General features: G+C 42.0%; 57 protein-coding genes (2 of these 57 cut by a window edge). 25 read left to right on the top strand and 32 right to left on the bottom strand.

What is annotated here, in order from left to right; genetic code table 11:
• From DUL71_RS15380 to DUL71_RS15345, 8 genes are all read left to right on the top strand, one after another.
• A protein-coding gene (locus DUL71_RS15380; RefSeq protein ID WP_114938935.1) for a DedA family protein crosses the window boundary here: on the top strand, positions 1-307 show its end. The gene continues 329 nt to the left of window position 1, outside the view; only the last 307 of its 636 coding nucleotides appear in the window; its start codon lies off the left edge, out of view; the stop codon is at positions 305-307.
• 36 nt (positions 308-343) lie between these two features.
• Complete coding sequence (locus DUL71_RS15375; protein WP_112575925.1) at positions 344-892, top strand: inorganic diphosphatase; 549 nt, start codon at positions 344-346, stop codon at positions 890-892.
• Between the two features lie 7 nt (positions 893-899).
• Complete coding sequence (locus DUL71_RS15370; RefSeq protein ID WP_112575926.1) at positions 900-2,240, top strand: hemolysin family protein; 1,341 nt, start codon at positions 900-902, stop codon at positions 2,238-2,240.
• A gap of 13 nt (positions 2,241-2,253) precedes the next feature.
• Positions 2,254-2,964 (top strand): 16S rRNA (uracil(1498)-N(3))-methyltransferase, encoded by a 711-nt coding sequence (locus DUL71_RS15365; RefSeq protein WP_114938934.1) that lies wholly within the window; start codon positions 2,254-2,256, stop codon positions 2,962-2,964.
• Positions 2,961-3,623 carry a DUF4159 domain-containing protein gene (locus DUL71_RS15360; RefSeq protein ID WP_244228770.1) on the top strand — a complete coding sequence of 221 codons (663 nt, stop codon included), beginning with the start codon at positions 2,961-2,963 and terminating at the stop codon, positions 3,621-3,623. Before DUL71_RS15365 ends, DUL71_RS15360 begins: the two co-directional genes overlap by 4 nt.
• Positions 3,624-4,295: 672 nt before the next feature.
• The gene (locus DUL71_RS15355; RefSeq protein WP_114938933.1) at positions 4,296-7,352 is read left to right on the top strand and encodes a SusC/RagA family TonB-linked outer membrane protein; all 3,057 of its coding nucleotides are present in this window, start codon (positions 4,296-4,298) and stop codon (positions 7,350-7,352) included.
• A gap of 15 nt (positions 7,353-7,367) precedes the next feature.
• Positions 7,368-8,789, top strand: coding sequence for a RagB/SusD family nutrient uptake outer membrane protein (locus tag DUL71_RS15350; RefSeq protein WP_114938932.1), 1,422 nt, complete (start codon positions 7,368-7,370; stop codon positions 8,787-8,789).
• 89 nt (positions 8,790-8,878) lie between these two features.
• Complete coding sequence (locus DUL71_RS15345; RefSeq protein ID WP_114938931.1) at positions 8,879-9,265, top strand: nuclear transport factor 2 family protein; 387 nt, start codon at positions 8,879-8,881, stop codon at positions 9,263-9,265.
• 101 nt (positions 9,266-9,366) lie between these two features.
• Here the strand turns inward: DUL71_RS15345 and DUL71_RS15340 are convergent, their stop codons facing one another.
• Positions 9,367-11,025, bottom strand: coding sequence for an SUMF1/EgtB/PvdO family nonheme iron enzyme (locus DUL71_RS15340; RefSeq protein ID WP_114938930.1), 1,659 nt, complete (start codon positions 11,023-11,025; stop codon positions 9,367-9,369).
• Positions 11,026-11,267: 242 nt separating this feature from the next.
• On the opposite strand from DUL71_RS15340, the gene porV reads away from it, so the two are divergent.
• The 3 genes from porV (at position 11,268) to DUL71_RS15325 (ending at position 13,643) form a co-directional block, all read left to right on the top strand.
• On the top strand, positions 11,268-12,437 hold the full coding sequence (gene porV / locus DUL71_RS15335; protein ID WP_114938929.1) for a type IX secretion system outer membrane channel protein PorV: 1,170 nt from the start codon (positions 11,268-11,270) through the stop codon (positions 12,435-12,437).
• Complete coding sequence (gene ispF, locus DUL71_RS15330) at positions 12,437-12,919, top strand: 2-C-methyl-D-erythritol 2,4-cyclodiphosphate synthase (RefSeq protein WP_114938928.1); 483 nt, start codon at positions 12,437-12,439, stop codon at positions 12,917-12,919. The genes porV and ispF overlap by 1 nt, the downstream gene beginning before the upstream one ends.
• Positions 12,920-13,088: 169 nt before the next feature.
• A complete protein-coding gene (locus DUL71_RS15325; protein ID WP_114938927.1) occupies positions 13,089-13,643 on the top strand; it encodes an REP-associated tyrosine transposase in 555 nt (184 codons plus the stop codon).
• A gap of 234 nt (positions 13,644-13,877) precedes the next feature.
• Here DUL71_RS15325 and DUL71_RS15320 read toward each other — a convergent pair whose 3' ends face one another.
• The 7 genes from DUL71_RS15320 to DUL71_RS15290 form a co-directional block, all read right to left on the bottom strand.
• Entirely contained in the window at positions 13,878-17,333 is a 3,456-nt protein-coding gene (locus tag DUL71_RS15320; protein WP_114938926.1) for a trifunctional glycoside hydrolase family 18/polysaccharide deacetylase/glycosyltransferase family 2 protein, read from the bottom strand.
• Between the two features lie 66 nt (positions 17,334-17,399).
• Positions 17,400-17,561: a FeoB-associated Cys-rich membrane protein gene (locus DUL71_RS15315; RefSeq protein WP_114938925.1), complete on the bottom strand. Its 162-nt coding sequence runs from the start codon at positions 17,559-17,561 to the stop codon at positions 17,400-17,402.
• A gap of 59 nt (positions 17,562-17,620) precedes the next feature.
• Positions 17,621-18,814, bottom strand: coding sequence for a hypothetical protein (locus DUL71_RS15310; protein ID WP_114938924.1), 1,194 nt, complete (start codon positions 18,812-18,814; stop codon positions 17,621-17,623).
• Between the two features lie 120 nt (positions 18,815-18,934).
• Entirely contained in the window at positions 18,935-19,768 is an 834-nt protein-coding gene (locus DUL71_RS15305; RefSeq protein ID WP_114938923.1) for a type 1 glutamine amidotransferase, read from the bottom strand.
• Between the two features lie 179 nt (positions 19,769-19,947).
• Positions 19,948-21,045: a carboxylate-amine ligase gene (locus DUL71_RS15300; RefSeq protein WP_112575965.1), complete on the bottom strand. Its 1,098-nt coding sequence runs from the start codon at positions 21,043-21,045 to the stop codon at positions 19,948-19,950.
• 126 nt (positions 21,046-21,171) lie between these two features.
• On the bottom strand, positions 21,172-22,377 hold the full coding sequence (locus tag DUL71_RS15295; protein ID WP_114938922.1) for an ATP-grasp domain-containing protein: 1,206 nt from the start codon (positions 22,375-22,377) through the stop codon (positions 21,172-21,174).
• 160 nt (positions 22,378-22,537) lie between these two features.
• The gene (locus tag DUL71_RS15290; RefSeq protein ID WP_114938921.1) at positions 22,538-23,245 is read right to left on the bottom strand and encodes an esterase family protein; all 708 of its coding nucleotides are present in this window, start codon (positions 23,243-23,245) and stop codon (positions 22,538-22,540) included.
• A 138-nt stretch (positions 23,246-23,383) separates the two neighbouring features.
• Between DUL71_RS15290 and DUL71_RS32540 the strand changes: the two genes are divergently transcribed.
• From DUL71_RS32540 to DUL71_RS15275, 4 genes are all read left to right on the top strand, one after another.
• Positions 23,384-23,887 (top strand): alpha/beta hydrolase, encoded by a 504-nt coding sequence (locus tag DUL71_RS32540; RefSeq protein WP_244228769.1) that lies wholly within the window; start codon positions 23,384-23,386, stop codon positions 23,885-23,887.
• 45 nt (positions 23,888-23,932) lie between these two features.
• Entirely contained in the window at positions 23,933-24,199 is a 267-nt protein-coding gene (locus DUL71_RS32535; protein WP_244228768.1) for an alpha/beta hydrolase, read from the top strand.
• A gap of 118 nt (positions 24,200-24,317) precedes the next feature.
• A complete protein-coding gene (gene typA, locus DUL71_RS15280) occupies positions 24,318-26,129 on the top strand; it encodes a translational GTPase TypA (RefSeq protein ID WP_114938920.1) in 1,812 nt (603 codons plus the stop codon).
• Positions 26,130-26,228: 99 nt separating this feature from the next.
• Entirely contained in the window at positions 26,229-26,840 is a 612-nt protein-coding gene (locus DUL71_RS15275) for a YdeI/OmpD-associated family protein (protein WP_114938919.1), read from the top strand.
• A gap of 11 nt (positions 26,841-26,851) precedes the next feature.
• On the opposite strand, the gene DUL71_RS15270 is transcribed toward DUL71_RS15275, so the two are convergent.
• Complete coding sequence (locus DUL71_RS15270) at positions 26,852-27,940, bottom strand: alpha/beta hydrolase (RefSeq protein ID WP_114938918.1); 1,089 nt, start codon at positions 27,938-27,940, stop codon at positions 26,852-26,854.
• A 174-nt stretch (positions 27,941-28,114) separates the two neighbouring features.
• Between DUL71_RS15270 and msrA the strand changes: the two genes are divergently transcribed.
• Positions 28,115-28,606, top strand: coding sequence for a peptide-methionine (S)-S-oxide reductase MsrA (gene msrA / locus DUL71_RS15265; protein ID WP_114938917.1), 492 nt, complete (start codon positions 28,115-28,117; stop codon positions 28,604-28,606).
• A 240-nt stretch (positions 28,607-28,846) separates the two neighbouring features.
• Here the strand turns inward: msrA and mtgA are convergent, their stop codons facing one another.
• From mtgA to rpsF, 4 genes are all read right to left on the bottom strand, one after another.
• Positions 28,847-29,515 (bottom strand): monofunctional biosynthetic peptidoglycan transglycosylase, encoded by a 669-nt coding sequence (gene mtgA / locus DUL71_RS15260; protein WP_425270978.1) that lies wholly within the window; start codon positions 29,513-29,515, stop codon positions 28,847-28,849.
• 330 nt (positions 29,516-29,845) lie between these two features.
• Positions 29,846-30,289: a 50S ribosomal protein L9 gene (gene rplI, locus DUL71_RS15255; RefSeq protein ID WP_091218124.1), complete on the bottom strand. Its 444-nt coding sequence runs from the start codon at positions 30,287-30,289 to the stop codon at positions 29,846-29,848.
• A 15-nt stretch (positions 30,290-30,304) separates the two neighbouring features.
• Positions 30,305-30,568, bottom strand: a complete 264-nt coding sequence (gene rpsR, locus DUL71_RS15250; RefSeq protein WP_022833472.1) for a 30S ribosomal protein S18 — start codon at positions 30,566-30,568, stop codon at positions 30,305-30,307.
• Positions 30,568-30,936 (bottom strand): 30S ribosomal protein S6, encoded by a 369-nt coding sequence (gene rpsF / locus DUL71_RS15245; RefSeq protein WP_114938915.1) that lies wholly within the window; start codon positions 30,934-30,936, stop codon positions 30,568-30,570. Before rpsF ends, rpsR begins: the two co-directional genes overlap by 1 nt.
• Before the next feature lie 161 nt (positions 30,937-31,097).
• On the opposite strand from rpsF, the gene DUL71_RS15240 reads away from it, so the two are divergent.
• The 3 genes from DUL71_RS15240 (at position 31,098) to DUL71_RS15230 (ending at position 35,100) form a co-directional block, all read left to right on the top strand.
• Positions 31,098-31,334 (top strand): hypothetical protein, encoded by a 237-nt coding sequence (locus tag DUL71_RS15240; protein WP_114938914.1) that lies wholly within the window; start codon positions 31,098-31,100, stop codon positions 31,332-31,334.
• 417 nt (positions 31,335-31,751) lie between these two features.
• Positions 31,752-33,206, top strand: a complete 1,455-nt coding sequence (locus DUL71_RS15235) for a capsule assembly Wzi family protein (RefSeq protein WP_114938913.1) — start codon at positions 31,752-31,754, stop codon at positions 33,204-33,206.
• 106 nt (positions 33,207-33,312) lie between these two features.
• Positions 33,313-35,100: a DNA polymerase III subunit gamma/tau gene (locus DUL71_RS15230; RefSeq protein ID WP_114938912.1), complete on the top strand. Its 1,788-nt coding sequence runs from the start codon at positions 33,313-33,315 to the stop codon at positions 35,098-35,100.
• A 75-nt stretch (positions 35,101-35,175) separates the two neighbouring features.
• Here DUL71_RS15230 and DUL71_RS15225 read toward each other — a convergent pair whose 3' ends face one another.
• Positions 35,176-35,598, bottom strand: a complete 423-nt coding sequence (locus tag DUL71_RS15225) for a hypothetical protein (protein WP_114938911.1) — start codon at positions 35,596-35,598, stop codon at positions 35,176-35,178.
• Positions 35,599-35,686: 88 nt separating this feature from the next.
• Positions 35,687-36,397 carry a hypothetical protein gene (locus DUL71_RS15220; RefSeq protein WP_114938910.1) on the bottom strand — a complete coding sequence of 237 codons (711 nt, stop codon included), beginning with the start codon at positions 36,395-36,397 and terminating at the stop codon, positions 35,687-35,689.
• A gap of 210 nt (positions 36,398-36,607) precedes the next feature.
• Between DUL71_RS15220 and DUL71_RS15215 the strand changes: the two genes are divergently transcribed.
• The 3 genes from DUL71_RS15215 (at position 36,608) to DUL71_RS15205 (ending at position 39,447) form a co-directional block, all read left to right on the top strand.
• The gene (locus DUL71_RS15215) at positions 36,608-37,837 is read left to right on the top strand and encodes an NADP-dependent isocitrate dehydrogenase (RefSeq protein WP_112575970.1); all 1,230 of its coding nucleotides are present in this window, start codon (positions 36,608-36,610) and stop codon (positions 37,835-37,837) included.
• A 133-nt stretch (positions 37,838-37,970) separates the two neighbouring features.
• Entirely contained in the window at positions 37,971-38,951 is a 981-nt protein-coding gene (locus DUL71_RS15210; RefSeq protein ID WP_114938909.1) for a type I phosphomannose isomerase catalytic subunit, read from the top strand.
• Between the two features lie 19 nt (positions 38,952-38,970).
• Positions 38,971-39,447 carry a hypothetical protein gene (locus tag DUL71_RS15205; RefSeq protein WP_114938908.1) on the top strand — a complete coding sequence of 159 codons (477 nt, stop codon included), beginning with the start codon at positions 38,971-38,973 and terminating at the stop codon, positions 39,445-39,447.
• Positions 39,448-39,463: 16 nt separating this feature from the next.
• Here DUL71_RS15205 and DUL71_RS15200 read toward each other — a convergent pair whose 3' ends face one another.
• From DUL71_RS15200 to DUL71_RS15160, 9 genes are all read right to left on the bottom strand, one after another.
• Positions 39,464-39,907, bottom strand: a complete 444-nt coding sequence (locus tag DUL71_RS15200; RefSeq protein WP_114938907.1) for a response regulator — start codon at positions 39,905-39,907, stop codon at positions 39,464-39,466.
• Positions 39,908-39,924: 17 nt separating this feature from the next.
• Positions 39,925-41,403, bottom strand: coding sequence for a PAS domain-containing sensor histidine kinase (locus tag DUL71_RS15195; protein WP_114938906.1), 1,479 nt, complete (start codon positions 41,401-41,403; stop codon positions 39,925-39,927).
• Positions 41,404-41,857: 454 nt separating this feature from the next.
• The gene (locus DUL71_RS15190; protein ID WP_114938905.1) at positions 41,858-42,514 is read right to left on the bottom strand and encodes a DNA alkylation repair protein; all 657 of its coding nucleotides are present in this window, start codon (positions 42,512-42,514) and stop codon (positions 41,858-41,860) included.
• On the bottom strand, positions 42,515-42,985 hold the full coding sequence (locus tag DUL71_RS15185) for a YciI family protein (protein WP_114938904.1): 471 nt from the start codon (positions 42,983-42,985) through the stop codon (positions 42,515-42,517). It abuts the gene before it with no gap.
• 36 nt (positions 42,986-43,021) lie between these two features.
• A complete protein-coding gene (locus tag DUL71_RS15180; RefSeq protein WP_112575943.1) occupies positions 43,022-43,321 on the bottom strand; it encodes a type II toxin-antitoxin system RelE/ParE family toxin in 300 nt (99 codons plus the stop codon).
• Positions 43,306-43,545 carry a hypothetical protein gene (locus DUL71_RS15175; RefSeq protein WP_112575942.1) on the bottom strand — a complete coding sequence of 80 codons (240 nt, stop codon included), beginning with the start codon at positions 43,543-43,545 and terminating at the stop codon, positions 43,306-43,308. Before DUL71_RS15175 ends, DUL71_RS15180 begins: the two co-directional genes overlap by 16 nt.
• A gap of 97 nt (positions 43,546-43,642) precedes the next feature.
• On the bottom strand, positions 43,643-44,899 hold the full coding sequence (locus DUL71_RS15170) for a gliding motility protein GldB-related protein (protein ID WP_114938903.1): 1,257 nt from the start codon (positions 44,897-44,899) through the stop codon (positions 43,643-43,645).
• Positions 44,900-45,001: 102 nt separating this feature from the next.
• Positions 45,002-46,126 carry a 4-hydroxyphenylpyruvate dioxygenase gene (hppD, locus tag DUL71_RS15165; protein WP_114938902.1) on the bottom strand — a complete coding sequence of 375 codons (1,125 nt, stop codon included), beginning with the start codon at positions 46,124-46,126 and terminating at the stop codon, positions 45,002-45,004.
• Between the two features lie 113 nt (positions 46,127-46,239).
• On the bottom strand, positions 46,240-47,397 hold the full coding sequence (locus DUL71_RS15160; protein ID WP_114938901.1) for a homogentisate 1,2-dioxygenase: 1,158 nt from the start codon (positions 47,395-47,397) through the stop codon (positions 46,240-46,242).
• Between the two features lie 599 nt (positions 47,398-47,996).
• Between DUL71_RS15160 and DUL71_RS15155 the strand changes: the two genes are divergently transcribed.
• Both DUL71_RS15155 and DUL71_RS15150 read left to right on the top strand, forming a co-directional pair.
• A complete protein-coding gene (locus DUL71_RS15155) occupies positions 47,997-48,992 on the top strand; it encodes a fumarylacetoacetate hydrolase family protein (RefSeq protein ID WP_114938900.1) in 996 nt (331 codons plus the stop codon).
• Positions 48,993-49,117: 125 nt separating this feature from the next.
• Entirely contained in the window at positions 49,118-50,008 is an 891-nt protein-coding gene (locus tag DUL71_RS15150; RefSeq protein WP_114938899.1) for a flavin reductase family protein, read from the top strand.
• Positions 50,009-50,193: 185 nt separating this feature from the next.
• Here DUL71_RS15150 and DUL71_RS15145 read toward each other — a convergent pair whose 3' ends face one another.
• The 5 genes from DUL71_RS15145 to DUL71_RS15125 all read right to left on the bottom strand — a co-directional run bounded on the left by DUL71_RS15145 (position 50,194) and on the right by DUL71_RS15125 (position 54,174).
• On the bottom strand, positions 50,194-50,892 hold the full coding sequence (locus tag DUL71_RS15145) for a L,D-transpeptidase family protein (RefSeq protein WP_114938898.1): 699 nt from the start codon (positions 50,890-50,892) through the stop codon (positions 50,194-50,196).
• 254 nt (positions 50,893-51,146) lie between these two features.
• The gene (locus DUL71_RS15140) at positions 51,147-51,893 is read right to left on the bottom strand and encodes a LytR/AlgR family response regulator transcription factor (RefSeq protein WP_114938897.1); all 747 of its coding nucleotides are present in this window, start codon (positions 51,891-51,893) and stop codon (positions 51,147-51,149) included.
• Positions 51,890-52,924 (bottom strand): sensor histidine kinase, encoded by a 1,035-nt coding sequence (locus tag DUL71_RS15135; protein ID WP_223818127.1) that lies wholly within the window; start codon positions 52,922-52,924, stop codon positions 51,890-51,892. The genes DUL71_RS15140 and DUL71_RS15135 overlap by 4 nt, the downstream gene beginning before the upstream one ends.
• 26 nt (positions 52,925-52,950) lie before the next feature.
• Positions 52,951-53,286 (bottom strand): DUF4288 domain-containing protein, encoded by a 336-nt coding sequence (locus DUL71_RS15130; protein ID WP_091218060.1) that lies wholly within the window; start codon positions 53,284-53,286, stop codon positions 52,951-52,953.
• Positions 53,287-53,319: 33 nt separating this feature from the next.
• Positions 53,320-54,174: a LiaF transmembrane domain-containing protein gene (locus DUL71_RS15125; RefSeq protein WP_114938896.1), complete on the bottom strand. Its 855-nt coding sequence runs from the start codon at positions 54,172-54,174 to the stop codon at positions 53,320-53,322.
• A 216-nt stretch (positions 54,175-54,390) separates the two neighbouring features.
• Between DUL71_RS15125 and DUL71_RS15120 the strand changes: the two genes are divergently transcribed.
• Positions 54,391-55,539: a hypothetical protein gene (locus DUL71_RS15120; protein ID WP_114938895.1), complete on the top strand. Its 1,149-nt coding sequence runs from the start codon at positions 54,391-54,393 to the stop codon at positions 55,537-55,539.
• Positions 55,540-55,627: 88 nt separating this feature from the next.
• Here DUL71_RS15120 and DUL71_RS15115 read toward each other — a convergent pair whose 3' ends face one another.
• From DUL71_RS15115 to DUL71_RS15105, 3 genes are all read right to left on the bottom strand, one after another.
• A complete protein-coding gene (locus DUL71_RS15115) occupies positions 55,628-56,035 on the bottom strand; it encodes a LiaF transmembrane domain-containing protein (protein WP_112575976.1) in 408 nt (135 codons plus the stop codon).
• 213 nt (positions 56,036-56,248) lie between these two features.
• A complete protein-coding gene (locus DUL71_RS15110; protein ID WP_114938894.1) occupies positions 56,249-57,304 on the bottom strand; it encodes an agmatine deiminase family protein in 1,056 nt (351 codons plus the stop codon).
• A gap of 136 nt (positions 57,305-57,440) precedes the next feature.
• Positions 57,441-57,671: the 3' portion of a carbon-nitrogen hydrolase gene (locus DUL71_RS15105; RefSeq protein WP_114938893.1), read on the bottom strand. Its footprint extends 639 nt past the window's final position; only the last 231 of its 870 coding nucleotides appear in the window; its start codon lies off the right edge, out of view; the stop codon is at positions 57,441-57,443.

Genomic DNA, 57,671 nt, shown 5'->3' with positions numbered 1-57,671 from the left:
GAGCGAATTTTACAACAAGCATGGGGGGATGGCGCTTATTTTAGGGAGATTTTTCCCTATAGTTAGGACATTTGCTCCTATATTTGCAGGAGTGGTTAAGGTTGATATCAGGAAATTTTCGATCTATAACCTTATCGGCAGCGTAACCTGGGTGTGCGTATTTACTTTAAGTGGTTTTTTTTTAGGGCGAAGGTTCCCGCAATTGAAAGATTATTTGCAATATATCATACTTGGATTAATTGTAGTTACAACAATTCCGCTGATTATTGCTTATCTTAAGAAGAAATTTACCGAGAAGAGCGAATAAACTGATTAGTTAATAATTTTATATAATAAAAAATAAATGAGTACTCAACATCCTTGGCACCAGGTTTCACCAGGTGATAATATTCCTGAAGTTGTAAATGCTATCATTGAAATCCCTAAAGGTTCAAAAGCAAAATATGAAATTGACAAGGAATCGGGTTTGTTAAAGCTTGATCGTGTGTTGTTTTCATCTGTAATGTATCCTGCTAATTATGGCTTTATCCCTCAAACTTATTGCGACGATAAAGACCCTTTGGATATCCTTGTACTTTGCTCAATTGACGTTTTCCCAATGTCAATCATCGAGGCTAAAGTGGTAGGTGTAATGCACATGGTTGATAACGGCGAGCAGGACGATAAGATTATTGCGGTTGCTAAGAACGATATGTCGGTAAATTACATCAATGATTTAAATGAGCTGCCTCCGCACGCTATGACTGAGATTGTTCGCTTTTTTAAAGATTACAAAAAATTGGAAGGTAAAAACGTAACTATCGAGCATCTGTTAGGCGTACGTTATGCCCACAAAGTGATTAACGAAAGTTTGGAGCTGTACAAATCGACGTTCCCTGTTTATCAATCATAAAAAATAAATGGACCCCGCACATTACGAGATTAGTTTATTTTACATTTTCGCTACCATATTTTTGGTTTTACTCAATGGCTTCTTTGTAGCCGCGGAGTTTGCCATGGTGAGGGTTCGGGGTTCGCAAATTGAAATTAAGGCCAAAGGCGGCAGCGGCGTAGCCAAAGTTGCCCGGGGCATACTGCATAATTTAGATGGTTACCTGGCTGCCACGCAGCTGGGTATTACCATTGCTTCACTGGCCCTTGGTGTGGTGGGTGAAGAGGTTGCCACTAACCTTGTTATCCGCGCCTTCCTGGGTGTAGGTATAACCCTTTCTCCAGGTTATATTACTGCCAGTCACATCTTAGCTTTCAGTTTTATTACCATTATGCATATTGTTTTTGGTGAGCTTGCGCCTAAATCGTTAGCTATCCAAAAATCGGTACGTACAGTAATGGCTGTTTCATTACCGCTAAGGTTCTTCTTTGTGGTTTTCAGGCCATTTATATGGGTGCTGAATAACTTTGCCAATTTCATTCTGAAACTGTTAGGTATAAGCGCTGTTGAGGGCGGAGAAACACACCACAGTTCTGAAGAGTTGCAATACCTGTTGGAGCAGGGTAAAGAAACCGGTGCGCTTGATTCAAATGAACACGAACTGATTCAGAATGTGTTTGATTTTAATGAGCGTGTGGTGAAGAATATCATGGTGCCCCGTACCAAGATATCTGGGGTGGATATCGCTTCAACAAAAGAAGAGTTATTGGATATGATTATCGATGAGGGATACTCGCGTATGCCCGTTTACGATGATGTAATAGACAAGATCATTGGTATTGTACACGCCAAAGATATTTTGCCGCTACTGGCCCGTAATGAGGAGATTGTTCTGAAAGACATTATCCGCAAGCCATACTTCATCCCCGAAACCAAAAAGATCAATGATCTGATGGCCGAGCTGCAGCAGAAACGCATTCAGATAGCCATTGTGCTTGATGAATTTGGTGGCACTGCCGGTATGGTAACCCTGGAGGATATTGTTGAAGAGCTTGTTGGTGAGATCCAGGATGAGTATGACGAGGAAAAGCCTATTGTTGAAAAGGTAAATGAACGTGAGTTTATAGTTAACGCCCTTGCATCTATTTACGATGTGAACGAGCACCTTCCGCATGATTTGCCTGAGGATGGCGATTTTGATACCGTATCCGGCTGGCTTGGCGATATCTTCGGGAAGATCCCGGATGTTGGCGAGCAAAAGGAATCTAACGGATATAACATCACTGTATTAAAAAAATCCGACCAAAATATCGAATCAGTTAAACTCGAATTACTGATAAATGAAGAAGATGCAGTAGATTTACATTAATCTGCTTACCGTAATGCAACTTTTTTATACACCTGATATCGATGCCTCGCATCCCCAATACTTTCTGAGCGAAGAAGAAAGCAAACACGCCATACGTGTGCTGCGCCTTGAAGTGGGCAATGAGGTGCAGTTAATTGACGGCCGCGGAGGCCTTTATACTGCTCAAATTCATGATGCGCATCCTAAGCGAACCATTCTTAAAATAACATCGGTAAGCACCGAATTTGAAAAACGGAACCATTACCTTCATATAGCGGTTGCGCCAACCAAAAATATCGAACGCCTGGAGTGGTTTTTGGAGAAAGCCACAGAAATAGGTATCGATGAGGTATCGTTGATCATCGCCCAGCGATCGGAACGTAAGGAAGCCAAGGTTGAGCGTTTAAATAAGATTGTTACCGCTGCAATCAAACAATCCCTTAAGGCATACCATCCTGTATTAAATGAACCGGTTACGTTAAACCAGTTGCTTGATAAGCCTTTTGATGGTCAAAAGTTTATTGCTCACTGCGAGCCCGGTGAAAAGCTTAACCTGAAAGATGAAATAGTGCTTCAGGGACGTTATTTAATACTGATAGGTCCGGAAGGGGACTTTGCCCCGGCAGAGATAGAGAAGGCTTTGCACAATGGGTTTAAACCAATATCTTTAGGTACAAGCCGCCTGCGTACAGAAACTGCCGCGCTGGAAGCCTGTTTTGAAGTGAATTTTTTAAACAGGATATGAAAAGGATAAAGGTAGCATTGGTTGTTGTATTTGCAGCTATAGCGATGAGCAGCTTTAATGCGCCTGCTTATAAAATTGCCCGGCTTAAATACAGTGGTGGCGGTGATTGGTACGGCGACCGCACAGCGTTACCTAACCTGATTAAATTTTGCAATGAAAACCTCAAGACTAACTTTGATGATGATGACGAAGTAGTGGAGGTAGGCAGCGCTTCGTTATTTAATTATCCTTTTACTTTTATGACAGGGCACGGCAATGTGATCTTCTCCGATCAGGAAGCCCGTAACCTGCGTAAATACCTCACCGGTGGCGGCTTTTTGCATATCGATGATAATTATGGTCTTGACCAATATATCCGCCCGCAAATGAAAAAGGTATTTCCCGAACTTGATTTTGTGGAGTTGCCGGTAAACCATCCTATTTATCATCAAAAATATGACTTCCCCAATGGCCTGCCCAAAATTCATGAGCATGACGGTAAACGCGCGCAGGGATTCGGTTTGATATACAAAGGCAGGCTGGTTTGTTTTTACACATATGAGTGCGATTTAGGCAATGGTTGGGAAGATTATGGTACTTATGCCGGCGATACCCAGGAAGCCCGCCAGAAAGCCTTAAAAATGGGCGCAAATTTAATTCAATATATCTTCACCCAATAGCCGCCGGTTTTACCCGCGGCTTTCCATCCGACATTTTTTTTCCTGTACTGTCAATTAAGGGTTGAGTTTGCCCATTGCACCGCCATTGATAAAATTTATATGCTTAGTTTTATACCAACGCCGACGCAATTTAGTTATCGGCTGTGTAGCAAACTGTCCCTTTTACAGATCGAATATTAATGGCTGTTAATGGGTTAATCCGTGTGTTGTTGTAATTTCTTGATAGTTAATCTTAACAGAAGGGAAAATATTAATAAAATAAAGGTTAATCGTTTTACCTCGGTTGATTTTGGTAAGAATAATTTGAAATAAGGGATTTGAATATCGCTAATACCAGCGAAGCAAAGATTGTAATCACAAGATTTGTTGTAAATGTTATTGTAAATGAGTGGTTTGTGTTGTGATATTGCATTGGCTGCTTTGCATCTGCCCGAATGGAAATTAAGGGCTTCATTAATTACCGGAAGAGGACACAACTAAAAAACATATTGATAAACCGCTGAAAATCGAGCCGATAAAAGAAAGGTGGTAATGTGTTTTTATTTGATTGTCATGGTTTTAAATGTGCGATAATAACATTTTTGTAAAGAACGCAACGTGATTTTGAGGTATTTGTTGTTTCTACACATTTTTTTTACGAACTTACTTTCTTAATTAACAATATTAACTTTTATGAAGAAACATTTACTAACAATCCTGTTGTTATGTACTTGTATTACCCTTGGTTTTGCTCAAAATAGGGTTATTACAGGTAAAGTAACAGATCAGAAGGACGGCTCGCCCTTACCTGGGGTAAGCGTAACCGTAAAAGGTGTTACGGGGGTGGGCACCCAAACCGATATTAACGGTAGCTACAAGCTTAGCGTGCCGGCAACTGCTAAAATTTTGACTTTTAGTTTTTTAGGATATCTGCCTAAGGAAGTAGCTATAGCCGGAACAACGGTTGATGCGCAATTAGGTACCGATTCGAAGCTGCTTAATGAGGTTGTTGTTGTGGGATATGGTACACAAAGCAAACGTTCATTAACAGGATCCGTTTCAAAAATTAAAGGTGGCGATATAGAAAATATTCCTGTACCAAGTCTTGAATCGGCTATACAAGGCCGTAGTCCGGGTGTATATATCCAGGCTCAAAACGGTAAGTTAGGGCAGGGCATCCAGGTTCGTATCCGTGGTGCGTCTTCTGTATCCGCGGGTAATCAACCATTGTATGTAATAGATGGTATGCCCATTACGGTCGATGACTTTTCAACCAACGGTGCATCAACCAACCCATTGGTTGATTTGAACCAAAATGATATCGAATCTATCGACATCTTAAAAGATGCATCCGCGGCAGCTATTTACGGTTCAAGAGCTTCAAACGGTGTAGTTTTGGTTACTACCAAAAAGGGTAAAGCAGGTTCAACAAAAATCACTTATAATCAATACTACGGTTTTAGCAAACCAACGGGCGAGCGTAAATTTTTAGATGCGCAGCAGTATGTTACTTTATTAAGAGAAGCAGGTACTGCAGGCGGTTATTCATCAGCAACCATTGAAGGCAGGCTGCTACGTTATTCGGCTGGTAATGATGATTATAAAACTTATAAAGTAAATACCGATTGGCAAAAGCAAATCATTCAGCATGCCCCGGTACAAAATTATAATCTTGTTTTTTCGGGAGGTACAGAAAAGACCAAGTTTTATATCTCGGGCACGTATAACGATCAAAAAGGCTGGATCCTTAAAAACCAGATTAACCAATATAGCTTACGTACTAATATCGAAAACCAGGCTAACAGTTGGTTAACTATAGGGGCCAACCTGAGTGTTTCACGTACTCAAAACCATCGTTTGGATAACGACAACGCGTTTTCGACCCCCGAGCAAATTGTGGCCCTGGCGCCAATAACCCCTGTTATCGATCCACGTACAGGTTTATTAAGCGGCGCGCTTGACCCTGCCACGGGTAATCCTAATGGTAACTTTCCAACTTATTTTAACCCTTTGCTGAACTCAGAAAGCAGCTATTTTATCACTACTGATTACCGCAACCTTGGTAACGTTTTTGGCGAGATAAAATTAATGCCGTCGTTAACCTTTCGGTCAGAAGTTGGTATGGACATCTTAAACTCTACTGAAGATAATTATGCCGGAAGTTTAACCCTGCGTAACTCGGGTACAGGAAATGGTGTGGGTTTTAATTCATCGGTTACATCGCTGAATTTTAACACCAATAACTTCTTACACTTCCTTAAAGACATTGATAAAAGTAATATCGATGCGGTAGGTGGTATGACCTATCAAAGACAGCAGAACGATCTTAACTCCATCAACGGTCAGCAGTTCCCTTCAGATGCTTACAAAAAGTTGAACAGTGCGGCTGATATTACCGGCGCTGCATCAAATTCAACAAGCTACTCACTGCTTTCATATTTTGCCAGAGCCAACTATAAATATGATGATAAATACCTTTTAACATTAAGCGGCCGTATCGACGGTTCGTCAAGGTTTGGTGCTAATCACCGTTACGGTTTCTTCCCGGCAGGTTCGGTTGGTTGGGTATTGTCTCAGGAGGAATTTATGAAAAACCAAAAGCTGGTATCTGAACTGAAATTGCGGGCCAGCTATGGTTTAACAGGTAACTCTGAGATTGGAAATTTTCCTTCGCGTGGTTTATTTTCAGCATTTGGTTATGCCGGTGTAGCCGGTGCAAGGCCAACACAATTACCAAATCCTAATTTGAAATGGGAAACAACGGCTACCACCAACCTTGGTGTGGATGTGGGCTTTTTTAATGGTCGTTTATCTGGTTCATTTGAGGTATACCTGAAAAAAACCAAAGACCTTTTATTAAACGTACAGGTGCCTGCTACTTCTGGCTTTACAACAATAACTCAAAACCTGGGTAAACTGCAAAATAAAGGGTTGGAAATACAAATCGACTCTAAAAACCTTGTTGGTAAGGTTACATGGTCAACAAGCTTTAACTTTTCTATTAACCGTAATAAGATCACCGACCTTAAAGGACAGATCCTGCTTGGCGGCGGCGATCAGGTTAACCGCGCTATTGAAGGCCAGCCGCTTGGTATTTTTTATACTGCTGAGTTTGCCGGTGCTGATCCTAAAAATGGTGATGCACTTTATTATAAGAACACCGATCTCGGAAATGGAAAAAGAGACCGAACCACAACAAATGATTACAACCAGGCCGTACCGGTAGTGGTGGGTGATCCAAATCCTAAATATCTGGCCGGTTTAAATAACTCGGTTTCTTACATGGGTTTTGATTTCAGCTTTTTATTACAACAGGTTCACGGAAATAAGATCTATAATGGTGGTGGTCAGTACATGTCAACTGGTTTCAGCAATGGTTTTGATAACCAAACCATTGATCAGCTTCAATCCTGGACAAAAGCCGGGCAAATTACCAATGTACCTGAAGCCAGGTTGTTTGGCGGTAATGGTATAAGCCCAAGTTCAAGATTTTTAGATGACGGATCATACATTCGTCTGAAAAATGTTGTTTTGGGGTATAATTTTCCTAAATCATGGGTTAGTAAAATCAAGCTGTCGAGCGTGAGGGTTTATGCTCAGGCAACCAACTTAATTACATGGACAAAATATAAAGGTTGGGACCCAGAGTTAAACTCAGATGCATTTTCGGGCAACATTACACAAGGTTATGACTTTTATGCTGCTCCGCAGGCTAAAACAATAACTTTTGGATTAAACGTAGGATTTTAATTTAAGCTGACAGAGATGAAAAAAACTAAATATACAATCATAGCATTAAGTTCGTTACTGGTGTTATATAGTACCGGTTGCCAAAAGCAACTGGATATAAAGCCAAAAGATACTGTTGAGCAGGATCAGGCCATTAAAACATCAAAAGATGTTCAGGGTGTGTTAATAGGGGCTTATACGGCAGCCGGCCTCAGGGGCTTATACGGAGGCAGGGTAATGTCAACCAACGATTTTTTGGCCGATGATGGTGACTTCTCCTATTTTGGTACCTTTTCTGAATATACCGAGCTTTCAAATAAAACCATCACCATTAATAATTTCTTTGTTGAAGGGGTATGGGATGCAGGTTTCAACACCATTAACGTATGTAACAACGTTTTGGCTAATCTGAATCTGGTTGATGCTGCTAATAAAGACAGAGTTGAAGGTGAAGCTAAATTTTTGCGCGGTCTTGCCTATTTTGATCTGGCCCGTTGTTTTGGCAAAGCCTGGAACGATGGAACACCAACATCAAACCTTGCAGTGCCTATAGTTTTAACACCTACAACCAGCGTTGACGGTATTCAGCGTGTGTCACGCAGTACGGTAGCGCAAGTTTATACACAGGCTATTGCTGACCTTAAGGTTGCTGAAGAAAAGCTTAACAGCGATCCCAGCCCGGCATCAAGAACTCCTTATGCGGATTCTTTTGCAGCATCGGCCATACTTGCGCGTATCTACCTTACCCAGGAAAACTTTGCAGATGCGGAAACGGAAGCGACAAAAATCATAAGCTCGGGAGCCTTTTCATTAGTGAGTGATTTTGGCAGCGAATTTCAGCACCCTACGCAGCCAACCCGTGTGTTTAACAGCACCGAAGATATTTTTGCGATCCAGATTTCTAACCAATCAGGGTTTAATGCTTTGAACGAAGTTTTCGCGAGCGCCGATTTTGGAGGCCGTGGCGAAACCGTAATCAATGATCAGCATTTTGCGAGATATGAGGCTGGTGATAAAAGGGCAGAAGAGTTTTATAATGATGGTTCTGATAATTTTACATCTAAGTTCAATAACCTTTTTGGCAACGTTATCGTTGTGCGCCTGGCCGAAATTTACCTGATAAGGGCCGAAGCACGCATCAGAAAATCCGCGCCGGATTTAACGGGTGCTGCACAGGATATTAATATTGTAAGAAACAGGGCAAAATTGGCTAATACAACCGCCAATACCGCTGCCGCCTTATTTACCGTTCTTAAACACGAACGCCGCGTAGAGCTTGCATTTGAGGGCTTCAGATTATGGGATTTGAAACGTTATAAAGAAACAACAGAAACAACTGATGAAGATGGAAACGTAGCGGCATCATTTCCGTGGAATTCGCCCAAGTTGATATTCCCGATCCCTAAACGTGAACGTGATGCTAACCCTAACTTAGCACAAAACGAAGGTTACCAATAGTAGTAAACTATTGATAAGTATATATCCCGGTGATGATTCGTCACCGGGATTTTTTATTGAAAACTAAAAGCAATTAAAAATGGCACACCATGGAAGATGAACAAATACTCGCTTTACTCAATGCTCACTGGCAGGCATCAGCAGCCGGAGATATCAACGCGGAACATGATATTTATGACGACGATGTAATCTGTGATTACCCCCAATCGGGCGAGCGGATTTTTGGACGGACTAATTTGCAGGCTTTACGAGAGCATCATCCCGGTAAGCCGTCCGGCTTTCGTGTAAGGCGAATTCTCGGGAGCGGGGATACCTGGGTTAGCGAATATACCATTAACTATCAGCAGAAGCCGGCATACACGGTAAGTATCATGGAGTTTCGTGACGCGAAGGTGATACATGAAACACAATATTTTGCCGATCCTTTTGAAGCTCCTGCATGGCGAAGCCAGTGGGTTGAGCCCATTGACGGATAACGTATTGCAGTGCAGCAATGTGCTTGAAGTAATGAATAGGCTATAAAACAAACAAGGCCTCTCATTTCTGAAAAGGCCTTGCATGTATTATGTTTTAAAAATTACCTTGCTTTAAAAGGTTTTGCCTTTTTTACCGGATAATGAGGTTTACCATTAGGGTTAATTTCAGGGGCACCTACCAGGGTCATCGCGCAACGGAAACCAACTTCGGCGCTTGATTCGTCCTGATCCATGAAACGGCGGGTAGCTGGGTTTAACCAGTAGGCCATATCGTTCCATGAGCCACCTTTGTACACTTTAGAGTGGTCGTTAACCAGGGTGGTTGTACCGTAAAGGGCTTTGTTAACTTCATCCTTATCACCCCTTGCATCAGGGTTGTAAGCTTTACCAGAGTTTTTAGGCAACAATGAATCAACCGGAAGTGAACCTGTTTGCGTAGTTGCAAGCGGCGCGTTTGGATTAGCACTTTGCGCAGCTGTAGTTTGCTGTTGTAAGGCCAAAAGCTCGCTATATTTCAATTTTTTATTAGCATGTGCAGGATCCTTGATCGGCTTGCCATATTTATCTTTAGCATAAAGGCCTTTGCTTGGATCTGAAAGACGCTTGTTTGTAAACTCGTTACCGCGGAAAGGGTTAAAGTCTTCAAATTCTTCAAATGATGTTTGACGATAGGTATCGGCAACCCATTCATTAACGTTACCTGCCATGTTATACAAACCAAAATCGTTTGGAGCGTATGAACGCACTGGAGCGGTAATGTCGGCCTTATCATTCAGGTAACCACCAACACCGGCGTTGTCACCGCTACCGCGTTTAAAGTTAGCCATGATTAAGCCACGGGTTTTGCTTTTTGCCGAACGTACGCCCATACCATTCCAGGTATACATTTTGCCGTCGTCGATATTTTCAAATTGGGTGTTACCTGCAAGTGCTAATGCGGCGTATTCCCATTCAGCTTCTGAAGGCAAGCGGTAAGCTTGTTTCAGGATACCATCTTCCATACGTACCGGCCTAACGGCTTTGCCGCCTTTACCTGTACCGGCCTGGGCGTTAGGGCTCAGGTTAGGCATCATTTTTTTACCATCAACACCTGCACCTGTCATCTGACCGTTCAAATATATATCGGTATTGAAAGGCTGGCCATTAACTGCAGCACCGGCATCGCCGCCACCGCCTTTTTTGCCCTGATCTTTCCATGCTACCAGTTTACCGGTTTCACGTAAAATGTTTTCGTTTGTACGGTCGGTACGCCATGCGCAATATGCTTGTGCCTGATCCCAGGTTACGCCTACAACAGGATAATCCTGAAAGGCTGGGTGACGCAGGTAGTTATCTACATAAGGCTCATTATATGATAGCGGATGACGCCAAACCAACGTATCAGGTGTTGCATTGTAATATAATTCGCGGTCCTGAGGAAAAGTAATATTAATCCAGTGCAGGTAATCAAGCCAATCCTGGTTTGATACTTCTGTTTCGTCCATATAAAAAGATGGTACGGTAACCCTGCGGCGTACATTGTTATAATCGTAAGTAATGTCCTGATCTGCGCTACCACCCATAACAAAGGTTCCACCCTCAATAGGCACCAATCCCGGGCCCGGAGAAGGATGACTTTGCCTGAAACGCTCGTAACCGCCGTTATTTTTATCGTTATAAGTTATCCCCGTTTTTTGCGATTGCTCACGTTTACTGCAGCTGCTAAGCACGGCCCCTAAAGCCAACAATCCCAAAGCAGTTTTAGTAAAAAGTATTTTCATATTTTTACAGTTCTAATGTGTGGTAAATTTATAAAAAAATGGATACGTTGCTTACGCTCGTAAATCATTATTTATAAATAAATAGTACAGTTATCAGGGGTTTTAACGAAAAATTGATGAAATTAGTTGCGTTGATTTGAATTTTTGATTTAACTTTCAACAAATAGGATGTAACATAAAACAGGCAAAGCACGTTACTATTACATACCATATAATAAAATTTTGCAACCTAACTCCTACAAATGAAGCTTTTTACATTTCGAGGCCTTGCTTTTATTACCCCTTTTTTAATACCTCTTGCTGCTTCGGCGCAAACAAATCCTAACGGGAGTAATATTAATGCAATCCCTACCGAAGTACCTTTTTTAAATATTTCGCCCGATTCGCGTTCGGGAGCAATGGGTGATGCGGGTGTGGCGCTGTCTCCGGATGTTAATGCCAATTTCTGGAACCCTTCCAAGCTTGCGTTTTTGGAAAGTAATGACGCGTTATCGGTTTCATACAGCCCCTGGTTAAGGCATTTGGTGCCTGATATCAGCTTGTCATATTTAAGCTATGCCCATAAAATTGATGAGCGCAATACTTTGGGCGCTTCGCTTAGGTATTTTAATTATGGTTCCATTCAGCTTACCGATGATAATACCAATGATCAGGGTACTTACACACCTAATGAGTATTCGTTAGATGTTTCATTTGCCCGTAAGTTTGGTGATAATTTCTCGTTGGGCTTAACCGCGCGGTACATTCACTCTAATATTTCAAGTATCTCGTTTGCTACCGGTTCAAGTCAGGCGGCAAAAGCCGGTAACGCCTTTGCTGCTGATGTTTCGTTATATTATACGGCACCTTACGGCGATGGTAATCTTTTTGCCTTTGGAACGCACATATCAAATATTGGTACCAAAATCAGTTACAGCGATGTAGGTAATAAATATTTTTTACCGGCCAACCTTAAGTTGGGTGTGGCTAATACCTGGCAGTTAGATGATGTTAACGAGTTTACAGCAACTTTTGATATCAACAAGCTGTTAGTTCCTACCCCGCCTCTGCGCGATCAGAATGGTAATATCATCAAAGGCAAGGATGATAATGTATCAGTTCCTGCCGGTCTTTTTCAATCATTTGGTGATGCGCCGGGTGGTTTCAGTGAAGAGCTGAAAGAGATCAGTTTTTCGCCCGGTGTAGAGTATTGGTATAATAAACAGTTTGCGCTGAGGGCGGGCTATTTTTACGAAAACCCTAACAAAGGCGACAGGCATTATCTTACCATGGGCTTAGGGTTTAAGTATAGTGTTTTTGATTTCGACTTTTCATACCTGGCGGCCAGCCAGCAAAATAGTGCCCTGGCCAATACTCTGCGCTTCACTTTGTCGGCAAGTTTTGGTGGCACAACAAATGCTTCAAGAAGATAATGGGTAAAATTAAGGTAGGGTTTGGGTTTGATGTACATCAGTTAAAAGAAAATCACCCGTTTGTTTTAGGCGGAGTAAAGCTTGAGCATTATGCGGGTGCTTACGGCCACTCGGATGCCGATGTATTGTTACACGCTATTTGCGATGCCCTGCTTGGGGCGGCAAACCTGCGCGATATCGGTTTTCATTTTTCAAATAAAGACGATCGTTGGAAAGGTATCAGCAGCTTGATCCTTTTACAACATGTGGTTGCCCTGATCAAAGAGAAAAGTTTTGTTATTGGCAATATCGATGCTATGGTTTGCCTCGAAGCGCCAAAGATTAATCCGCATATCCCCGCAATGAAAACTTACATAGCAGAAGCCGCAGGTATCAGCGAAGAAGACATCTCTATTAAAGCTACTACCAATGAGCAAATGGGCTTTATAGGAAGGGAGGAAGGCGTTGTGGCTTATGCTGTTTGTTTGATTGAGCGGGAGTAGCCTGTAGTTACAAACTACAGCCATATAAATCCGAAGTCGGAGACTTCGGATAGCGAATAAAAGTATAGAAAAAAGACAAGAATTGCTGTTCGAAGTCTCTGACTTCGAACCATTATGCATGTAGTTTGTAACTACATACATGAAATAAAAACCTAACACTTATTGCGATATGTTTAAAAAAGGCTATGTAATTCGTGATCAGCAAGCGATTTATTACATGACTTTTACTGTGGTAGGTTGGATAGATGTTTTCTCCAGGCAGCGATATCGCGATATCGTAATTGAATCATTAAAGTATTGCCAGGAACATAAGGGATTGCATTTACATGCTTATGTAATTATGTCAAACCATATGCATCTTATTGTTTCTGTTGATGATGGGTTTACTATTAGCGCATTTGTAAGGGACTGTAAGAAGTTTACCGCCAAACGTATTTTAGAGGATATCGAATCAGATAATACCGAAAGCCGTAAAGAGTGGATGTTACATCAGTTTAAGTATTATGCGTCCAGGCACAGCCGGAATGAGCACTACCAGCTCTGGGATCATGATAGTCATTTCATTGAACTTTTTTCTCCTGCTGTAATACAACAGAAGATCGACTACATTCATCAAAATCCTGTTAGGGCCGGGTTGACTTATCGCGCGGAAGATTACATGTATTCGAGCGCGTCAAACTATGCGGAAATAGATCAAATTATAGATATAGATTGTTTGTATTGAATCCTGTAGTTGCAAACTACAGGCATAGTATTCCGAAGTCAGAGACTTCGGACAGCGACATTATAGATGTAGATTGTTTGTATTAAATCCTGTAGTTGCAAACTACAGGCATAGTAGTCCGAAGTCAAAGACTTCGGACAGCGGTAAAATAGAAGTAAAAAATAAAAAAGCTATTCGAAGTCTCTGACTTCGAATTCGTATGCCTGTAGTTTGTAACTACAGGCTCAAGCAAGGCTAACTATAATGCTTATACAGCAAATATATGATCACGGCAACTACCGCCACACCGATCACAATATATATCGGCTGCGCTTTGTTACCGCCTGATCCATCTACTTTTACGTTGCCGGTACGCTTCAATACGCCCCAGCCGCTTAGCTCGCCTTTTAATGCTTTACGCAGCGATTTAAACAGTACATAGTACATCAGCTGGCGCCACATAAAGCGTTGAGGGATGATGTAAATAAGTTTTTTATAATCCTCTTTTTCCATGCGGAAAGCGATGATGCCGACAATAAAGTCAACCACAACGAACGCCACATAGTACATCAGCATCTTCTCCGGCTTTTCGCCAAATAGGGCGAATAGCATCATTAAATCTGCCAGAGGGGAGAACAGCGGCAATATGATCTGGAAAATAAGGATGTTAGGCATCCCCACCATTCCAAAAAACTTATATTTTTTGTTAAACAGCGCGTCGCGGTTTTTCCAGAAACTTTGCATTACGCCAAAACTCCAGCGGAAACGCTGTTTAAGCAGCATGTTTATGGTTTCAGGAGCTTCAGTATAAGCAACCGCCTCGGCACAGTTGCGTACTACGTAACCTTGTTTAAGGATGCGCATAGTTAAATCACAATCCTCGGCAAGGGTGTCATAAGTAAAGCCTCCTGCACGGAAAATAGCCGACTTGCGGAACGCGCCAATAGCTCCGGGCACAACAGTAATACTGTTGATGAGGTCAAATGCGCGGCGGTCCATATTTTGGGCGGTGATATACTCTATCGACTGCCAGCGTGTAATGATATTGGTTTCGTTACCAACTTTAACCGTTCCGGCTACCGCGCCTATTTCCTCGTCGGTAAAATAGGTCATGAGTTGATAAACCGCGTCAGTTTTCAATTGGGTATCGGCATCAATACAAACCACAAAATCATTTTGGGCGTGAGTAATACCAAAGTTTAACGCGGACGCTTTACCACCGTTGGGTTTAGTTAATATTTTAATAAGCGGATTGCCTTTATATGCAGCTTCCACAACCTCAAAAGTTTTATCTTTTGATCCGTCATCAACAAAAATGATCTCGAACGACGGGTAATCGGTTTTTAATAAACTTTGAATAGTAGCTACGGCATTAATTTCCTCGTTGTATGCCGGTACAATGATGCTCACGGCAGGCATATTATCAGTACTACGATCAAGCTTTTTAGATTTTTTATCTACGCTTTGCTGCCTTACAGCCAGGATACCGATAAGTACAATACGACCAATTGCCAGGAATATCGCCGAAAGGAAGATATAGATCAGCGCCCAATTGATGTAGTAATAGCCATGTACAAAAACATCATAAGCCGGACCGAAAATTCCAGTACTCGGATCATTTTTAATCGGCGGCATCAAATCATCCTTGGTTTTGCCCAATACATCGGCAATGGTAGTGAATTGATAACCGTGGGATTTAAAGTAATGGATAATCTCGGGGAGGGCCTTAACTGTTTCTTCGCGGGTATCGCCACCGGCATCATGAAGCAATATCATAGATCCGTTATCTTTTTGTCTGATGGTACGGGCAATGATACTATCGGCAGTCACACCTGGCTGCCAATCCCATGGGTCGATAGATTCGCCAATGGTGATATAGCTTTGGCGGCGGCTTTCAGCAACCGGGATAACCTCGGCAAGTGTCTGTGGCTCGGCATCGGCGTTAAATGGCGGGCGGAACAGGATAGTACTTCGTCCGGTTACCGACTCGATAAGCTTACGGGTAGAGTTAAGTTCAAGTATTACTCTTTTTAAGCTGATGGTTGAAATATCGGGGTGGAAGAAGGTGTGATTACCAATTTCATAGCCCTCTTCATATTCGCGGCGGAGCAGCTGCATATTCTTTTCGGCCATGGAGCCTACAACAAAGAATGCTGCCGGCACTTTTTCGGCCTTGAGGATATCTAAGATACGTGGGGTAAAGTCAGGATCTGGGCCGTCGTCAAAAGTTAAAACTACCTTTTTAGGCGCGTAACCATACCTGCGGATCACATACTTGGTTGGCAGTTTGATGTAATGCTGATCAAGAATGGTAAAAGTGGAAGTATCCATTTTTACGTTTATCTCGCCGGTAGTAGGTGTGGTGATAAGGTCAAGTACCTCACCATCGCCGTCATAGTCAACATTTACGCGGTTGTTCAAACCTACCGAGGTAAGTTTACGCATATCGATACCCGTTTTTTTCAACGAGTCTATCGAAAGGTTTTTCTGGAAAAATGTCCAAAGTCGCGGATCTTCTGCACCCAATCGCCATAAGGCCACACCACCGGTCGCCCAGTCGTCGGCCATGCGGATCACATTGAAGTTTGTGGCGGCGTCGGTAAAATAAACGGTATGGTCAAGGCTATCCTTGTCCATATAGGTATAGTGCAGGTTAGCCGAATTTGGATCGAATGTTATCCTGCTTTTTTGCTCATCGGCTGTACTGATGGCTTGCTGGTAGCCCATTGTTTTACCCACACTGTTTTCACGCCAGTCATAAGCACCGCCTGCAAATGTTAAAATTATTTTCTCTGACGGAACTTTTGAACAAACATCATCCAGGATCTGCTCAACCCAGTGCTGGTTTGAAAGATCACCCGCGTTTGTGGCTTCATAATGCTCGTCAATTGCCATGATGAACAGAAAATCGTTCACATGCTGAAGCCTTTTAATATCAAAGGTTTCATCCTCGGGTACTACGTTTTGCGTAACCAGGAAGCCTTTGGCATGCAGCGTGTTATAAAGCTCGTTTTGAAAAGTGATGTAGTTTTTGCTATTGCGGTCGCGCAGTTCATCAAAATCAATATTGATGCCTTTTAATTTATTTTTAGAAAGTGAGTTAACTATACTGTTAATGAAACCGCCGCGGAGCGTTTTACTATTAACAATACGGTCAATATCTTTTGTATCGTAACCGCCATGGGCGTTATCATAGTTTACATAGTTTGACAGCGATACAACAATTGGCTTGTTGTACTTTTTATTCAGGTTCATTAACCCGGTATCAAGCTTGGTAATTACCGTATCTGTTTTGGGGGCTATAAAAAAACCTTCGCTTACCACCATATCCAGGTGGCCAATGTTCACTACTAATGAGTTATAGGCCTGCGGTTCCCATGCACGGTAAAACGCGGCATTGATACGATCTTTATTGTTGGGTTGTTTAAGCTGGTGTAGTTTTTTTGCGCGTTCAAGAGCTTCTATCTCGGACTTTTGTATTTTGAATGATTTGAACTTGGTTGATTGCTTTAACTTCTCAAGCTCCTCCTTAGTCATTTTTTTAGGAGCAGGATTAAGGTTAGGAAGTTCGGGATAGTATGTTGAACGGATAGTTACAATTACGGCTATGATGCCAATAACCAACACAGCCAGTAGTACGCGGCTTAACCACTTAAAACGGTTCCACCTACCGGGATTATCAGCTTGAAAAACTTGCTTGCTTGACGACATTAAGGGAATTTACTTTTTTAAAAGTATAGGTTACTTATGAAGATTGTATGAAATGGGAATTTAGCATTATTTGGTGGTTTTTCCGGGCTCAATACCCGAAAAATCAACACCGCATTTGCAATTGCCACCACAGCTTTTTTTGGTAGTAAGTGACCTGTACATCATACGGCCTATGTAAAAAACAGCGCCTGCAAAAAGTATCGCGATAATGATGATTTGCATATTCATAAAGACAAAATTAAACATTATTTAATATATACGTACAGACAGGGTAATTAGTGTAAAGTTTAACGGGGCATAAAAGCAATTGTACCACCAACCCAGTTGTAATCTTTATTGTAACGCACGCCTATCATTTTTCCCCTGCTTAACCTTGCAAGGTTAATGGCAAGCGTTGGTTTTTCATCGCCATTTGGCCAAAGGTAAAGCAGCCTGATCTCGGCCTTTACACCTCCTTCGGGCGATTGTACAACGGGTTCGTAATTTACCTTTTGCTGTAAGATCCAGTTCTCCGGATCGGTAATGGCATCTATATCCTCCTTACTAATATCAATAATTACCCCCTGACCCGCAAATGAGAACAACGGTTTTAATACATAGTTTTCCAAATCGGCAGGGATTTGTTGTAATTGATGTAAAAACTGCGTTTGGGGGACGTAATCGCCGTTTAAAAATGGCATGGTGAACTTGCTGATACGGTAAAACCAGTTGGGATGGGTGATCCATTCAACCTCAAGCGGCTGCCTGATATCGGCTACTTTGGTAAATATATCCGGATTGCCGGCTATTTCATCAAATATCAAACGGTTATAAATACGCTTGATCTGTTTCCTTTTGTCGCCGGCCATGTAGTAAAGCTTTTTACCGTCCTGGATCAGATCGGATAATGACACAACCGGTGTACCAATGTATTTTTGTGTAAGGTAAAAATCTACCGCTGTTTTTTGTTCCGGAGCGTTAACATCCATCAGCACAACTTCATCAGGTTCATAAGGGCCTATGATTGTTTTTTTGAGCAGATTGAGATAGTTTTCCTTGTCCAATCCGCCGAAAAAGATGGTTTCATCGCCGGGGATATCATAAACCTCGCGGTAGGTATCGCCCAATAGTACCTGGAAACCATAAAGCGAAGGGAAGCCCTGTAATTCTATTAATTTGGGTACGATATTGCCTTGCTCATCTTTACAGATCCCAAAATCCAACGCGATAAAATGAGGATGATCACCTTCATTGGCTACCCGCCAGAAATCAGGGATGGCACGTTCTGTAATTTCCTTAAAATCAGGCCTGAAGAACGTATCAATAATTTCATTGCCCGCGGCAATGAGTTTGTCACGAAAATCAGCGGTTAAAAAAACAGGTGTTTCCGCGACACGGAAAGGGACAGGTTCGCGTAACCCCTCATTAAGACGATTCAGAAACTGGCTGTACTTTTCGTCGCTGAACGTTTCGTTAAATGTTTTTCTGGCTGATGGATTCATTACCTTTTCATATTGTCCATGTCATTGCGAGGAGGAACGACGAAGTAATCGCACGAAAGGATGGCCGCTTTGTATAGCCTGCTATTACCATGCTTCGCTCGCAATGACATAATGTTATAATTATACCACGCCCAACGCACTTTCCACCGCTATATCCAAAAAGTTAGGGATAAGCGTGTGCTGGGTATGTGTTATTTTATCCGGATCGTCGAGGCGTTCCAGCATCTCTTTATACTTTACCTCGCCGTGCTCGCTGATCACCTCCTGTTTTTTTTCTTCGCGAAGCAGCATGCCTTTCATTCCTCCGGCATCGGCCTCAGGATGGAATTGCGTAGCGAAGAAGTAATCGTTATACCTGATAGCCATCATGGCCCTTGGTAAATCAACATGCGGGCGCTCTTTTTCTATCGCTACCAATTGCATGCCTAATTCATTAAAGCGTTTTTCATCAGGATTGATCACCTGCCAGCTGCGCGAATCAACGGCATAAAAAGGTTCGGCCAAACCTTCAAATAAAGGTTCGTTTAAGCCGAGATCAGTTTTATTTACCGGCAGCACCCCAAATGAAGGGGAGCGACGCATGTTAATATCGCCCAGCTTATAATAACGACACATCAACTGAAACGAGTGGCACACGAAGAACACATGTTTTTTATTGCTGTTGTTGGACAGGTTATGATCTTCCAACTTGTTAACCAGGTTGAAATATTTCTTTTCCCATTCGGTGCCCTCGGTTTCCAGCGGATTACCAGGGCCACCGCTTGATATATAAATGTCAAAGTTGAGATCGGCCATTTCACATTTGCGGCGTACATCAAAAATCTGGTAAGTTAAATTCAGATCGTGTTCGGCTTTGTATCGCTTCAAAATATCCTGGAAGCCGCGCATACCCTCGTTCGCTATCCCATCATACAAATCAAGTATGGCTACTTTTATTTCCGGTTTCTCAGTCATCTATTGTATCTATCTATTATTATCCTTGATTTAGGATTCCGCATTTAGCAATTAAAAAACAATTGTCATGAGTTTTGCTCGAAGCATTATGTATTGTATGGCGTACAAGATTTCTCTTTCGCCCCGTCGCACAGTCCTGCCTTTGCTCTATCGAAATGACATTTTTAGTCAGGATGCGCTTACAAACCCTTCAATGTTTGTGATGTAATGTAGTCAACCACGTCGGCAAAGTTATTATTTTGCTGGTAAATGGCCAGTTGTCTGTCGGCGCCTGTGCCATGCTCCAGTATATTGTGCACATATTGCAGGTCATCGCGGGAGCCAAGATCATCAACCACATCATCTACAAAGTCAAGCAATTCTAATATCAATGAACGCGTATTTACCTCCGTTTCCTTACCAAAATCAATCATTTTACCGTCGATACCGTAACGGGCCGCACGCCACTTATTTTCGTTAATGAGTGCGCGCGAATAGTTGATGAACTTCATGTTTTGTGCCCTGAGTTTATACAGTTTAGCACATAATGCCTGAAATAGTGCGGTGAAAGCGATAGTTTCATCAACCAGCATGGGACAATCGCAAATGCGGAATTCGATAGTTTCAAAGAAAGGATGTACGCGGATATCCCACCAGATCTTTTTGGCGTTATCAATACAATTGGTTTTTACCAGCAGTTTAATGTAGCGGTCATACTCCTCAATGCTGCTGAAATAATCTGGAATGCCGGTACGCGGAAATTTATCAAAAACCTTGGTGCGGAACGATTTAAAGCCGGTATTTCGCCCTTCCCAAAACGGCGAATTAGTTGAAAGCGCATACACGTGCGGCAAAAAATAGCGTACCTGGTTGGCAATATGAATAGCCATGTCCCGCGACTGGATACCAACATGCACATGCAAACCAAAAATGAGGTTTGAACGGGCAGCTTCCTGCATTTCGTCTACAATTTCAAAATACCTTGGATGATCGGTAATGAGCTGGTGTTGCCAATGCGAGAAAGGGTGTGTACCTGCAGCGCCAATACGCAGGCCGATGTCGCCGGCCAGTTGGGCTACTGTGGTGCGAAGTTTACCTACTTCTTTACGGGCTTCTTCGGTATTGCGGCAAATATGTGTACCTACCTCAACCACGGCCTGATGCATTTCGGCCTTTACCTGGTCTTCGTGGATCTTTTGGGCGGCATCCACAATTCTTTGCTCATGTGATTTGAGTTCCCGCGATACGGGATCAATCACCATAAATTCTTCTTCAACGCCTAAGGTAAATTCGTTCATAATTGGTTGTGGTTAGTATTGTAAAAACGGTTGTCATTTCGACCGGAGGGAGAAATCTTATGCGATTGGCTTATTGCGCGTACAAGATTTCTCCTCGTTCCTCGTTCGAAATGACAACCTTTTTATTTATTTCTTAGCTGCCTTTTTTGGCTTAGGCGCCGCTTTGTCTTTTACGGCGACTGCTTTAGCAACAGGTTCTGTCACGACTGCTGCTTTTGTTGCAGGTTCTTTTGCTACCACGGGCCCTTTTGCCGCAGCTGTTTTTGCAGCAGGTTCTTTAGTAGTTTTGGCTTTCTTCGCCTTGCCTTCGTCTTCGATAGCAAGCTCAACTTTAGCTACCGAAACATCGGCTTTGGCCGCGGCTTTAGATGGAGCCGCTACCAAAGGTGTTTTTGCTGCCGATGTTTTTACAAACTCGCCCCAGGTAAGGTTATCCAGACCGTCTTTTTGTTTTTTTGCACGCTCTATGGCATAATTAGCTGATGTTTCAACCACCCAGTCAAAGTTTTCCTGGCCAACGCTGGTTACTTCGGCATCGGGTGCAGGGTTGCAGAAATCAATAGCATAAGGAACACCATCGCGAACAGCAAACTCAACAGTGTTAAAATCGTAGCCTAAAAATTGATTTAGTTTTATTACATAGTCTTTAACGGTATCCAGTAGTTTTTTAGCTGCTGGCGCTTTGCCATGCTCATAGCGTAAATGATGCGGGTTTCGCGGTTCATACTGCATAATGCGTACGTGTTTGCCGCCAATGCAATAGCAGCGGAAGTAATCGTCAAAAACAACTTCTTCCTGCAGCATCATGACATGCTGTTTGGTTTTATCATACTTGCTGAAAAAATCTTTTTCATTCTCAATCTTATAAACTTCTTTCCAGCCGCCGCCGTCAAATGGTTTCATATAGGCCGGGAAACCTACATAGTTGAAAATGCCATTCCAGTCAAGCGGGTAGGCCAGGTTACGGAACGATTTATTGGTGGTATCGTCCGGAAGTTCTTTTGATGGCAGGATCACGGTTTTAGGTACTGGCACTCCAATTTTTACAGCAAGGGCATTGTTGAAAAACTTCTCGTCGGCGCTCCACCAAAAAGGGTTGTTAATTACGGCGGTACCGCAAATAGCTGCATTTTTTAAGGCTGCGCGATAATAAGGAACATCCTGTGAGATCCGGTCTACAATAACAGCGTAATCAAGCGGTTCGGCCTGCATAACCTTATCAAGCCTTACAAACTCGGCACTAATGCCTTTTTCTGCTTTTTGGTTTACACGGTCAACAAATGCTTGCGGAAATGAATCCTCTTGTCCGAATAAGATGCCGATTTTTTTCATGGTAGTAGGTATTTTATGTTTGTTTTTTGGGGTTTCAGTTTGTTATATCTCGCCTCCTGTTTTCTGCTCTTTAAATTCTCTTTTCTTGTTTCTCGACTCTCGACTCTTGATTTCCTGATTCTGTATTCTCTTGCTTCCTGACTCCTGATTTCTTGCCTCTTTATTTAATCGTTGATAAATAGTGCGGGAACATTTCGCGCCAGATAGGCCAGTCATGATTGGCAAACGGGCGGATATCCAACCAATGTTTAATGTTTTTTTGTTTTAATATGTTTGAAAGCTGGATATTATACCCTTTACATATATCGTGCTCCGATGTACCGAGAATAATGTTCATTTGCCAAAGGTCATGATGGTTGTTGCCTGGCAAAAAATCAACCGGGTTGTTATAAAAAATGTTATCGTCGTAATAACCATCGGTGAACATTTTGATATTAAAAGCCCCGCCCATAGCAAATAAATGCTTTACCTTTTCGGGGTGCTTAAAAGCGAAGTTAGCTGCGTGATATCCGCCAAAGCTACAGCCGGCAACGGCTACTTTGCCAACTCCCGTTTCGTGCATGGCCCAGGGAATAAGCTCGTTCGTCAGCATCCGGTCGTACCCGGCATAGGTTTTGGCCCTGTCGGCCGGATGGATGCCTTTGTTGTACCAGCTGCGGTCGTCAATAGTATCAGGGCAGTAAATCTTAACCAGACCATTGTCAACAAACCATTTTACGCTCTCAATAAGGCCGAAATCTTTATTTTGATAGTAACGGCCTTTGGTGGTAGGGAAAACGATAACGGGGTAACCGCGGTCGCCGAATACCAGCATTTCAAGGTCGGTGTTGGTGTTGGGGGAGTGCCAGCGGTGAAATTTTTCGGTCAAAGCAGTGTAGTTTTTATAATGATTGTAAGTTAGGAGGTTTGTTTGAAAAAGGCAACAGCCTGATAATATTAATCCTTAGCCCCAAAAAGTAAAAAGTATAGCTTACTTTTGTGCCCTTTAATTTTAATTTAGATAGAGATGTACCCGGGCTGGCTTGATACTGAAATGACGATAACCGAACAAGAAATAAATATAACCTCTGCACTGCTTGAGCGGGAAGTAACTTTAACCATTCTGAAACCAGAGGACAGTGATATTGCCGAACCGCTGAACCTGCTGTTGCTCAACGATGGTCAGGAGCTTGAAAACCTGGGGGTAAAAAATACGCTCGAAACATTATATAATACTAATCGCCTTAAACCAGTTTTGGTTGTTGCAATTCATGCTGGTGATAACCGCCTTGACGAATATGGCATTGCCGGTAAGCCCGATTTTAAAGGCCGCGGTGCTAAAGCCGATGTGTATACACAATTTATAAAAGAAGAATTGCTGCCACAATTAGAGCAACTAACCGGCTTTAATGAATTTGATACAACTGCCTTCGCAGGTTTTTCGCTTGGTGGTTTATCTGCTTTCGATATTGTTTGGAACAACCCTGCACTGTTTAATAAAACAGGTGTTTTTTCGGGTTCATTTTGGTGAAGGGGAAAAGACCTATCCAAAGGCTATACTGATGCAGACAGGCTGATGCACCAGGTTATAAAGGAAACTAAAACTAAACCGGCTATCAATGCCTGGCTGCAAACCGGCACCAAAGATGAAACCAGCGACCGCAATAAAAACGGAATTATTGACGCTATTGATGATACTATCGACCTGATTAAAGAAATGGAGGCCCAAGGGTTTAAACGCCCTGAAGAAATTCAATATGTTGAAATAATAGGAGGTACCCACGATACTACTACCTGGGGTAAAGCAATGGCCAAGTTTTTGGTTTGGGCTTTTGGGAGATAAGCTGAGGCAAACCAACTTTTGATACTTTGATTACATTAATTATCAACTATAACTTGTAAACGCTTTATAATCTCATATATTAAGCGTACCTTTGCGCCAAATTTTAGGGAGCATTTTCATGCAAAAAATAAGAAATATCGCAATCATTGCGCACGTTGACCACGGTAAAACTACTTTGGTTGATAAAATTCTGCACAGCTGTGCCATTTTCAGGGACAATGAGCAAACCGGAGAGCTGATCCTCGACAACAACGACCTTGAACGTGAGCGTGGTATCACCATCGTTTCAAAAAACGTATCTGTAAGGTATAAAGATGTTAAGATCAACATTATTGATACCCCTGGTCACGCCGATTTTGGTGGCGAGGTTGAGCGTGTATTGAAAATGGCCGATGGTGTATTATTACTTTGCGACGCTTTTGAAGGCGCCATGCCTCAAACTCGTTTCGTAACTCAAAAAGCTTTGGCTTTAGGCCTTAAGCCAATTGTGGTTGTAAACAAAGTTGATAAAGAGAACTGCCGCCCCGAAGAAGTTTACGAACAAATTTTTGAATTATTCTTCAACCTTGAAGCTACCGAAGAACAACTGGACTTCCCGGTTATCTACGGTTCATCAAAACAAGGCTGGATGAGCACCGACTATAAAAAACCAACAACGGATATTTTCCCGTTAATGGATGCAATTCTTGAAAATATACCTCCTGCACCTATTGCCGAAGGTACTTTACAGATGCAGATCACTTCGTTAGATTATTCATCTTTCGTAGGTCGTATCGCTATTGGTCGTGTGGCCCGTGGTACTATCAAAGAAAACCAGCCGGTATCTTTGGTAAAACGCGATGGCACTATCCAAAAATCAAGGATCAAAGAACTTTATACATTTGAAGGTTTAGGTAAAGTTAAAGCTACCGAAGTTAGCTCTGGCGATATCTGTGCCGTAGTAGGTATTGAAGGTTTTGATATTGGCGATACCATTGCCGATTTTGAAAACCCTGAACAACTGGAAGTAATTAAAATTGATGAGCCAACAATGAACATGTTGTTCACCATCAATACTTCACCTTTCTTTGGTAAAGAAGGTAAGTTTGTTACTTCACGCCACCTGCGCGATCGTTTGTACAAAGAGATGGAAAAAAACCTGGCGCTTAAGGTTGTTGAAACCGAATCGCCTGATTCATACCTGGTTTATGGTCGTGGTATTCTTCACTTGTCGGTATTGATCGAAACTATGCGTCGTGAAGGTTACGAATTGCAGGTTGGTCAGCCACAGGTTATCGTTAAAGAAATCAACGGCGTAAAATGTGAGCCGGTTGAAACCCTGATTGTTGACGTACCGGGCGATGTTGCAGGTAAAGTAATTGAACTTGTAACTCAACGTAAAGGCGATTTGCTGATCATGGAGCCTAAAGGCGATCTGCAACACCTTGAGTTTGATATCCCGGCACGCGGTATCATCGGTTTACGTAACAACGTATTAACTGCAACAGGCGGCGAGGCTATCATGGCACACCGTTTTAAAGCATATGAACCATGGAAAGGTCAGATCCCGGGCCGTTTAAATGGTGTATTGGTATCAATGGATACCGGTAAAACTACTGCATTCGCAATTGATAAATTACAGGATCGTGGCAGGTTCCACGTTGATCCGGGAGTTGATATCTACGAAGGCCAGGTTTTAGGCGAGCACATCCGCGATAACGATTTGGTTATTAACTTAACTAAAGGTAAACAGTTGACCAACATGCGTGCATCAGGTAGTGATACCAACGTACGTATTGCTCCGGCTATCAAATTCTCTTTAGAGGAATCAATGGAGTATATCCAGGCTGATGAATACATTGAGGTTACACCGCAAAGCATCCGCTTACGTAAGATTTATCTTAACGAGAACGAACGTAAGATCAACGCTAAAAAATTTACCAGTCAATAACATTTGATAAACAAGTATATGAAGCCCTCCGGTTAACCGGAGGGCTTTTTTGTTTTGTAGATTTTTGCTGGAATTATTGAAATTCCTAACTTTAGTTTTATGGAGCACTACGATAACCGGATTGATGCCTACATCGAAAAATCGCCTGATTTTGCGAAGCCAATTTTAAACTACATAAGGGCTGTGGTACATGAGGCCTCACCTGCAATAGTTGAAACCATGAAATGGAGCATGCCTTTTTTTGATTACAAAGGCGTGGTTTGTAATATGGCCGCCTTTAAGCAGCATTGCTCATTTGGGTTTTGGAAAGCATCGTTATTGTACGATCCGGAGAAAGTACTGAGCCTGGCCGATCAGGCTGCCGGCAGTTTCGGCCGTTTAACCAGTATCGATGACCTGCCTCCCAAAGAAGTGCTTATCGAATTCATCCATCAGGCCATAATGCTAAATGAAGATAATAAGGTAAGACCAGCCTCTGTTAAAAAAACACCCGCCCAACGCGACGAATTGGTGGTGCCGGATTACTTTGCGAAGTTTTTAGAGGCCCATCCGCAAGCCTGGCTTAATCTCAACCAGTTTAGCTACTCACAGAAAAAAGAATACATAGAGTGGATAACCGAAGCCAAGACAGAAGCTACCCGCCTTAAACGGATGGAAACAGCCGCTGAGTGGCTTGCCGAAGGTAAATCAAGGCATTGGAAGTATAAGTAAGAGCTGTAAGCTTATTTCACTTTATCCAATCTTGTCGGTTTTTCATGAAGCGGACTGTAAAGTATATACATCTTGCCGGCTTCTGTATGAAAGAAAACCTCATCCCTTTCGTTTTCGTACATGAAGAATGAATCTTTAGCAAATGGTACAAAGGCGATAGGCGGTTGTCCGTTATTTACAAAACACAGTTTGTTGTCAGCTATGTATAGCTTGAATTTGCTCTTAGTAGTATCTCCGGCTATAATGTAGGTGCCGGTATATTGCTGCAGATCTTTTACCGGTATAGTAATCTCTTTATGTTTTTTACAGTAGGCAAAGGCTATGGCGTTTTGCATCACCTGGGCAAGCGCCGCGCCATGCCCGGCATTGGGGGTGATTGCAGTGGCTATATCCAAACTTTTGCAATGCTGATTTATCATGTAGGTTTTAAAGTCTTCAATGTTTTTGGCTGTGGTATGCTCAAAGGAGCCTACGCCTAAAAATACCCTGCTGTTAAGATCATGGTTGTTAGCAAAATATTTTTTGGCTGAAGGGATCAGCTCGTTGCCTCCATTACCCGGCGCCCCAATAAAGATCATGTTAAACAGGCTGGGATGTTCAAACAGAACCATGGTAGTAAACATGCCGCCATAAGAATAGCCGTACAAGGCTTTATTGTCGGTTGTACGGTATTTACTTTGTATAAACGGCATTACCTCCCGCTCAATAAACGAAATGAATTTTGGTCCGCCGGTTGCGGGGTTCAGGTCCCGGCTACGTTGGTTAGGGCGGTTGCCATAGCCAATGCCTACAATGAGCGCTTCGGTGGTTTCATAGTCCTGCCTGAGCATGTTAAAGCAGTTCATGGCAACGGTCATATTCCAGTCGCCATCAGTCATGTATAATACCGGGTATTTAGTTTTGGTAGTATCATAGCCCGGTGGTAAAAGTACATAGATGGTATAATCCTCGCCAATAACCGTTGAATGATAATCCCATTGCACCAAGCCTTTATCAGAAAAAGGGGTAGGGGCATCACTTTTAACCTGCGCGGTTACAGTGTTTTTGGCAAACAAAAGCAAAAGTAGAATTATGCTGAGTTTTAGGTTTTGTTTTAACATGGTAGTTTCGGTTATGTAATTAAGATAGCCTTAATTTACAAAAGGTTACAGCGCTGGTAAAATAAAAAGGAGTGCCAATTATAACTTACAGAATACCGTAGGAAGATATCCTTCATCTATCTTTTGTCATTTACCCATTTGTAGCCTACCTTTATGTTATAAATATAAAGTATTATGAATACGGAAAAAGCCATTTTAGCAGGCGGTTGCTTTTGGGGGGTAGAAGAATTGATCAGGCATTATCCTGGTGTTATTTCTACTGTAGTGGGATACACTGGTGGTGATGTGCCCAACGCGACTTATCGAAATCATGGAACACATGCCGAAGGCATTGCAGTTGAATTTGATCCCGATAAATTGCCTTATCGTAAGCTCCTGGAATATTTCTTTCAGATCCATGATCCTACTACCCGGAACAGGCAGGGAAATGATATTGGCACTTCTTATCGTTCGGCTATTTTTTACTTGAATGAAAGCCAGCGGGAAGTGGCAAACGCGCTGATAGCCGAAATGGAGGTTTCTGGCATTTGGCCGGGCAAAATTGTTACGGAAGTAGTACCGGCAACTGATTTTTGGAACGCCGAAGCGGAGCACCAGGATTATCTTCAAAAAAATCCATATGGCTATACCTGTCACTTTGAAAGGCCTGATTGGAAATTGAGTTGATTATAAATAAGAAGCTGAATAAATTCTGATACTAATACTGGTCGAAGTTTAGCGATAGCGTAACTTCGATCTAAAACTAATGAAGCATCCTGCTTCCGAAGTAGGATACTTCATTAGATACATAGCCAAAGCAATTCGGTTAAGCTGAAAGCTTAAAACATTTTGGGACGAAGTTAGGCTATCGCTAAACTTCGACCAGGGAATGTGATATTTTTATTCCCCCTTTAGGGGGGTAGGGGGCTAAAAATCCAGCGGCCCTAATCTTCTCATATTTTTCATGATGAGATATTGCCTGTGCCTTAAATATTTGGTAGGGTTAGTAGCCGACCATTTTAACGGGCTTGGGAAAATTACAGCTATGGCGGCGGCTTCCTGGCGGGTTAAGTCCGACGCTGATTTATGGAAATAGGCCTGCGAGGCTGCTTCAACACCATAAATACCGTCGCCCATTTCTATTTCATTGAGGTAAACCTCCATAATGCGTTTTTTGCTCCAGAAGGTTTCGATCAATACGGTAAAATAGGCTTCGATACCTTTACGAAGTATGGAGCGGCCTTCCCAAAGGAACACGTTTTTGGCTACCTGTTGTGATATGGTACTACCGCCAATCAGTTTTTTACTGTGCGAGTTTTTTTCAATGGCTTTTTCAATCGCATTAAAGTCAAATCCGTGATGTTCCAGGAAAGTTTGATCTTCGGCGGCAACGGCGGCCCGCTTCATATTGTCGGAGATATCGTCAAAGTCCTTCCATTTTTTATCAATCTTCCATTCCTTACCGGCAGATTTACGCTGAAAGCCGCGTTCTATCATGAGCCAGGTAAAAGGCGGGTTAACAAAACGGTAAAATATCACACCTAATAAACTCAGACCGAAAAAGAGGAGGAAAGCCAGTTTAAAGATCCTGAAGATAAGTTTAGGTATACCGTAATATTTAGAATCCGATTTTGAATTTCGTGCGTTCGACTTCGATTTCTGGTTGTTTTTGCTGAAGAACTTTAACACTGCTATAATATTTCCTTATAAAAAGAGAGGGTACTTTGGTTTGGCAAAGCACCCTCTAAAATTCTAAATTCTTTCCAGAAATCCGAAATAAATATTCTTGATTTCAGATTTCGAATTTGAGATTTCGGATTCGCTCTTGTTTGATTTTAATCATAAAAAAAGGTGTTTTGAATTAACAAAACACCTTTTTTAACTTTTTCAAAATCCGAAATCGAAACTCCGAATTCCGAAATATAATTATTCCGCTACTACTTCAAACGGAACCTGAACTTTAACTTCTTTGTGCAGGTTGATGTTGGCTACGTATTCACCAACAAATTTTGGCTCCTGATCAAAAGTGATACGACGACGGTCAACGTCAAAACCTTCTTTTTTCAATGCATCAGCAATTTGGATAGTGTTGATAGCACCGAAGATTTTGCCAGTTTCGCCGGCTTTAGCACCAATGTTAAGTTTAACACCTTCTAAACGGGCTGCAATAGCGTCAGCATCCTTACGGATTTTTTCTTGCTTAAATTGAGCTTGTTTAAGGTTTTCAGCTAAAACTTTACGTGCACTTTCAGTAGCTAATATGGCGTAACCTTTAGGTAAAAGGTAGTTACGGCCATAACCTGGTTTCACATTTACGATATCGTCTTTATCACCCAGGTTTTTTACATCTTGTTTTAAAATAACTTCCATTTCTTAAATCTCCTATTATTTTAATGAATCTGTAACGTAAGGTAATAAACCGATGTGACGGGCGCGTTTAACAGCCTGAGCCACTTTACGCTGAAATTTTAATGAAGTACCGGTTAAACGACGTGGTAATACTTTACCCTGATCGTTAATGAACTTTAATAAAAAGTTTGCGTCTTTGTAATCGATATACTTGATACCGTTCTTTTTGAAACGGCAGTATTTTTTACGGTTATCCTCCACTTTTGGAGCGGTAACGTATTTAATTTGTTCGTTAGCCATTAGTTTGCTGCCTCCTCTGCTTTAGCTGCTGGTTTTTTGTTAAAAGCACCGCTGCGTTTTTTGTCATTGTAAGCAATGGCATGTTTGTCCAAAGCAATGGTCAGGAAACGCAATACACGCTCATCGCGCCTTAACTCTACCTCCAATTTGTTAATTAATTCACCCGGAGCCTTAAATTCAGTTAAGTGATAGTACCCTGTAGTTTTCTTTTGGATAGGGTACGCTAATTTTCTCAAACCCCAATTATCCTCCTGGACAATTTCGGCTCCGCCATCAGTAAGGATCTTGCTGTATTTGGCATTTGCCTCTTTAGCAATCTCTTCTGAAAGCAACGGGGTTAGAACGATCACGATTTCGTACTGTTGCATTATACTTGATTTTTAATTATTTACCCGCTATTAACGGGGCTGCAAATGTACAAATAGTTTTCTGATTTTCAAATGAATGTTGATATTGGTTAATAACTATTTACGCGGTTTTTTAAAACTTATAACATAATGTGTCGTTCTAACCTAAAAAACTTATAGCTATGCAGTTGTTAACAGACTTAACCGGTGTAGAAAATTTACAAACGCTTTCTTTTGATGAAATTCTGATGTACGGCGGAGGTGATGAGCCTCTTGAAGGTGATTGGGATGACCAGGAAGATGAAGATTTTGACGATATACTTGATGATAAGGAGGACTTGCATGAAATACAGGTTGATGATGATATGGGCGAGCCCGACCCGGAAGATGATGATCATTTGCCCGATGATGATTTTTAAATAGATTCTTATATAAAAGCTAAGCTTCGCTGTTGATTGCGGAGCGTGTAAGCTTTAATAGCATTTAGTTTTATCCCTTATTAGTTGCCTTGTAAAGGCAATCAGGATGGTTATTTCCTTTGCTGTCCTTTATTTGCTGAAAAATTATAATAAAAAGCTTAGCCCGGATTTCATTCGGGTTGAGTTTTTATTTCTTCAGGATTTAAATTTTTTCAATCTGATTTTCATTGAATTAAACAAATAGTTAAATTTAATCATTGGTTAAATTTAAATTATTGAATTAAACTGGGTATATTGTGATAGTTGTGTGCTTTTATTGTTGTTAATAATATGTTTTTAATAATTAAATAACATTGTTATTGATAAAAGTTCATTTTTCGTTATTTGAAACTAATCGTTTGCCGAAACTATCTATCTATGAAAAAACTATTTGTTTTATTGCCACTACTTTCGTTCGTTTTTTTTGCAAAGGCACAAGATCAGAATGTGCATATCAGTTTGGAAGCCCAGGGTATTGCCACCACCAATAACGTGGTGCCGTTTTGGTTGAGGGCAAATCAATTTGGAAGCGTTCCGCTATCGGGAGGTTCCGGTAGTTTAATTGGAAAAATCCGGAAAGATTATGATACAACAAAAACGTTTGGCTGGGGATTTTCATTTGAAGGCCGGGGCAATGCAGGAAAAGACAGTCGCTTTTCGCTCATTGAAGGATCAATTAAAGCCCATGCGGGTATTTTTGAGTTAAAAGCGGGCCGCTCTAAGGATATTATAGGGCTTGCCGATTCAACGCTTTCTTCCGGTTCGTTTTCCGTATCAGGTAATGCCCTGGGTATTCCTAAGGTTAGTTTAAGTATCCCTGAGTATTACAGTATTCCAGTTTTGGGAAAGCTGTTTGCGGTTAAGGCGTCATTGGCGAACGGATATTTGGGAGATGTTAAGGTCAGGACCGGCGAAAGGCCAAAAGATTTTAAAGGTTATTATCTTGAAAACACGCTCTACGTTAAAATAGGCAAGCCATCCTGGCGATTTAAAGTTCAGGGAGGTTACAATCATGAAGCTTTGTGGGGGGACGAAAAACGAGTATTTAATAAATTTGGATTATCATCTGCAGAAACATATTGGTATGTGCTTACGGGTAAATTGTACCAGGGGAGTAAAGTTGGCAACCATTTAGGTTCGTTAGATTTTGGAGCAGAATATAGGTTTGATGATTTTACGGTATCGCTGTATCGCCAAAACTTTTATGACATAGGCGCTTTAAGGTCGCTTGCCAATGCTAGTGATGGGTTAAACGGAATTAGTATAGTTAATAATCAGCCAAACTCAGGTGACTTTTACTGGAAGAAATTTGTATTTGAATACCTGTATACTGCAAATCAGGCGGGCATGGTAAGTTCAAAAAAAACCAAATCGGGTGCCGAAAATTATTATAATAACTATGAGTATGAAGAAGGCTGGTCTTACAATGAAATGGCGTTAGGTACGCCGTTTATAACTACCGTGAATGATGTGCGGGCAAATCAAATAGGTAGCAATAATAAACAGTTTTTTGTGAATAACAGAGTGTTAGCCTTACATACCGGTGTGCAATTTTACGCGTTTAACTGGTTTTATACAGGAAAATTTTCTTACTCGGAAAACATGGGCACCTATGATAATGGTACAGAGCCTTACCGCTCGGTTGGAGGAAAGGTAAGGAACCCTTCCAATTACGGAGCGTTCACGAAAGTGAACCAGTATTCGGTTTTTCTTGAAGGGATCAGGCCGTTAAAAAACGGCTATACTGTTGGTTATGATCTGGCTTATGATCATGGAGGGCTGCTTTATAATTCATTTGGCGTTATCCTGAAAGTGTCAAAATCATTTATGTAATTAAAGCCGGGATCGATATTTATTTGAGATGGTTAGGTTGCCAATGTGTAAAAAATTAGCAAATGCGCTCTTTCACCCAATCTAATTTCTCACTACCTTAGCACTTGTGGATAATTTCATTGTTTCGGCCCGTAAGTATCGCCCGGCTACTTTTGAAACCGTTGTTGGTCAGCAACATATAACCAACACGCTCAAAAATGCTATAAAAAATAACCAGCTGGCACAGGCATTTTTGTTCTGTGGTCCGCGTGGTGTGGGTAAAACTACCTGTGCGCGAATCCTGGCAAAAACCATTAACTGCACCAATTTGCAGCCCAATGGCGAAGCCTGCGGCGAGTGCCCGTCATGTAAGGCCTTTGAAAACGGAAACTCCTTCAACGTACATGAGCTTGACGCCGCATCAAATAACTCTGTTGATGATATCCGGAGCCTGATAGAACAAGTACGGATCCCGTCACAGGCCGCGCGTTACAAGGTTTATATTATTGATGAGGTGCACATGCTATCGCAGGCCGCTTTTAACGCGTTCCTGAAAACGCTGGAAGAGCCGCCTCATTATGCTATATTCATATTAGCCACTACCGAAAAACACAAGATTCTGCCAACTATTCTTTCCCGCTGCCAGATCTTTGATTTTAACCGCATCAGGGTTGAGGATATGGCTAATCACCTGGCATCAATTGCCGGGAAAGAGAATATCAGCTACGAACCTGATGGTTTGCATATCATAGCCCAGAAAGCCGATGGTGGTTTACGCGACGCGCTGTCGATGTTTGACCAGATCGTTAGCTTTTCGGGTGGTAAGGTAACTTACCGTTCGGTTATTGATAACCTGAACATACTTGATTACGATTACTACTTTAATATAACCGAAAGCCTGCTTAGGGAGGATACTGCCAAAGTATTGCTCTTTTTCGATGAGATCCTTTCACGGGGTTTTGATGGGGCTCATTTTATAGCAGGTTTGTCCGAGCATTTCAGGAACCTGCTGGTTGGGAAAGATCAATCCACGTTAAAGCTGCTTGAAGTAAGTGATGGCATCAAAACAAAATACCTGCAGCAATCGCAACAGTCATCGGTTTCGTTTTTACTTTCGGCCATGAATATTGCCAATCAGTGCGATATCAGTTACAAGCTAAGTAAAAATCAGCGGTTGCAGGTTGAACTGGCGTTGCTCAAGATGTGCCACCTGCCATCGGTATTTAACCTGGCAACCACACCACTCACAGTAACGCCCGCAGCCGACGGGGGATTAAAAAAAAAACCTGATACCTCAGCAGTAGCACCGGTTAACAATGCCCCGGCAAGCCCAGCCGTATCAATTGCAAGCGAGGCCGCCCCGGTATACAATACTCCTGTAAAGGAAACAGCAACACCGGTTGTACAAGCCAAAGATGCCCCCCCAGCCGAGAAGCCTAAGATTATAATGCCCTTGCGCAGCACACTCACACCTTCATTAACAGGCGAGGTGAAAACGCAGGAGCAACTACTTGAAGAGGAAGATCCTTATTTAAAGGGTGATGACAATGAGGATTTTACCATGGATGCTTTCTTGCAGTGCTGGAGTGATTTTGCCGCGTTTGCCAAAAAAGAAGGCAAAAAAAACCTGGTAACCATTTTTACATCAAACGCGCCACGTATGCTAAAACCATATGTTTTTGAGGTAATAGTAGGCAACATGGTGCAGGAAACCACGTTTAGGGATGAAAAACCTCTTATGCTGAATTATCTGCGCAGCACACTTAAAAATTTCACTATTGATGTAAATGCCCGTGTTGACGAGCTAAAGGTGGTACGTAAACCTTACACGGCTCCAGAAAAATTTCAGCATATGGCAACCCGCAATCCGCAGTTATTGGAGTTAAAGAGTAGGTTTAATCTTGATTTTGATTAAGGATGGTTTGGATACTGAGTTGCAGGTTTTATTAAACCAACAACTCAGTATCAATAAAAATATTCCTGGAATTTATTATCTGTCGTTTTTTGGATAGCCTTCTTCATCAAGGTCGTCACGGTCATCTTCAGGAGTATGAGATAGGGCAGCATCAACAGGATCAACTTCTACACTTTCGCCGTGATCAATATGCATTCCTAATTCATCTACATCAGTTTCAAGCGATCTGTCTTCGTCAAATTCGCCATCAACATCATAGGGGTTTGCCTCATCATAAGTGGAGTTAAAATCCTCACCATTTTTTGCCGTGGTATGATACGGATCGGGATGGTCATAATCCGGGTCATTACTTTTAACATCGTATTCGTAGCTGTTATCGTCCGGATTGTAGTTCAGGTTTTCCTCATCAATGGTTTCACCCAGCTCATCTTTTAGTGTTTCGTCGCGATCAGGCAGCTCGTCGTTAAAACCTGCGTCGTCAATTTGATCGTTGTTCATAGGTTTGTGTTTTTATAGTATAAATATACACAGTAAAAACCCTGCCAAAAAAACAAACTGATTAAAAAAAAAGATTTTTACGTAAGGCTTAATAATGGATCTGTTTGCGGTACGAAGTAACACCGCCAATAGCAAATTTAAAGCCTATAGTAAACTGTGAATAAGCATCATTATGAGCGCCGGCAACATATCCATCAAGGTTATCGCCCATAATAAAGTTGTATTGATAGCCAAGGTCAATTTTAACAGAAGGCTGGTTGTAGCTGTTAAAGAATTTAAACTCGTAACCTAATCTAACAGGTATAAATATTTCGTTTGTTTTGGGTTCATAGGGCAAAACTTGCCCTTGTTCCAATAAAAGAACATCGTCTGTTCTGGATACAACATTATTATTAATGTATCCCAAACCTGATGACAGGTAAAGGTTTTTAAAGGCATTGGCTATAGCACTTTGAGAGTAATCAATTAATTCGCCGGCCTGAACCTGTACCCTGAATGAGTAGGCACTAAAATGATTTTCAAACTGCCTTTGTGTTGACGTGTTTGGGGAGCCGCCTTTTAATCTGCCTACCTCTACATTAAATACATAATTAATGTACGGGCTTTGATTGTAAGTAAAATTAAGATTTATAGATGGCGTTGTTTTTAGGGTTTGCACATCGGCCGAGCTGGCCTGGTTAATACCTGCGGCAAAGCCAACATCATATTGTGCGTAGTCAAACCCTATTTGGGCTTTGGCTAAAAATGAAACGGAACACAACAGGATTATAAAGGAGGTTTTTAGTATCAGTTTTATCATAATAAACTTTAACTCCGGCTAAAAGGAGTTTGTTTTATGGTAAGCATTTTGTTTTAGTAAAAATAGCACCAAAGTTTATAAAAACAACAATACCCGTGTTAATAATTGTCATAATAACGAAATGTGTGATTTTTCATTGCATTATTTGATAAAATTCATAAAGTCTATTTTATATATTTGGCCGTTTGTAAAACAAAAACCACATCAGGCATGTCAAAAATAAAAGTAGAAAATCCGGTAGTTGAACTGGATGGAGATGAAATGACCCGCATTATCTGGAAATTCATCAAAGACAAATTGATTACACCGTATCTTGATCTTGATATCAAATACTACGATTTAGGTATCGAGTACCGCGACCAAACCGACGACCAGGTTACTATTGACGCAGCTAACGCTATTAAACAATATGGTGTTGGTATTAAATGTGCTACTATTACTCCCGACGAAGCAAGGGTTGCTGAGTTTGGATTGAAACAAATGTGGAAATCACCAAACGGAACTATCCGTAACATTTTAGATGGTACTGTGTTCCGTGAGCCAATCGTTATGTCAAACGTACCTCGTTTGGTACCTAACTGGACAGCTCCTATCTGCATTGGCCGTCATGCTTTTGGCGATCAATACCGCGCTACCGATTTCTTAACTAAAGGCAAAGGTAAACTTACCGTTAAATTTACTCCTGAAGATGGCGGCCCGGAGCAGTCATATGAAGTATTTAACTTTAAAGGTGATGGTGTTGCATTAACCATGTACAATACCGATGAATCTATCAGAGGTTTTGCTCATGCTTGCTTTAACCAGGCTTTAATGAAAGGCTGGCCTTTATACCTTTCAACTAAAAATACGATCCTTAAAAAATATGATGGCCGCTTCAAAGATATTTTTGAAGAGATCTATCAAAGTGATTACAAACAAAAGTTTGATGCTGCCGGCATCACTTATGAGCACCGCTTAATTGACGACATGGTTGCATCGGCCCTGAAATGGAACGGTAACTTTGTTTGGGCTTGTAAAAACTATGATGGCGACGTACAGTCTGATACCGTAGCGCAAGGCTTTGGTTCATTAGGTTTAATGACCTCAACCCTGGTTACCCCGGATGGCACTGTAATGGAAGCGGAAGCAGCTCACGGTACAGTAACCCGCCACTATCGTGATCACCAGGCTGGTAAACCAACTTCAACTAACCCAATCGCTTCAATTTTCGCGTGGACAAGAGGTTTGGAATTCCGCGGTATCTTGGATAAAAATCAGGAACTGATTGATTTCTGCAAAGCTTTGGAAGAAGTTTGTATCGAAACTGTTGAAAGCGGCAAAATGACCAAAGATTTGGCCATCACCATTAAACCAAAAGTGGAGCACGGTACCGATTACCTGTACACCGAAGAGTTTTTGGCTGCAATTGACGAAAACCTTAAAAAACGCTTAGGTAAATAATTACCGGTAAGTTTTATATAAAAGCCCATGCCTTTGCATGGGCTTTTTTGTTATACAATATGCTATGTAAATCAATTTAGCATTTTCAATTATCTATTTAACTCCTAACTTAGCAGTCAAAATACACAACACTATGTCGGCATTATATCCGTTAAAATTCAAAACCATATATAAGGATAAAATATGGGGCGGTCAAAAGATCAAAACCTATTTGCACAAAGATTTTGGCAGCTTACCAAACTGCGGCGAAACCTGGGAAATATCGGGCGTAAAATCTGATGTTTCGGTAGTAGCTTCGGGTGCGCTTGAAGGCGAGTCATTGGCCGATTTGCTGGAGCAATATAAAGACGAACTGGTTGGTAAAAAGGTTTACGATCATTTTGGCAATATCTTCCCTTTATTGGTGAAATTTATTGATGCCAATGATGACCTTTCTGTACAGGTACACCCTGATGATAAACTGGCAAAAGAGCGTCATAACTCATTTGGTAAAACCGAAATGTGGTATATCATCGAGGCCGATCCGGGTTCGACATTGATCACCGGCTTTAACCAGGAAATGACCGAGCAGAAATACGTTGACGCCTTAAACAGCGGTCATATTATGGATATCCTGAACAGGGAAGAGGCTGTTGCCGATGATGTTTTCTTTTTACCTGCAGGCAGGGTACATACCATTGGCAAAGGGTTGCTGATTGCAGAAATTCAGCAAACATCAGATATTACCTATCGCATTTACGATTTTGACCGTGTTGATGATAAAGGCCAGAAACGTGAATTACATACCGAAGAAGCCCTTGCCGCTATTGATTACAAACATTACGACGAGTACAAAACGCAATACGAGCCTAAAAAGGATGAGACTGTAAAGCTGGTTACCTGCCCTTACTTCACAACCAATGTGCTTGATTTTGATGAAAGTACATCTAAAGACTATTCGGCCCTGGATTCATTTGTTATCCATGTTTGTGTTGCAGGCGGTTACACTGTAAAATATAACAACGAGGCATATGCCGTTAAAATGGGCGAGTGTATCCTGTTGCCAAAAAGCATTGATAAAATTGAATTGGAAACAACCGGTGGCTTTAAAATTCTGGAAAGCTATATCGAATAATTAACGCGTATACACCTGCATGTATAAAAAACGAATAACCTTTTTTAGCCTTATCCTAACAGTATTGTTTGCCGGTAATAGCTGCAAAAAGGAAAACAGTAATCCCAAAAGCGCATATGCTGGTAAATATGTGCTTATATCTAAAACCGATTTTGACACCAGCACGGGTGCTTCTGAAACATATACAAGCACAGCTTCGCCATGTTTGAGCGATAACCAAACTACGCTTAAAGACGATGGGACCTGGACCGGGGGCTACGTAGGGGCGGAAGATTGTTATGTTTCAAGAACACCGAATAGCGTTACTATAATAGGGGCAAAAGGTGATGCTGCCGCGGGCCAGTGGGTAATGAGTGGCAGTAACAGGATAAAATTTACCGCTTCGGGCAACAACGCCTCATATGGGCAATTGAGTAATGTGGGCGGAAAAGTTCAGCTTACATTTAAAGACACTTCTCAAAACTTTATATCCACATCGGTTTTGGTAAAACAGTAAAAAGCAATACGGAACATCATGTTCCGTATTGTCTTATTCTTTCGTTTGTCTGATACTGGGTTTGAGAAAAAATTTCCGTAAGCTGGCTGATCTTTACAGGCTTAAAAATATATTCGGCAACTTCCGGAATACTTTTAGCCCGGTGGATATCGTTGAGATCAAGGGAGGGGGTCACGATATAGACAGTAATGTTTTTCCCTAATTGTGGCTTTAATTTCGCAAATTCATTCATAAACTCCCACCCGTCCATTACCGGCATATTGATGTCCAGTAATATGATATCCGGCAATTGTTGATTTTCGTTCGCTTTTTTTAGCGCGTTAATGCCCTCTTGTCCGTTAATAAAGTGACTTAAATTGGTATTTATCCCCTTTATACTTATCAGTTTTTTCAGGCCGTAAACATAAATGCTATCATCGTCTACAATCCAGGTGTTTGTAGGATTTCGCTCTTCAATCATCTCTCCGTATTTGTAAATTATACCAACCTGATAGTAAATTTTGTGCCAACATTTACAGTGCTGTCAACTTTAATGTTACCGCCTAACGCTTCAACCTGGTTGCGGGTTATAAACAAGCCAATTCCCTTGGCGTCACTGTTGTTATGAAATGTTTTATACATTCCAAAGAGCTTGTCGCCATACCGTTCAAGGTCAATGCCCAGGCCATTATCTTCAAAAATAAGATATATGTGGTTTCCTTCGGCCAGTGTGTAACATTTTATGATGGGTTGCCTTTCCGGGCTGCTATATTTTAACGAGTTGGTAAGCAGGTTTTGCAAAATGCTTTCCATATAAGCCGGGATATAACTGATTTCACGGCATTGGGAAAAGTCCCATTCAACACGGGCGTTTATAGCTTCGATGTTATTTTTTAAGGCCGAGCAAATAGTCCTGAACATCGGCTCCAATTCAACTACCTTCCGCTCCTTGGTAATTTCGGTCTGGATTTTAACTATTTCATTAATATGCTCAATGGTTCCATCTAAACTTTCACTTATAGCTTTGATGTGCGAAAAGATCTCCTCCCGCTCTTCCCGGGCGTCTGCCTGCTCAAACAGGTTCACCATAAACTGAAGGTTCCCGGTATGGGAACGGAGATTATGAGATACGATATACGCGAAGTTTTGCAAACGGCGATTCTGGTCGGTAAGCAGATTTATGGATTGCTCCAGCTTAAGCAGCTTTCTTTTTTCGTTGTCGATATCCTGAACAATCCCTTTAATAGCGGTGCATTTGCCAAAGTGGTTAATTACAGGTACGGCTTTCACTTTCAGCCAAAGCATATTGTTTTTGGCCGATCGTAAAAGCAGATCGATATCAAAAGGCCGGCTATGTTTGATAGTGTTATTAATAGCGTTTTGTAAAACCGGCCGGTACGGAGGCTCAAAAAAGCTGATAAATTCTTCAACGCTCAGGTTTAATTGGTTCTGAAGATCAAACAACTCATAAACCTGTTTTGACAGTACAATGGTATTAACGTTTTGCGTGTCAATTTCCCAAATGCCCAAGCGTGCTGTTTTAAAAGCATCATCATGAGTAGCCTGATTATGGGCCGATAATAAGTCGTTATGCTTATAACGGTTGATATTTATAAGCGAACCGTAAACGATACTGCCGTTTTCGTCATCCTGTTTCCTGATGGTAGTTTCAAACCATTGGTAGCCATTTTTTTTGGTTAAGAAACGTAACTGAAGGGGAGGGGCATCGGTTATCCTGTTGTTGATAGCGTTGGTAAAAGCAGGTTTATCGCCGTGGTAAAGCAAGTGCTCAAAAAAAGTATTGACAGAACATTCAATTTCATTGAACTGATAGCCTAATACAGTATAAAAGCCAGTCGACCATTTTACCTCCCTGGTATTGAAATTATATTTCCAAATACCCGTATCCAGATCATTGATCAAAGGGGTAAGATGAATGTCATCGCCAGAAAGTTTACCCTTTTCCGAAAAACTCATATCAATAATCCGTTCACTAATTCAATTTGTTTTTTGACACGCGCTTATTATTAAAATATGTACCGTGATTTGAAGTTTTTTAACTTACAACTACCAGTTGTTTTGTTGTTATGTTCTTCTCAATCATTATTCCACATTTGCTCAGCCTCAAATATAATATTTTTGATACTTTATAATGTATTCTTTTACTGGTAATTACGGTTTTTAGAATATTTGGCTATATGTACTCCTAATTGAAGTATTATTTTGCGAAACAGCCATCAAATAGCCTAAACTTTGTTTAAATACATTAAAAAGTTGAAGATATTCCCTATAAAATACTTTGACGTAATTTGATTGTAAAAATAGTGGGCACTAAGTTAATGAATATGGGTGAACTATTATTGGGTATTATAATGTCCTATTTTACAGCCAGCTTGGCCGTTTTTAATTATATGGAAAAATATTATCAGGCTTATTTGCTTATTAGTTCATCTATTGCACTTTTAGCTATCCATTTGGCCGATTTGGAGGATTGGTTATAAATATTTCTTGCTGTGCTAATAGCATTAACTTTTAATATATTATTTCGTTTGCCTATTTGCCGCAGGGCCCAGTTAATGGCCTTTTTAACAAAGTTGCGGTTATCCCAGGCTTCCCTTTCCATAATAGGGAACAGCTTCAGGAAAACTTCGTCGGGTGCGGTTTTATTGTGTATGGCGTATTCGGCCATCAGCACAAAGCCGGCGCGTTTTACAAACTCCTGCTGGTGGCTGCTGTACTCAACGGCCTTTTCAATAGCGAAAGGAGTCCTGTCGAAAAGATTACCGCAAATCTGGTCGCAAATATCCCAGGAATAAAAGTCGCCAACCCATTTATCCATGAGTTCGGGCGTTACTTGTTTGGGCTCGGCAATCATTGATGCCAGCATCCTGGCCTCATGTATTTGAGTATCCCAAAGCGCCAGGGCCAACTCATGATCTTTTTTAATGATTTTGGCAAGCTTACGGACCTCGGGCAGCTTTACGCCCAGGGCCCGCGAACTGTCGATACCAAAGCGGGCCATGCCTTTGAAGTAGTTGGCATCGGCCTTTTCTTTGAGCTGTTCAAGTACAAATGTTACGGTATCCATTTAATTGGTCATGCTTTTCTTTTGGAGGGTATTGTGAATAGGCACAACCTGCATCAGCGCCGCGCTGCAATAAAAAGGATGCAGTTCCATCACTAAAGCCCCTGCCTTAATAGCCGGGTCTGTTTCGGTAAGTTTTTTTGCTTCCTCAACGGTTTCTACATTAAAAATGAAAATACCACGAAGGGGTTGGTTATCCAAAAACGGACCGGCAACAACCAATTTACCTTCGGCAGCGAGCCTGCCAATGTTTTTAAGGTGCGCCATTTGCAGCTGCATATTAGCCGCCGAATCTTTCAGTTGGGTTGGCCCTTCTTTCAAAAATGCCATTACATATTTTTTCATGCCGTAATCATCGGCCCCCAGTTTTTTGGCCAGGGCGGCATCGTAAACGGGTTTGGCCACGGGGGAGCTTTGGGCTAAGCAGTTAAGGCTTAATACAGCAGCGGTAATAATGAGTAAAGCTTTTTTCATTGATTTATGATTTATACAACCAGAAATATTAATTGGTTAGCCTTTAGGTTTTTTTATTGGATTTTGCCTGTTGTCGAAAAAGGTGATCAGGATTATTTTATCTTCTTCAATTCTGTAAAATAGAGTATTGTGTTTGGTTATAACAAAGCCCCTTATTTGCTTTTCTTTATTTTCTAAAGTCCCCATCTCAGGGTAATTTGCTATGAGCTCAATTATTTTGTAGGTATTGATAACGAAATTCTTTGTAACACTTTCACCCCATTCCTGTTCTAAATATGCTATAATAGAATTGAATTTATCGCTGGCTTTGCGATTCCAGATTATTGTTTTAGCCATTTTTTATGCATCTGTTTTACTGCATCATGGGACAAAAGATTAGCATCGTCAAAGCTTTCGTCGTAGGCTATTAAGAGCTCCTGTTTTTCAGCTTCATTCAGGTTATTCCAAAGATGACCGGTTTGGTTAGCATTTAATTGCTGAATTAACTGATAATAACTTTTCAATAATTGCTCATCATCAATGGTATCTATCAAATGATGAAAGTCTTCCTTAATATTCATTGCCTTCCTTTTATAATGTCAAATTACTAATTTAATCATTAACAACAAAGCCGGGCAAACGCCCGGCTTCATAATCTATGAGGAGTATGTGTTCACGCTAATTACCGAATTTTTTACTGGTTCCGCTTTTTTCGTAAAAAGCTTTATAATCTTTTATGTTCAGCATATCGTAAATGGCCTGCTTTTTATCCGTGCTGTTATTATAGTAACCTTTGCAAATCTGGTAACCAACCCAATAACCCAGATCGGCAGGTTTGTCAACCGTTTCCTGGTTCGAGTTGGCTATCCAGTTATATGCCCGCTTTAAATACATCTCTTTTTCAAAATCGGCCCATATTTGCTTTTCGCGGCCTTTTGCCCATACATGCAGGCGCTCATTGGCCGTGTGCCCTGATATCAACTCACCTAAAAAATCGGCCATGCCTTCAACCAAAACAGCCCTGAGTAAAGTAGTATCGCCGCCCAGCATACCATCCTGGTTAAAGTGGATAAGTTCGTGCGCAACCAGGTTAGGGATGTAATCGAGTTTACCAAAATTGTTTTTTTCCCAGAGGCTAAGTTCACTAACAGGAATATCAGGTGTGCGTACAGCCTGGTCAAGCCCGATAAGTAGCCCATTATCTGTTGATGTACCGCCGGATGAAAAAGCGCCGATAACAAAATAAACATCGGGGAATTTGGCTTGCGGATAAAGCTCTTTCAATTTTACAAACGACGCTGTCATCTGCGGTTTTTGTTCATCAACTGTATAAGTGTTTTTGCGGATAGCAGCATAAAACTTTGATTTTTTATCGTGCCCCTTTACAAAGTAATTCATGTGCACAACTTTAATGGCAAAGTAATCCTGCAAGCCCGGCGATCCGGGGTCAACGTAGTATTTCCTGTAAATTTTAAGACGGTTGGCTGTATCTTTTTGAGCCCGGTCATAGGCCGCCCAAAAGTTTTTAATATCGCTGGTTACCAGTTTGGCTTTTAAAGGATCATCGGTAAATCCTTTGGGTTTCTTTTCTACCGAGCTAACCAGCGGTCGCCATTGAGGCATTTGATGCAGTGAATTCAGGTCTGAATCTGTTATCAGGTGCGCCGCGTTTTTGTAACCACTATTTACAGTCAGTTGTAAAATGATCATAGCGCTATCGGCTTTGCCCGATAGTGCATAGCAACATGCAGCATTATAATAATCATTGGTGGCCGAAGCTTTAAATTCGGCTTGTTTGGCCGATTGCAGGTAGCAATTTCCGGCCTGGATAAAGTTTTTTGCCTCGTACAGGCTATCGCCTTTGTTGCTCAGGCTTTTTTGTCCAAATACTGCAGAGCATAGCAGCGTAAAGAAAAAGGTCAGGTATTTATACATGCCCTAAAAATAACAAATTGCAACAAAAAAGCCGGGCAAGGCCCGGCTTCAATCATAAATCACTATTTAAAAAATCCGAAATCCGAAATCGAAATTCCGAAATCAAAGGTTTCCCCTTGCTTCCTGTTCGCGTTCAATAGCTTCAAACAAAGCTTTAAAATTACCTGCACCGAATGATTTGGCACCCTTGCGCTGAATGATCTCGAAGAACAGGGTCGGCCTGTCTTCAACCGGCTTGGTGAAGATCTGCAGCAGATAGCCCTCGTCATCACGGTCGACCAAAATGCCCAAGTGTTTTAAGGGTTCAAGGTCCTCATCAATATGGCCTACACGGTCAATCAAATCATCGTAATAGGTAGATGGTACCTTTAAAAATTCAACGCCCCGGCTTTGCAGTTCGGTAACCGTAGCTACAATATCATGGGTAGCAAGAGCGAGGTGTTGTACTCCTTCGTCTTCGTAAAACTCCAGGTATTCTTCAATCTGCGATTTCTTTTTGCCTTCGGCCGGCTCATTGATCGGGAATTTTACATAGCCATTCCCGTTGCTCATCACCTTACTCATTAAAGCCGAATACTCGGTTGAAATCATTTTATCATCAAAGGTGAGGATATTCCTGAAGCCTAAAACTTCTTCATAAAAATTAACCCACTCGTTCATCTTATGCCAGCCTACGTTACCTACACAATGGTCAACATACAGCAGGCCGGTATCTGTTGGGTTAAAGGCATTTTCCAGTTTCTGATAGCCGGGCAAAAACAAACCGTTATAGTTTTTACGCTCAACAAACATATGCACGGTTTCGCCATAAAGTTTGATGCCGCTGGTACGCACTTCGCCCTGCTCGTCTGTTAAAGTTTGCGGTTGCTGATAGGCCTCGGCGCCGCGTTTGGTGGTTTGCTCAAAGGCATCATAGGCGTCATCAACCCAAAGGGCCAGTACCTTTACGCCGTCGCCATGTTTTTTGATATGCTCGGCAATTGGATGGTTGGAGTGCAGGGGAGTAGTAAGTACAATCCTGATTTTGCCTTGTTGTAAAACGTATGATGCCCGGTCGCGTACGCCGGTTTCAGGCCCTGCATAAGCCAGGTTTTGAAAGCCGAAAGCGCTTTTATAATAATGGGCCGCCTGCTTGGCGTTGCCTACATAAAATTCAACATAATCCGTACCGTTAAGGGGCAGGAAATCGGTTGTGGTTTGTTGTTTATCTAAAGTTTGAGTAGTCATTTTAATTGATTTAAATATGTCATTGCGAGGAGGAACGACGAAGCAATCGCATGCTATACAGGACAAATATGCTTCCGTGCGGTTGCCACGCTTCGCTCGCTATGACATAGCGGTTAATATTGCCAGCTTTTATAATAATTTTCATCCTCTATCCTGATGGCATCCTCAGTCAGCATTAGTGGCCTGAACGGATCTATCATTACAGCCAGCTCGTCTGTTGATTCCTTCCCTATCGATTTTTCGACAGAGCCTGGATGCGGCCCGTGCGGGATACCGCCGGGGTGCAGGGTGATCTGTCCTTTTACCACGCTTTTGCGGCTCATGAAATCGCCATCAACATAATATAATACCTCGTCGCTATCCACATTGCTGTGGTTGTACGGTGCAGGGATAGATAGCGGGTGATAATCAAACTTGCGGGGCACAAAAGAACAAATCACAAAGTTGTTGCCCTCAAAAGTTTGATGTACAGGCGGCGGCTGGTGCAACCTCCCGGTTATCGGCTCAAAATCATGAATGGATAGAGCCCATGGATAATGAAAGCCATCCCAACCTACAAAATCAAACGGATGGGTGCCATAGATATAAGGATAAATGAGGCCTTGCTTTTTAATCAGGATTTTAAAATCGCCATGCTCATCGTAAGTTTTCAGATCGGCCGGTCGCTTGATATCGCGTTCGCAATAAGGCGAGTGTTCCATGAGCTGCCCATATTGGTTACGGTAACGCTTGGGCGGACGAATAGGGCTGAAACTTTCTACAATGAAAAGCCTGTTTGCTGTACCATCAAACTCCATCTGGTAAATAGTACCGCGTGGAATTACCAGGTAATCGCCATATTGAAATTTTATATTGCCAAAACCGGTTTTTAAGGTGCCGGTGCCCTCATGAATAAAAACTACCTCATCGGCCTGGCTGTTTTTGTAAAAATAGTCGGTCATGCTTTGGCGCGGTGCTGCCAGCGAAATATGCAGATCGCTGTTTACCAATACCGGCTTGCGGCTTTGCAGGTAATCATCTTCGGGCTGTACATTAAAACCTATCAGGCTGGTATGCTTCAGGTGCTTTTCTCGCGCTATTTTAGGCTCCACACTGTAGGGCTCGCCCAGGGTTTTTACAATGGTGGGCGGGTAAGCGTGGTACACTAATGAATAAAGGCTCGAAAAGCCCTCGGTTGATACAAGTTCTTCGGCATATAAACTACCGTCGGGCTTACGGAATTGCGTATGCCGCTTAGGCGGAATTGATCCTAAACTATGATATACAGGCATGGATTGCTTTAATTGGTTAACAATAAAACGTATAAAATGCTGATTTGTGTTCGGCTTAAAAGTCCGTAACGCATAGCCATAACCATTTAATAAATAATGGTTAAAAAAAATGAAGAAAGCAGGGGGAAGAATTAGTATTGTGCCAATACGATCTTAGCGAGCATGGCATCTCTGAACGATGAGGCATCGCTCATGGAGGTTAACCCCAATGAAAACAGAAAATGCATTTGTACCCGTAACATGATACTAAGTTAGCAGGATTATTTTTAGGATGCAAGTTTTGGTTGGAAGATGGTGAGTGGTTGATTGGGTTGATTGGGTGAGTGGTTGCTATTATCCCGAAGCCGCTCGGCTCCAGCCGAGTGGCAACTATTTCACGGCCTCTGGCCGCCGGCGTGATGTATACAGGCCAGAGGCCTGGGGATAACGGCCACTCGGCAGGAGCCGAGCGGCGGCGGAAGAATATATATGCGTAAAAAACCACTCACCTAATCAACCCAATCAACCACTCACCACTCTCCAATCAACTTAATCAACCATTCACCTCATAAACCATCAACCAAAATCATTAGCTTTGATTATACCAATTAAGCTACTCTATGAAATTAGTATCCTATAAAACCGAAGACCGCGAACATCTTGGTGTTTTTGTTAATGGCCACATCTACAATTTAAATTCCTGCGATAAGCTGATCCCCGATAATATGAATGAATTTTTATGGGGAGGGCCCGAGCTGATGGAGCATGCCGCACGGGTTAATGAAGATATTCGTTCGGGAAAGATAGAGGCTAAGGAGGAATTGTTTTTTGAGTTGATGGCGCCCGTGCCTCACCCAACATCATGCAGGGATGGTTACGCTTTCAGGCAGCATGTGGCCTCAGCCAGGCGTAATCGTAAACTGGATATGATACCGGAGTTTGATCAGTATCCTATTTTTTATTTCACCAACCATAATGCCATACAAGGCCCCGGCGAAATTGAGTGCATGCCCGATCATTTTCAGAAGCTGGACTTTGAACTGGAAGTAGCAGTGGTACTGAATAAAAAGGGCCGTAACATTACAGCTGCCGAAGCCGATAGCTTTATTGCGGGCTATATGATCATGAATGATATGAGCGCCCGTACCCTGCAAATGGAAGAAATGCTACTGAACCTTGGCCCGGCAAAGGGTAAGGATTTTTCGACGGTTATTGGTCCGTGGTTGGTAACGCCAGATGAACTGGAACAATATAAAGTGCCCGCAAAACCTGGTCATACAGGTAACGCTTATAACCTGGAGATGAAATGTGTGGTGAATGGCAAACAAGTATCGGCAGGTAATATGGCCGATATGGACTGGACCTTTGCCGAGATCATTGAGCGCGCTTCCTATGGCTGCGATGTTTTACCGGGCGATGTAATAGGTTCGGGCACGGTAGGTACCGGCTGCTTCCTTGAACTGAATGGCACCGGCGTACTTAATAATGCCGACTACGAACCACAATGGTTGCAACCCGGCGACCTGGTTGAAATGGAGATCACCGGCTTAGGCATGCTGGGTAATATTATTGAAAAGGCCAATAGTGATTTTTCGATATTGAAATTGAAGAAGTAAGAGATAGAAATTATGTTATTGCGAGCGAAGCGCGGCAACCGCATGCTATACAGAGCGGCTATGCCTCCGTGCGATTGCTTCGTCGTACCTCCTCGCAATGACATGTGATATAATGATACATAGTAATGCCTACCATTAATATAGCCGATCTTTCGCCTGTTCAGCTTCAAAGCTACTTGCATTTTGTAATAGCACCGCGACCAATATGCCTGGCCTCAACAGTCGATAAAGCAGGTAATGTAAACCTGAGCCCTTTCAGCTTTTTTAATTTTTTCAGTACCAATCCGCCGATATGTATTTTTTCGCCATCGCGCCGGGTGAGGGACAATACTACTAAACACACGCTCGAAAATGTAAAGGAAGTGCCCGAATGCGTCATCAATATTGTTAACTATGATATGGTACAGCAAACCTCGCTTTCAAGTGTAGAATATCCGCTGGGGGTTAACGAGTTTATTAAATCGGGTTTAACGCCGGTACCATCGCAACTGGTAAAACCGCCACGGGTAGCCGAATCATATGTGCAACTGGAATGTGTAGTTAATGAGGTAATTGAATTAGGACAAAGCTATGGCGCCGGTAACCTTGTACTCGCCGAAATTAAACTGATCCACATTAGTGACGCTGTGTTGGGCGAGGATGGAAAAATAGATCAGGCCAAAATGGACCTGGTAGCCCGCCTCGGCGGCGACTGGTATTGTCGCGTTACCAAAGATAACCTTTTTAAGGTAGCCAAACCAAACATCAGGATAGGCATTGGCGTTGATGCACTGCCATATGCCATCCGTAATTCAAGAATATTAACCGGTAACAATCTTGGGCAATTAGGCAATCTGGAAACCATACCTACCGATGAAGCTATTGAAGCCTTCGCGCTTACTCCGGAGATAAAAGAAGTACTCGACGCCACCATCGGCGATAGCCAAACCCGCGAATTGCAACTGCATTTGAAAGCCAAACAGCTTTTGGAATTGGAAAGGGTAGAGGAAGCTTTGATGGTGCTTTTGATGGAGTGATATCCTCGTGTGGGTAATTATTAGAATGTCATTTCGAGTGAACCGTGCGGGGCAGGGCAATGGGGTGAAGGAGAAATCTTATACACCGTGTAAAGCTGCTTTGCATAGTTCATTATGCGTGGCGTATAAGATTTCTCACTCGTGCCTCGTTTCGAAATGACATTTTTAGTTATTTAGATCAATCATTAATAAGCATAATCCTTCCCCTTAAGATGATAATCAACCGGTAGCTGTCTTTTTTCAAATAGTTCGTACGCTGGTTTTAATGAGCGCCAAAAGGCATCTTGTTTGTATACTGCATAGCGCTTTAAATTAGCATCATCCATCCGGAAAGGAAAAATATCAACCCGGATTTGTTTTTGACCGGCTGTAAACGCTTCGTAAACCAAGGTATAAATTTCTTCTATGCGGGCATCAGTCATGGCGTAACAGCCAATCGAAGCACAATGTCCATGTACCATAATAGCGCTGCCGGTATAGCCTTTGGCTTGATCAACCACGTTAGGGTAGCCAACATTAATAGCCAAATAATAATTACTTACCGGGTTAAGCTGTTTAGGTTCAATGGTATATAATCCCTCCGGACTTTTGCCGTCACCATCGCGGGTTTTTGTACCCAGCCCGCCGGAGTAGGTGCATACATCATAAGTTTTAAATAGCTGGTATTTATTGGCCGATTTTACCCATACTTCAAGCACGCTAATGTCTTTGATAATACGGAGATATACTGAACCATAGGGAGCAAGACCTTTGTCTTTAAGCTCTTTCTGAAGCTTGGGCCAAACTTTAAGACGTACATCACTGGCAAGTTTACTATCTGGAATTTCGGTTTTGTGAAGTGCTAATAATAGGATTAATAGCAGCAATGTAATCAGTTTAGGCATTGGTCAGGTTGTTAACTATAATTGTAGTTAACGAAACCGCCGGGAGGAAATTATGTGGGAAGGATTATTTTTATTAGTTGAAAAAATGCTAATAAAACTTCCATGTCATTGCGAGCGAAGCGTGGCAATCTCGTAGCTATTCTATCGGACATACAAGGCTGCTATGCATTGGCGACGAGATTGCCGCGTCGCCCCGCATGCTTTTTGCCCGTGCTGCTCCTCGCAATGACATTTTTTGTGAGCGGTTGATCTTATTATATCCCCAACACCTGCTTCAATTTCACATATCCTGTTTTACTTACCGGGATCTTGGCGCCGGATTTCAGGATAGCGAGGTGCGCGTCTTTTTCGTATGGATCAATACGGGTGATCTGCGGAATGGCTACCATGTATGAGCGGTGCACACGCACAAAATGATTAGGGTCAAGCGTTTGCTCGAAAAAGCTCATGGTTTTGTTTTTGAGATATGAACCTTCTTTGGTGATAACGCTTACATAGTCATCATCAGCCTGCAGGTATTCAACATCGGCAACCGGGATGATCTTTACCTTAGTGCCGGTTTTTACCACAATACGCTCATGCTGTGCCGGCGACTGGGTGGCTGCGGTTTCCAACAGTTCTTCCGTTTGCTTAGCTGCCGGTTTTGGAGCGGCTGTAGCCAGGAACTTTTCAACAGCTTTATTAAAGCGTTCTTTACTGAAAGGTTTTAACAAATAATCAACCGCGTGGGCTTCAAAAGCTTTTATGGCGTATTCATCAAAGGCGGTGGCAAATATTACGGCAGGGGGCTGCTCAACCAGTTCAAGCATTTCAAAGCCGGTAATTTTAGGCATCTGGATATCTAAAAAAACCAAATCGGGCTGGTGCTGCTGAATAGCTTTAAGACCTTCAAAGCCATCGTTACATTCCTGTATCAGTTCAATGTCTTTAAAATCAAACAGGTATTCCCTTACAACCATGCGGGCTAAAGGTTCATCATCAATAATTAAAGCTCGCTTCATAGTTGCGGTATTTTTATAATGGTAGTGTACAGATCATCGCTCGCATGGGTTTCCATTAAATCATTGCGGGCATACAGCAAATATAATCGCCGTTGCACTCCCCGCAAACCAAAACCTGTACCTTTTTTTGGTTTTGATGTTTGCGGATCATAAGGGTTCTGTACCATTAAATTCAGATAACCATCCTCAATCTCTCCGCGAATGCTCACGGTAACTTCGCCTATGGTATCATAAAGGCCAAATTTAATGGCATTTTCAACCAAAGGCTGCAACAGCATAGATGGTAGTATAGCAGTTCCGCATTTTGGGTCGCAGCTTATTTCAGTTTGTAAACGGTGACCAAAGCGTACTTTTTCAATATCGAGGTATAAATTGAGGTGTGCAAGCTCTTCAGTGAGGCTAACCTGTAACTGATCATCTTTTTTAAGTGTTCCGCGTAAAAAGTCGGATAGCTGGTGAATCATCCTGCGGGCCTCGTCGGGCTTAAAGCCGATAAGTGCGTTAATAGAGTTTAAGCTGTTAAACAGGAAGTGTGGCTGTAATTGCTGCCTCAGGTTATATAATTCGGCTTCGCGAGCCAGTTGCTCGGCCTCGGTTTTACGTTTTAGGGTCTCTTTCTGATCCAGTTGTGAAAACCACAGCAAGCTGATCATCGCCATCCAGCCTATCGCCAGGAAGTCGGTAAAAAAGCGGATGGTTAATGACTGGGCCAGGAAACCGGTGTAGATCGTGTCGCTGTTAATTAGTGGTAAAATGTAACGGCAGCCGGCTGTACAGATACCTGCAAGCGCAACGCACCAGATAAACAGGTTAATGTAGCTGCCCTTACCCGGTTGGTAGTAGCGTAAGTTATTATTGATAAGCCAGCAGGCACACGAAAGGAATATTGCGCTGAGTAGGCCATCAGTAGCGGCAGTGAACCATAAAAAACCAAAACTATGGATGATGTAGGTTTGCAATGCAGCCCATGCCACACCGCATATTACAAATGCCGCGTATAGTTTTGATGATTGTATTGATGGGACTTCCAAAACGGGTTGCTTTCTGTTTTTAAGGTTTAGTTTCTGATGCCCAGTAAGGCCGATTTATGATGCGCCCAGGCAATATATAAATCAGCATCGGGCGTTTCATGTATGTTGTAATACAACTCGGTGCCGTCGGTAAGTTCACCAAGCTGGTTTAGTTCGGCTACATCAATAAATTGCCATTTAACGGTTTGCTTTTCAATATTCTTAAAGCTATCCTGGTTGGCGTGACCTATGCGATTGGCCTTTTCATAAGCCACCAACTCACTGTCTGCACTGATCAGCCTTAATTGCTCATCAAATTGCGCCTGATGATCGCCATCCCCGCTTATCACCCTGAAAACTAATTTTGCTACGTACCAGTTCATGTTGTTTATGCTTTTCGTAATTAGCTGCCTTAATTAATAACTGCGGATATCTACCCCTGCAAAAATGGATACACCTTTAAGTACCAGCACCTTTTCACTGCCTACACTTGCAGTGCTCCTGATGCGTTTATCGTCAACACTGGCAAAAACTGCTGCAAGGTCAGATACTACCTGCCAGTTGGATGGCACAATAATTTTGGTGCCGCCAAAGATCTGGGTAATGTCGATGATGATCCTGCCGTTGATATCTGCCTGGGTAAAATCAAGCTCGGCGCCGCCAAATATGTTTACGATATCGCCTCCGCGGAATTGTTTGGAAAGAATGGTTTTGTTAACCCCGCCAAAAATAGATACGGTATCTATATAATCGTCGCCAGAGTATTTGGTGTTGTACTGTTGCTGTTTCTGGGCGTAGGGATCAACGGGAGGTACTGTGTCACCTTCGTCTTTTACAGTGTAGTCAACAGGTTCGGTCTTTTCAAATTGAAAGGGCTCTTTTTTATCCCAGTTGGTCCATTTCTCGCCTTTGAAATCGTTTTTCCACTGGTTTGGATCAAAATGTTTGTTGCGCCTTAATATTAACCACATGCCAAAGCCAATTACAGCCAATGGGCCTACTATACGATCGGAGTTGTTGATGTTTTGGGTTATCAGGAATATGACACCTAAAGCTACCAGCATTACCCACGAAGCCTTTTTATAATTATGCTTGGCACCTACATATACGCCCCAGAAAATAAGCCACAATGGCCACAGGGAAAGATGATCGGGTATGAAAAAAATTCGGAATTGCTGAAGCAGCAATATGCCGCCTACAGCAAGTAAAATGATCCCGGCAACAGACTTGCCTTTGTTGGGATCTTTTGGATGTTCTATATCGTTGTTCATTGTATTATCTGCAAATTGAAATCATATCCAAAACTAAGGTAACATTATAGTTGAGTCAATCAAAAACTGGCGATGTATTTAAAGAAATCGGTAAAGAGGGATGTTTTGGCGGTGAAAAAGTTGTGTTTGATTTTTTAACATTCGGCAAAAATAAAAATTTGTATGTTGTGACGGTTTTTTATCCATAAATAACCATACTAAACTTATCATATCAAAATGGAACAGGAATTTAGCCTTGCCACGGGCTGGAAAATATTTTGTTATATAGCTTGTGCTTTATTTATAGTTGCGGCGGCAGGCATGTCATATGGAGTGCTTATTGAAGGTAAACCGGTGTTGCTTGCGTACTCAATCCCTTTTTTTATATGGTCGGTTTATATGCTGATCCGTATATGGAAATATAAACTTATCGTATCTGATCGGCAAATAACCGAAATACACGCGTTTACTACTATTGTTATTCACAGAACCGATATCGAAGCTTTTAGAATTGATGGTAACATTCTTACCGTATTTCCGCGTCAAAAGGGCCAAAAGAAAATCCGTATAAATGGTTATCGGTATCTTGAAAATTATCGAGGTCTTATCAACTGGCTCAGCTATCAGTTTAATGAGCTTAATCATCTGGCATATGTAAAGGAAACCCAGGAAATTTTGGCCAATCCGGATTTTGGCTTTACCACCGACGAAAAGGCCGTTAAATTTAAACGCGCCAGGCTTATAACCCGTATCTATAATGTGATAAGCTTTGGCTTTATTGCAACGCCTTATATAGATGGCAATACAACAGTGAATAGCATTATGCTGATTTATCCTTTTGTTGGTATCCTGATATTGTTTTTAAATAGAGGTGTGATATTATTGGATACAACTGCCAAGTCAAACCATCCAAACATTGGCTTTGGGTTGGCAATGCCGCCACTGTGTATGGCTATTGTTGTGTTGCTTAGATACGAAGTACTTAATTATGCAAAAGTATGGATGCCAGCCCTGGTAATAGGCGCCGTTTTGTTCGGCTTATTTAGCCGGGTAAATAAAAATACTGCCGGAGAAACTTACAAAAGCCAGTACATACTGATATTAATTATAATAGCATGTTATGCTTTTGGAGGTACTATAATTATCAATTGTGATTTAGACAGATCAGTCCCGATAATTACTACCGCTAAAGTAGAAAGCCAGTTTAAAACGACAGAAAAAGTAACTACTTACACACTAACATTGGGGCCGTGGGGCCACCGAAAGCAAAATGAAGATGTTGATGTGCCAGGCTCACTTTATAAAACGATATCGCCGGGAGATATTGTGAAGGTGAATGTCAAAAAAGGTTTTTTTAAGATTCCCTGGTTTTACATAAGTCGCTAAAGTTCCCAAGCACAATTAGCAGATAAAACAAAAAGCCGGGGCTTTTTAAAAATGCCCCGGCTTTGATTTATATGATGGATGATTGAGTTTAAGCTTCGGTTTTGGGTTGTTCAAAATCAAAGTGTTGTTTTGCCTTTTCGTTCTTTTCCCAGAAATCCCTGTCGGTTTGTTTGGCCGGCCTGATGGCTATCCAGGTACCAAGCAGCATCAATGCAATTGGCCAGGTTATGCGGTCGGCATCGTTAACGTTATCATTTACCAGGAATATTACGCCTAACAGTATCATAAAGATCCATGATGGTTTCTTGAAGTCGTGTTTGGCACCCATGTAAGCGCCCCAGGCTATGAACCACATTGGCCAGCTAAAAAGCCAATCGGGAATAAGGAAGGCGTTAAGCTGATCTATCAGAAATAAACCACCGGCTGCCAGTAATATTATTCCTAACATGATTTTGCCATTTCTTTTGTTTTCGGTGTTTATTATATCGTTGTTCATCGCTTTAAGTTTTAATGTTACCCAAATCTACAGCAGTGCAGCAGGCTGGGCAATCAATACTTGGCGATGTAAGGGGAGATGTCGGTGAAGCAGGGGATAAAGGCGGTGAAAGCCCCCTCTAAATCTCCCCCTGAAGGGGGAGACTTTTAATAGCAAGGTGAGTAAAGTTGAGTATTTTAAAGCCCTCCCCTGAAGGGGAGGGTTGGGTGGGGCTTATTCCGGTTCCTGCTGGCTCAGACAATGGAAACTGCCGAGGCCCCAGATAATGTCGGTGCTGTCAATGCCTACAACCTTACGGTCGGGGAAGCATTGGGTTAATATTTCCAGTGCTTTATCATCGTTTTTTGAACGGTAAGTAGGCACTATCACGGCCGAGTTGGCAATATAAAAATTAGCGTAAGAGGCCGGCAGACGGGTATCTTCATAAACTACAGCGTCGGGCATCGGTAACTCAACAATGTTTAGTTGTTTGCCGTTAAGCAGGCGCATGGTTTTCAGCGTTTCAAGGTTTTCCTGAAGGATGTGGTAGTTCTCATCGTTTTTATCTTCTTCAACAACGGTAACTACGGTATCCTCGTTTACAAAACGGGTAATATCGTCTATATGGCCGTCGGTATCATCACCAATAATACCATCACCTAACCAAAGGATCTGCTCTGCTCCGTAATAGTTGTGCAAGTAAGTTTCAATCTGCTGCTGGTTCAGCTGCGGGTTGCGGTTTTTGTTAAGCAGGCAGGCGGTGGTAGTTAAAATAGTGCCTTTACCATTAAAATCAACCGAGCCGCCTTCCATCACAATGCCCGGGTTAAATACCGGTAAGCCAAAATGGTTGCCTATTTTGGTAGGGATCACATCGTCCAGGTCAAAAGGGGGGTATTTGCCGCCCCAGGCATTATAGCCCCAGTCCACAATAGCTTTTTGCCTTGTAGCAGGGTTGATCAAAAACGCAGGACCGTGGTCGCGGCACCAGGCATCATTAGTCGGGAACTCGAAGATCTCTATTTTGTTAAGATCAACACCCGCGTTTTGCAGCTGGAAAATTACCGAGGCTTTCATGTCCTCGTTTGCTACGTTGATACGTACCAGTTCGCCTTGGGTAACTACTTTGATAAACTCAATGTAAGGCGCGTAAATGGTATCGATTTTACCCGGCCACGAAGCCTCTTTATGAGGCCAGCTAAGCCAGGTAGCTGTATGTTTGGCCCACTCGGCAGGAAAGGAGAAGCCTTGTGAAGCAGGGGTAAGTATAGTTGATATTTGTTGGCTCATAATTTGGTTAATGCAAATGTAAAAAACTACATGTCATTGCGAGCGAAGCGCGGCAATCTCGTAGCCAATGCCTATACGATTTGCATAGCTGCGAGATTGCTTCGTCGTTCCTCCTCGCAATGACATAAGGAAGAGATTAGTCCTCGTCTAATAGCCTCTTAGTTATAGGCTGATAAGAATCGATACGACGATCTCTAAGGAAAGGCCAGTGGCTTCTGTAATAATCAGATTTATCCAGATCAAGCTCCTGTACTACTACTTCCTCATCATTGTGTGATGTTTGGTGGATAATAGCACCGAATGGGTTAGCAAAGAATGAACCGCCCCAGAATTTTACGCCGGCTTCTTCGCCTACACGGTTTACGCT

Origin of the sequence: Mucilaginibacter endophyticus, assembly GCF_003351025.1 — a bacterium.
Lineage (GTDB): Bacteria > Bacteroidota > Bacteroidia > Sphingobacteriales > Sphingobacteriaceae > Mucilaginibacter > Mucilaginibacter endophyticus.
Note: the sequence above shows the minus strand (reverse complement) of the source record. Positions and strands in the feature narration are given on the sequence as shown.

Excerpts from the sequence above, each read along its gene's own strand:
- DUL71_RS15205 (WP_114938908.1), top strand. The coding sequence starts at position 38,971 with ATGTATAAAAAACGAATAACCTTTTTTAGCCTTATCCTAACAGTATTG.
- DUL71_RS15240 (WP_114938914.1), top strand. The coding sequence starts at position 31,098 with ATGCAGTTGTTAACAGACTTAACCGGTGTAGAAAATTTACAAACGCTT.
- DUL71_RS15180 (WP_112575943.1), bottom strand. The coding sequence starts at position 43,321 with ATGGCTAAAACAATAATCTGGAATCGCAAAGCCAGCGATAAATTCAAT.
- DUL71_RS15235 (WP_114938913.1), top strand. The coding sequence starts at position 31,752 with ATGAAAAAACTATTTGTTTTATTGCCACTACTTTCGTTCGTTTTTTTT.
- DUL71_RS15145 (WP_114938898.1), bottom strand. The coding sequence starts at position 50,892 with ATGCCTAAACTGATTACATTGCTGCTATTAATCCTATTATTAGCACTT.
- DUL71_RS15275 (WP_114938919.1), top strand. The coding sequence starts at position 26,229 with ATGGAGCACTACGATAACCGGATTGATGCCTACATCGAAAAATCGCCT.
- DUL71_RS15305 (WP_114938923.1), bottom strand. The coding sequence starts at position 19,768 with ATGACTGAGAAACCGGAAATAAAAGTAGCCATACTTGATTTGTATGAT.
- DUL71_RS15310 (WP_114938924.1), bottom strand. The coding sequence starts at position 18,814 with ATGAATCCATCAGCCAGAAAAACATTTAACGAAACGTTCAGCGACGAA.
- DUL71_RS15365 (WP_114938934.1), top strand. The coding sequence starts at position 2,254 with ATGCAACTTTTTTATACACCTGATATCGATGCCTCGCATCCCCAATAC.
- DUL71_RS15345 (WP_114938931.1), top strand. The coding sequence starts at position 8,879 with ATGGAAGATGAACAAATACTCGCTTTACTCAATGCTCACTGGCAGGCA.
- DUL71_RS15125 (WP_114938896.1), bottom strand. The coding sequence starts at position 54,174 with ATGAACAACGATATAGAACATCCAAAAGATCCCAACAAAGGCAAGTCT.
- hppD (WP_114938902.1), bottom strand. The coding sequence starts at position 46,126 with ATGACTACTCAAACTTTAGATAAACAACAAACCACAACCGATTTCCTG.
- DUL71_RS32535 (WP_244228768.1), top strand. The coding sequence starts at position 23,933 with ATGCACCAGGTTATAAAGGAAACTAAAACTAAACCGGCTATCAATGCC.
- DUL71_RS15220 (WP_114938910.1), bottom strand. The coding sequence starts at position 36,397 with ATGATAAAACTGATACTAAAAACCTCCTTTATAATCCTGTTGTGTTCC.
- DUL71_RS15150 (WP_114938899.1), top strand. The coding sequence starts at position 49,118 with ATGCCTACCATTAATATAGCCGATCTTTCGCCTGTTCAGCTTCAAAGC.
- DUL71_RS15360 (WP_244228770.1), top strand. The coding sequence starts at position 2,961 with ATGAAAAGGATAAAGGTAGCATTGGTTGTTGTATTTGCAGCTATAGCG.
- DUL71_RS15160 (WP_114938901.1), bottom strand. The coding sequence starts at position 47,397 with ATGCCTGTATATCATAGTTTAGGATCAATTCCGCCTAAGCGGCATACG.
- DUL71_RS15325 (WP_114938927.1), top strand. The coding sequence starts at position 13,089 with ATGTTTAAAAAAGGCTATGTAATTCGTGATCAGCAAGCGATTTATTAC.
- DUL71_RS15140 (WP_114938897.1), bottom strand. The coding sequence starts at position 51,893 with ATGAAGCGAGCTTTAATTATTGATGATGAACCTTTAGCCCGCATGGTT.
- DUL71_RS15350 (WP_114938932.1), top strand. The coding sequence starts at position 7,368 with ATGAAAAAAACTAAATATACAATCATAGCATTAAGTTCGTTACTGGTG.
- DUL71_RS15300 (WP_112575965.1), bottom strand. The coding sequence starts at position 21,045 with ATGAACGAATTTACCTTAGGCGTTGAAGAAGAATTTATGGTGATTGAT.
- DUL71_RS15130 (WP_091218060.1), bottom strand. The coding sequence starts at position 53,286 with ATGAACTGGTACGTAGCAAAATTAGTTTTCAGGGTGATAAGCGGGGAT.
- DUL71_RS15195 (WP_114938906.1), bottom strand. The coding sequence starts at position 41,403 with ATGAGTTTTTCGGAAAAGGGTAAACTTTCTGGCGATGACATTCATCTT.
- DUL71_RS15155 (WP_114938900.1), top strand. The coding sequence starts at position 47,997 with ATGAAATTAGTATCCTATAAAACCGAAGACCGCGAACATCTTGGTGTT.
- DUL71_RS15185 (WP_114938904.1), bottom strand. The coding sequence starts at position 42,985 with ATGAAAAAAGCTTTACTCATTATTACCGCTGCTGTATTAAGCCTTAAC.
- ispF (WP_114938928.1), top strand. The coding sequence starts at position 12,437 with ATGGGTAAAATTAAGGTAGGGTTTGGGTTTGATGTACATCAGTTAAAA.
- rplI (WP_091218124.1), bottom strand. The coding sequence starts at position 30,289 with ATGGAAGTTATTTTAAAACAAGATGTAAAAAACCTGGGTGATAAAGAC.
- DUL71_RS15120 (WP_114938895.1), top strand. The coding sequence starts at position 54,391 with ATGGAACAGGAATTTAGCCTTGCCACGGGCTGGAAAATATTTTGTTAT.
- DUL71_RS15320 (WP_114938926.1), bottom strand. The coding sequence starts at position 17,333 with ATGTCGTCAAGCAAGCAAGTTTTTCAAGCTGATAATCCCGGTAGGTGG.
- DUL71_RS15215 (WP_112575970.1), top strand. The coding sequence starts at position 36,608 with ATGTCAAAAATAAAAGTAGAAAATCCGGTAGTTGAACTGGATGGAGAT.
- DUL71_RS15315 (WP_114938925.1), bottom strand. The coding sequence starts at position 17,561 with ATGAATATGCAAATCATCATTATCGCGATACTTTTTGCAGGCGCTGTT.
- DUL71_RS32540 (WP_244228769.1), top strand. The coding sequence starts at position 23,384 with ATGTACCCGGGCTGGCTTGATACTGAAATGACGATAACCGAACAAGAA.
- DUL71_RS15200 (WP_114938907.1), bottom strand. The coding sequence starts at position 39,907 with ATGATTGAAGAGCGAAATCCTACAAACACCTGGATTGTAGACGATGAT.
- rpsF (WP_114938915.1), bottom strand. The coding sequence starts at position 30,936 with ATGCAACAGTACGAAATCGTGATCGTTCTAACCCCGTTGCTTTCAGAA.
- DUL71_RS15170 (WP_114938903.1), bottom strand. The coding sequence starts at position 44,899 with ATGTATAAATACCTGACCTTTTTCTTTACGCTGCTATGCTCTGCAGTA.
- DUL71_RS15270 (WP_114938918.1), bottom strand. The coding sequence starts at position 27,940 with ATGTTAAAACAAAACCTAAAACTCAGCATAATTCTACTTTTGCTTTTG.
- msrA (WP_114938917.1), top strand. The coding sequence starts at position 28,115 with ATGAATACGGAAAAAGCCATTTTAGCAGGCGGTTGCTTTTGGGGGGTA.
- DUL71_RS15340 (WP_114938930.1), bottom strand. The coding sequence starts at position 11,025 with ATGAAAATACTTTTTACTAAAACTGCTTTGGGATTGTTGGCTTTAGGG.
- DUL71_RS15190 (WP_114938905.1), bottom strand. The coding sequence starts at position 42,514 with ATGGATACCGTAACATTTGTACTTGAACAGCTCAAAGAAAAGGCCGAT.
- DUL71_RS15115 (WP_112575976.1), bottom strand. The coding sequence starts at position 56,035 with ATGAACAACGATATAATAAACACCGAAAACAAAAGAAATGGCAAAATC.
- porV (WP_114938929.1), top strand. The coding sequence starts at position 11,268 with ATGAAGCTTTTTACATTTCGAGGCCTTGCTTTTATTACCCCTTTTTTA.
- DUL71_RS15375 (WP_112575925.1), top strand. The coding sequence starts at position 344 with ATGAGTACTCAACATCCTTGGCACCAGGTTTCACCAGGTGATAATATT.
- DUL71_RS15355 (WP_114938933.1), top strand. The coding sequence starts at position 4,296 with ATGAAGAAACATTTACTAACAATCCTGTTGTTATGTACTTGTATTACC.
- rpsR (WP_022833472.1), bottom strand. The coding sequence starts at position 30,568 with ATGGCTAACGAACAAATTAAATACGTTACCGCTCCAAAAGTGGAGGAT.
- DUL71_RS15210 (WP_114938909.1), top strand. The coding sequence starts at position 37,971 with ATGTCGGCATTATATCCGTTAAAATTCAAAACCATATATAAGGATAAA.
- DUL71_RS15225 (WP_114938911.1), bottom strand. The coding sequence starts at position 35,598 with ATGAACAACGATCAAATTGACGACGCAGGTTTTAACGACGAGCTGCCT.
- DUL71_RS15110 (WP_114938894.1), bottom strand. The coding sequence starts at position 57,304 with ATGAGCCAACAAATATCAACTATACTTACCCCTGCTTCACAAGGCTTC.
- DUL71_RS15370 (WP_112575926.1), top strand. The coding sequence starts at position 900 with ATGGACCCCGCACATTACGAGATTAGTTTATTTTACATTTTCGCTACC.
- DUL71_RS15175 (WP_112575942.1), bottom strand. The coding sequence starts at position 43,545 with ATGAATATTAAGGAAGACTTTCATCATTTGATAGATACCATTGATGAT.
- DUL71_RS15295 (WP_114938922.1), bottom strand. The coding sequence starts at position 22,377 with ATGAAAAAAATCGGCATCTTATTCGGACAAGAGGATTCATTTCCGCAA.
- typA (WP_114938920.1), top strand. The coding sequence starts at position 24,318 with ATGCAAAAAATAAGAAATATCGCAATCATTGCGCACGTTGACCACGGT.